The sequence below is a fragment of the Gemmatimonadaceae bacterium genome (assembly GCA_020852815.1).
In the GTDB taxonomy this organism is placed as follows: Bacteria; Gemmatimonadota; Gemmatimonadetes; order Gemmatimonadales; family Gemmatimonadaceae; genus SCN-70-22.
This window is the reverse complement of sequence record JADZAN010000002.1, coordinates 173014-230684: the sequence shown is the minus strand read 5'-3', so window position 1 is coordinate 230684 and position 57671 is coordinate 173014. Positions and strand designations below refer to the sequence as shown.

Annotated in this window: 54 protein-coding genes (2 of these 54 only partly in view); 32 read left to right on the top strand and 22 right to left on the bottom strand. The window is 69.5% G+C overall.

The genetic code is table 11. From position 1 onward, the window contains the following. The 3 genes from IT359_02055 to IT359_02045 all read right to left on the bottom strand — a co-directional run. A protein-coding gene (locus IT359_02055) for a hypothetical protein (GenBank protein MCC6927750.1) crosses the window boundary here: on the bottom strand, positions 1-1116 show its beginning. 2511 nt of this gene lie to the left of the window's left edge; the window shows 1116 of its 3627 coding nt (coding positions 1-1116); its start codon is at positions 1114-1116; its stop codon lies off the left edge, out of view. Further along, positions 1113-1997, bottom strand: coding sequence for an ABC transporter ATP-binding protein (locus IT359_02050; protein MCC6927749.1), 885 nt, complete (start codon positions 1995-1997; stop codon positions 1113-1115). The genes IT359_02055 and IT359_02050 overlap by 4 nt, the downstream gene beginning before the upstream one ends. A gap of 92 nt (positions 1998-2089) precedes the next feature. Beyond that, the gene (locus IT359_02045) at positions 2090-3394 is read right to left on the bottom strand and encodes an aspartate aminotransferase family protein (GenBank protein MCC6927748.1); all 1305 of its coding nucleotides are present in this window, start codon (positions 3392-3394) and stop codon (positions 2090-2092) included. Positions 3395-3494: 100 nt separating this feature from the next. Here IT359_02045 and IT359_02040 point away from each other — a divergent pair, with 100 nt between their 5' ends. Continuing rightward, on the top strand, positions 3495-4352 hold the full coding sequence (locus tag IT359_02040) for a LysR family transcriptional regulator (GenBank protein MCC6927747.1): 858 nt from the start codon (positions 3495-3497) through the stop codon (positions 4350-4352). A 7-nt stretch (positions 4353-4359) separates the two neighbouring features. Here the strand turns inward: IT359_02040 and IT359_02035 are convergent, their stop codons facing one another. The 8 genes from IT359_02035 to IT359_02000 form a co-directional block, all read right to left on the bottom strand. Next, complete coding sequence (locus IT359_02035; protein ID MCC6927746.1) at positions 4360-5430, bottom strand: beta-lactamase family protein; 1071 nt, start codon at positions 5428-5430, stop codon at positions 4360-4362. 156 nt (positions 5431-5586) lie between these two features. Continuing rightward, positions 5587-5937: a DUF2200 domain-containing protein gene (locus IT359_02030; GenBank protein MCC6927745.1), complete on the bottom strand. Its 351-nt coding sequence runs from the start codon at positions 5935-5937 to the stop codon at positions 5587-5589. Between the two features lie 12 nt (positions 5938-5949). Continuing rightward, the gene (locus IT359_02025; GenBank protein ID MCC6927744.1) at positions 5950-6111 is read right to left on the bottom strand and encodes a hypothetical protein; all 162 of its coding nucleotides are present in this window, start codon (positions 6109-6111) and stop codon (positions 5950-5952) included. 63 nt (positions 6112-6174) lie between these two features. Beyond that, positions 6175-6612: a hypothetical protein gene (locus IT359_02020; GenBank protein ID MCC6927743.1), complete on the bottom strand. Its 438-nt coding sequence runs from the start codon at positions 6610-6612 to the stop codon at positions 6175-6177. 65 nt (positions 6613-6677) lie between these two features. Continuing rightward, on the bottom strand, positions 6678-7922 hold the full coding sequence (locus tag IT359_02015; GenBank protein MCC6927742.1) for an FAD-dependent oxidoreductase: 1245 nt from the start codon (positions 7920-7922) through the stop codon (positions 6678-6680). 114 nt (positions 7923-8036) lie between these two features. Beyond that, entirely contained in the window at positions 8037-8612 is a 576-nt protein-coding gene (locus tag IT359_02010; GenBank protein ID MCC6927741.1) for a hypothetical protein, read from the bottom strand. Between the two features lie 25 nt (positions 8613-8637). Next, complete coding sequence (locus IT359_02005; protein ID MCC6927740.1) at positions 8638-9222, bottom strand: dihydrofolate reductase family protein; 585 nt, start codon at positions 9220-9222, stop codon at positions 8638-8640. 334 nt (positions 9223-9556) lie between these two features. After that, positions 9557-11014, bottom strand: a complete 1458-nt coding sequence (locus tag IT359_02000; protein ID MCC6927739.1) for a chloride channel protein — start codon at positions 11012-11014, stop codon at positions 9557-9559. 233 nt (positions 11015-11247) lie between these two features. On the opposite strand from IT359_02000, the gene IT359_01995 reads away from it, so the two are divergent. Beyond that, on the top strand, positions 11248-12171 hold the full coding sequence (locus tag IT359_01995; protein ID MCC6927738.1) for a hypothetical protein: 924 nt from the start codon (positions 11248-11250) through the stop codon (positions 12169-12171). An 18-nt stretch (positions 12172-12189) separates the two neighbouring features. Here the strand turns inward: IT359_01995 and IT359_01990 are convergent, their stop codons facing one another. Genes IT359_01990 through IT359_01980 form a run of 3 tightly spaced genes read right to left on the bottom strand, consistent with a single transcriptional unit; the run spans position 12190 to position 15409 of the window. Then, the gene (locus tag IT359_01990; GenBank protein MCC6927737.1) at positions 12190-13212 is read right to left on the bottom strand and encodes a hypothetical protein; all 1023 of its coding nucleotides are present in this window, start codon (positions 13210-13212) and stop codon (positions 12190-12192) included. Continuing rightward, positions 13209-14087 (bottom strand): TetR/AcrR family transcriptional regulator, encoded by an 879-nt coding sequence (locus IT359_01985; GenBank protein MCC6927736.1) that lies wholly within the window; start codon positions 14085-14087, stop codon positions 13209-13211. The genes IT359_01990 and IT359_01985 overlap by 4 nt, the downstream gene beginning before the upstream one ends. Next, positions 14087-15409: an MFS transporter gene (locus IT359_01980; GenBank protein ID MCC6927735.1), complete on the bottom strand. Its 1323-nt coding sequence runs from the start codon at positions 15407-15409 to the stop codon at positions 14087-14089. Before IT359_01980 ends, IT359_01985 begins: the two co-directional genes overlap by 1 nt. 131 nt (positions 15410-15540) lie before the next feature. Between IT359_01980 and IT359_01975 the strand changes: the two genes are divergently transcribed. Continuing rightward, entirely contained in the window at positions 15541-17889 is a 2349-nt protein-coding gene (locus IT359_01975; protein MCC6927734.1) for a penicillin acylase family protein, read from the top strand. Positions 17890-17972: 83 nt separating this feature from the next. On the opposite strand, the gene IT359_01970 is transcribed toward IT359_01975, so the two are convergent. From IT359_01970 to IT359_01945, 6 genes are all read right to left on the bottom strand, one after another. Then, a complete protein-coding gene (locus IT359_01970; GenBank protein ID MCC6927733.1) occupies positions 17973-18719 on the bottom strand; it encodes a response regulator transcription factor in 747 nt (248 codons plus the stop codon). Beyond that, complete coding sequence (locus tag IT359_01965; GenBank protein MCC6927732.1) at positions 18716-20500, bottom strand: sensor histidine kinase; 1785 nt, start codon at positions 20498-20500, stop codon at positions 18716-18718. The genes IT359_01970 and IT359_01965 overlap by 4 nt, the downstream gene beginning before the upstream one ends. Before the next feature lie 135 nt (positions 20501-20635). After that, positions 20636-21061 (bottom strand): hypothetical protein, encoded by a 426-nt coding sequence (locus IT359_01960; GenBank protein ID MCC6927731.1) that lies wholly within the window; start codon positions 21059-21061, stop codon positions 20636-20638. Continuing rightward, entirely contained in the window at positions 21061-21702 is a 642-nt protein-coding gene (locus IT359_01955; protein ID MCC6927730.1) for an RNA polymerase sigma factor, read from the bottom strand. The genes IT359_01960 and IT359_01955 overlap by 1 nt, the downstream gene beginning before the upstream one ends. Before the next feature lie 141 nt (positions 21703-21843). Beyond that, a complete protein-coding gene (locus IT359_01950; protein ID MCC6927729.1) occupies positions 21844-22920 on the bottom strand; it encodes a hypothetical protein in 1077 nt (358 codons plus the stop codon). Positions 22921-23017: 97 nt separating this feature from the next. Beyond that, positions 23018-24139: a CoA transferase gene (locus IT359_01945; protein MCC6927728.1), complete on the bottom strand. Its 1122-nt coding sequence runs from the start codon at positions 24137-24139 to the stop codon at positions 23018-23020. 270 nt (positions 24140-24409) lie between these two features. On the opposite strand from IT359_01945, the gene IT359_01940 reads away from it, so the two are divergent. The 20 genes from IT359_01940 (at position 24410) to IT359_01845 (ending at position 45654) form a co-directional block, all read left to right on the top strand. Then, positions 24410-25273 (top strand): hypothetical protein, encoded by an 864-nt coding sequence (locus IT359_01940; GenBank protein MCC6927727.1) that lies wholly within the window; start codon positions 24410-24412, stop codon positions 25271-25273. Between the two features lie 90 nt (positions 25274-25363). Next, positions 25364-26428, top strand: a complete 1065-nt coding sequence (locus IT359_01935; GenBank protein MCC6927726.1) for a hypothetical protein — start codon at positions 25364-25366, stop codon at positions 26426-26428. Continuing rightward, positions 26425-27585: an ArgE/DapE family deacylase gene (locus IT359_01930; GenBank protein MCC6927725.1), complete on the top strand. Its 1161-nt coding sequence runs from the start codon at positions 26425-26427 to the stop codon at positions 27583-27585. The genes IT359_01935 and IT359_01930 overlap by 4 nt, the downstream gene beginning before the upstream one ends. Before the next feature lie 10 nt (positions 27586-27595). Beyond that, a complete protein-coding gene (locus tag IT359_01925) occupies positions 27596-27814 on the top strand; it encodes a hypothetical protein (protein MCC6927724.1) in 219 nt (72 codons plus the stop codon). After that, positions 27811-28509: a ribonuclease HI gene (locus IT359_01920; protein MCC6927723.1), complete on the top strand. Its 699-nt coding sequence runs from the start codon at positions 27811-27813 to the stop codon at positions 28507-28509. The genes IT359_01925 and IT359_01920 overlap by 4 nt, the downstream gene beginning before the upstream one ends. A 183-nt stretch (positions 28510-28692) precedes the next feature. Beyond that, a complete protein-coding gene (locus IT359_01915) occupies positions 28693-28872 on the top strand; it encodes a hypothetical protein (protein MCC6927722.1) in 180 nt (59 codons plus the stop codon). Positions 28873-28875: 3 nt separating this feature from the next. Further along, positions 28876-29766, top strand: coding sequence for a zinc ribbon domain-containing protein (locus IT359_01910; GenBank protein ID MCC6927721.1), 891 nt, complete (start codon positions 28876-28878; stop codon positions 29764-29766). Between the two features lie 118 nt (positions 29767-29884). Then, a complete protein-coding gene (locus tag IT359_01905; GenBank protein ID MCC6927720.1) occupies positions 29885-31042 on the top strand; it encodes a hypothetical protein in 1158 nt (385 codons plus the stop codon). 45 nt (positions 31043-31087) lie between these two features. Further along, positions 31088-31993: a hypothetical protein gene (locus IT359_01900; protein MCC6927719.1), complete on the top strand. Its 906-nt coding sequence runs from the start codon at positions 31088-31090 to the stop codon at positions 31991-31993. A 27-nt stretch (positions 31994-32020) separates the two neighbouring features. After that, the gene (locus IT359_01895) at positions 32021-32908 is read left to right on the top strand and encodes a 3-hydroxybutyryl-CoA dehydrogenase (GenBank protein ID MCC6927718.1); all 888 of its coding nucleotides are present in this window, start codon (positions 32021-32023) and stop codon (positions 32906-32908) included. 1 nt (position 32909) lies between these two features. Further along, on the top strand, positions 32910-34388 hold the full coding sequence (locus IT359_01890; protein MCC6927717.1) for a carboxypeptidase regulatory-like domain-containing protein: 1479 nt from the start codon (positions 32910-32912) through the stop codon (positions 34386-34388). 93 nt (positions 34389-34481) lie between these two features. Continuing rightward, positions 34482-36008 (top strand): carboxypeptidase regulatory-like domain-containing protein, encoded by a 1527-nt coding sequence (locus IT359_01885; protein MCC6927716.1) that lies wholly within the window; start codon positions 34482-34484, stop codon positions 36006-36008. A 39-nt stretch (positions 36009-36047) separates the two neighbouring features. Next, positions 36048-37925 (top strand): M61 family metallopeptidase, encoded by a 1878-nt coding sequence (locus IT359_01880; GenBank protein ID MCC6927715.1) that lies wholly within the window; start codon positions 36048-36050, stop codon positions 37923-37925. A gap of 7 nt (positions 37926-37932) precedes the next feature. Beyond that, a complete protein-coding gene (locus IT359_01875; GenBank protein MCC6927714.1) occupies positions 37933-38463 on the top strand; it encodes a hypothetical protein in 531 nt (176 codons plus the stop codon). 105 nt (positions 38464-38568) lie between these two features. Next, positions 38569-39003, top strand: coding sequence for a hypothetical protein (locus IT359_01870; protein ID MCC6927713.1), 435 nt, complete (start codon positions 38569-38571; stop codon positions 39001-39003). Further along, the gene (locus IT359_01865) at positions 39003-41402 is read left to right on the top strand and encodes a bifunctional salicylyl-CoA 5-hydroxylase/oxidoreductase (GenBank protein ID MCC6927712.1); all 2400 of its coding nucleotides are present in this window, start codon (positions 39003-39005) and stop codon (positions 41400-41402) included. Before IT359_01870 ends, IT359_01865 begins: the two co-directional genes overlap by 1 nt. Before the next feature lie 35 nt (positions 41403-41437). After that, complete coding sequence (locus IT359_01860; protein MCC6927711.1) at positions 41438-42277, top strand: enoyl-CoA hydratase family protein; 840 nt, start codon at positions 41438-41440, stop codon at positions 42275-42277. An 11-nt stretch (positions 42278-42288) separates the two neighbouring features. Continuing rightward, positions 42289-43497 carry an acyl-CoA dehydrogenase family protein gene (locus tag IT359_01855; GenBank protein MCC6927710.1) on the top strand — a complete coding sequence of 403 codons (1209 nt, stop codon included), beginning with the start codon at positions 42289-42291 and terminating at the stop codon, positions 43495-43497. A gap of 16 nt (positions 43498-43513) precedes the next feature. Then, the gene (locus IT359_01850) at positions 43514-45241 is read left to right on the top strand and encodes an AMP-binding protein (protein MCC6927709.1); all 1728 of its coding nucleotides are present in this window, start codon (positions 43514-43516) and stop codon (positions 45239-45241) included. Then, positions 45238-45654, top strand: a complete 417-nt coding sequence (locus tag IT359_01845; GenBank protein MCC6927708.1) for a RidA family protein — start codon at positions 45238-45240, stop codon at positions 45652-45654. The genes IT359_01850 and IT359_01845 overlap by 4 nt, the downstream gene beginning before the upstream one ends. Positions 45655-45699: 45 nt before the next feature. On the opposite strand, the gene IT359_01840 is transcribed toward IT359_01845, so the two are convergent. Further along, positions 45700-46929: an ArgE/DapE family deacylase gene (locus tag IT359_01840; GenBank protein ID MCC6927707.1), complete on the bottom strand. Its 1230-nt coding sequence runs from the start codon at positions 46927-46929 to the stop codon at positions 45700-45702. Between the two features lie 7 nt (positions 46930-46936). Continuing rightward, positions 46937-47881: a hypothetical protein gene (locus IT359_01835; GenBank protein MCC6927706.1), complete on the bottom strand. Its 945-nt coding sequence runs from the start codon at positions 47879-47881 to the stop codon at positions 46937-46939. 472 nt (positions 47882-48353) lie between these two features. Here IT359_01835 and IT359_01830 point away from each other — a divergent pair, with 472 nt between their 5' ends. The 9 genes from IT359_01830 to thyX all read left to right on the top strand — a co-directional run. After that, positions 48354-49814: an MATE family efflux transporter gene (locus IT359_01830; GenBank protein ID MCC6927705.1), complete on the top strand. Its 1461-nt coding sequence runs from the start codon at positions 48354-48356 to the stop codon at positions 49812-49814. Between the two features lie 79 nt (positions 49815-49893). Continuing rightward, positions 49894-51078 (top strand): patatin-like phospholipase family protein, encoded by a 1185-nt coding sequence (locus IT359_01825; GenBank protein ID MCC6927704.1) that lies wholly within the window; start codon positions 49894-49896, stop codon positions 51076-51078. A gap of 192 nt (positions 51079-51270) precedes the next feature. Beyond that, positions 51271-51567 (top strand): hypothetical protein, encoded by a 297-nt coding sequence (locus tag IT359_01820; protein MCC6927703.1) that lies wholly within the window; start codon positions 51271-51273, stop codon positions 51565-51567. Positions 51568-52103: 536 nt separating this feature from the next. Then, positions 52104-52838 carry a hypothetical protein gene (locus tag IT359_01815; protein ID MCC6927702.1) on the top strand — a complete coding sequence of 245 codons (735 nt, stop codon included), beginning with the start codon at positions 52104-52106 and terminating at the stop codon, positions 52836-52838. A 256-nt stretch (positions 52839-53094) separates the two neighbouring features. After that, positions 53095-53595: a hypothetical protein gene (locus IT359_01810; protein MCC6927701.1), complete on the top strand. Its 501-nt coding sequence runs from the start codon at positions 53095-53097 to the stop codon at positions 53593-53595. Between the two features lie 55 nt (positions 53596-53650). Beyond that, complete coding sequence (locus IT359_01805) at positions 53651-54391, top strand: enoyl-CoA hydratase/isomerase family protein (protein MCC6927700.1); 741 nt, start codon at positions 53651-53653, stop codon at positions 54389-54391. Between the two features lie 135 nt (positions 54392-54526). Then, a complete protein-coding gene (locus IT359_01800; protein MCC6927699.1) occupies positions 54527-55258 on the top strand; it encodes a TonB family protein in 732 nt (243 codons plus the stop codon). Positions 55259-55375: 117 nt separating this feature from the next. Continuing rightward, on the top strand, positions 55376-57253 hold the full coding sequence (locus IT359_01795) for an FAD-binding oxidoreductase (protein MCC6927698.1): 1878 nt from the start codon (positions 55376-55378) through the stop codon (positions 57251-57253). 94 nt (positions 57254-57347) lie between these two features. Further along, on the top strand, positions 57348-57671 hold the start of the coding sequence (gene thyX, locus IT359_01790) for an FAD-dependent thymidylate synthase (protein MCC6927697.1). 426 nt of this gene lie beyond the right edge of the window; 324 of the gene's 750 nt are visible here — the first part of the coding sequence; it begins with the start codon at positions 57348-57350; its stop codon lies off the right edge, out of view.

The following is a 57671-nucleotide window of genomic DNA, read 5'->3' as shown; positions in this document are numbered from 1 at the left end:
GAAGAGGGCGAACTGCGCGTTGATCACCTCGACGACCGTGTACGTGACCGGCCACGCCGCCTGCCCGAACACCACTTCCGCGTACGTGGCGGCAATCCCGAGGTTGATCAGCCCTACCGCGACGATCACGGCGAACGGGAGCTGCCTGACGATGCTGCGAAACGACATCTGCGTGGTCGACACGAACTGCACCCACCACGGGCGCCAGCCCACGGTCTGCGTATCGACAGCGATCGACGGCGTCAGCGACGACACCTCCACGCTCGGCGCCCCCTCCTCCACCGCGCGCCGCTTGCGCGCCAGCGAGGGAGGGGCGCTCCGGAAGCGGAAGAGCGACACCGTGAGAGCGGCCAGGGCGAGCGCCGCCACCGTCCACAGCAGCCGGTTGGCCAGCAGGACGCCGCCCAATGTCACCGCCTGCGTGTTCCGCTCGGCCACCGACCAGTAGCGCGTCGCCAGTTCGAACGCCGTCAGCCCCACGGGATCGAGCAGCGCCGCAATCGTCTTGTTGTCGAGTTTCCCGATCAGCGACTGGGCGATGCTCCACACGATGAGCAGGACGATCCCCTGCGTATGAATGGCGAACGCGCTGCGCGTGGCCGCCCCCACCGCCAGGAAGATCGCCGAGATCACGAGGATCGCCGGGACGATCAGCGTGAAGAAGGGGACGATGTAGCTGGCGAGGTCGAGCGGGAGGAGGCGCGCCTTGTCGAGCCACGGCATCGCGTTCCCCGCCACCATCCCGATGACCATCCCGGCGTGCACAATGACCATCACGGTGAACGCGCCAAGGAAGCGCCCGCCGAGGTAGGCAAATCGGGTGATGGGCGTCGTGAAGACCAACTCGTGCGTGCGGAACTGATAGTCGCGCAGCACCGAGCTCCCCACCAGGCCGGACACGACGATCTGTCCAAGCACCACGATGAGGAGCATCGATCGCACGATTACCGACGGCGCATTGCGCATCACCATGCCGGAGCCGCCGGCAATGCCGATCGTGTCGGTCGACACGAAGGCGAACGACCCGGCCATGAACAGCACGAAGTACAGCCAGGTGATGGGGCGCGTGAGGTGATAGCGCAGCTCGAAGCGATAGACGGCGCCAAACATCGTCATGCCGCCGCGAGCGCCTCGCCATGGGCGAGGTGATAGAAGTAGACGTCCTCGAGGTCTGGCTCCAGCGGATCGAATCCCGCCGGCGCCGAGTCGGCGTAGACATGCACCACCGGGACGCCCGCGAGAAGCTGCGTGGAGATCACGCGATGCGTGGCCCGCAGCGCCGGGAGTTCACGCTTGTCCACCTGCCGGCGCCAGACCTTGCCGCGCAGGGTGTCGACGATGTGGCGCGGGTCGCCGGAGAGTACGACACGCCCCTTGTCGACGATGGCGATGGCCTGGCACAGCTCGCGCACGTCCTCCACGATGTGCGTCGACAGCAGCACCACGACCTCCTGCCCGATCTCGGCCAGGAGATTCAGGAAGCGATGCCGCTCCGTGGGATCGAGCCCGGCGGTGGGTTCGTCGACTATCAGCAGTTTGGGCGAGCCGGCCAGGGCGATCGCGATGCCCAGTCGCTGCTTCATCCCGCCGGAGAGCGAGCCCACCGACTTCCGGCGCGCGTCGTGGAGGTTGGTCTGCTGCAGGAGCTCGGCGACGAGCGCCTTGCGCTGACGTCCGTCGAGCACCCCCTTGAGCGCCGCGAAGTGATCGAGCGTGACCTCGACGGAGAGCGAGGGATAGAGCCCGAACTCCTGCGGCAGGTACCCCAGCACGCGCCGCAGCTCGTCCGGCTGCTTGAGCACGTCGATGCCGCCAAAGCGGATCGATCCGCTGTCGGGGAGCTGGAGCGTGGCAAGCGTGCGCATCAGCGTCGACTTGCCAGCGCCGTTAGGCCCCAGCAACCCGAACATCCCGGCGCCGACTGTCAGCGATATCCCCTCGAGGGCGCGCACGCCATTGGGATACGTCTTGCGAAGGTTCTCGACGATGAGTTGCACGGTGACCTTGTCGCGAAAAGTGTGAAGAGCGTGCCGTTTGACCGTAGAGAACACGGGGTTTCACGGACGAAGGCCAGGGGTTGGACCTTCGATCAGCGGGTGACTGAAGCAATGGCCTTGCCGAGGAGCTCCACGCCGAGGTCGATCTCCTCCTCGCGAACGGTGAGGGGCGGCGCGATGCGGAAGACGCCGCCCATCCCCGGCAGTTGCACGATGTTCATGCTGAGCCCCAGCGACATGCAGGCGCGCGTGATGGCGGCCCCCAGTTCGGAGGCAGGGGCCTTGGTCACGCGATCGGCGACGATCTCCACGCCGCGCAGCAGCCCGCGACCGCGTACATCGCCGATGCACTCGTGGCGCTGCTGCAGCGCGCGCAACCCGCGCTCGAGCCGTTCGCCCATCGCGCGCGCCCTCTCCGTGAGGGCGTCGCGCTGCACGACCTCCAGCACCTTGAGCCCTACCGCCGCCGGCAACGGATCGGAGACGTGCGTCGTGTAGAAGAGGAAGCCGCGCTCGTGGCAGCGCTCCTCCACATCGGCGGAGCACATCACCGCCGAGAGCGGGAGTCCCGCGCCTAACGTCTTGGAGAGGGTGAGGATGTCCGGCGTGACACCGTCGCGCTCGAAGGCAAACAGGTGGCCGGTGCGCCCCATTCCGGTCTGCGCCTCGTCGAGGATCAACAGCATCCCGCGCTCCTCGCACTTCTGCTTGAGCGCCGCGAGGTAGCCCACTGGGAGTTCGAGCAGCCCGCCGGAACTCAGGATCGGCTCGGCAATGAAGGCGGCGAGGTTCCCGCTCGACTGGCGATCGATGAGGTCGAAGCCATAGTCGAGCTCCCCGCGCCAGTCGGCGACGCCACCGCGCTCGAAGGCCGGGCGATAGGCGTTAGGCGCGGGGATCGCCAGCGACCCGACCGCCGCCGGCCCGTAACCCTTGCGCCCGGCGGAGTAGGTCGCCGCCGAGGCGCCCCCTGTCATCCCGTGCCACGACTGGGCGAAGCCGACGATCTCGTGCCCCCCCGTGTAAAGCTTGGCCAGCTTGATCGCCGCCTCGTTCGACTCCCCACCTGTACTGAGCAGGAGGACGCGATCAAGCCCCTCCGGCGTCACCTCGGCCAGGCCGCGCGCCAGGTCGACGACGGAGCGCGAGAGCATCCCGCTGAAGAGATGGTCGAGGCGATGCGCGTAGTCGGCGACGACAGCCGCGACCTCCGGATGCCCATGTCCGAGGAGTGAACTCATCTGCCCCGACGTGAAGTCGAGGATCGCGCGCCCGTCGGCGTCGTAGACGAAGCTCCCCTCCGCCCGCTCGATGATGAGCGGCTCGAAGCGTCCGCCGTAGCGGATCAGGTGCGCGCGGACATCGCGCCAGAATACGGGATCGGCGTTTCGCGACACGGCGGCCTCCGGGGAATCGTGCGCACCACACTAGCGCGGGGGTGGCGATTCTCAAGCAGGGCTAATAGTTCTTATCGGAGCTATAAGCGAGCGCTATGTCATGAGCGACACCCTCGACATCGACCTCCTGCGCACCTTCGTCGTCATCGCCGAGATGGGGGCGCTGAGCCGCGCCGCCACGCGCATCGGACGCACGCAGGCGGCCATCAGCCTGCAGGTGCAACGGCTGGAGCGCATCGTCGACCACCCGCTGCTCGAGCGGACGGGGCGCGGCGTGCACCTCACTGCGCAGGGCACCCGGCTCCTCGCCCATGCGCATCGCATCCTCCAGTACCACGACGAGGCGCTCGCCGAGCTGTCGGGGCGCGGACTCTCCGGCACCATACGGTTTGGCTGTCCCGACGACTACGCCGTGCGCTTTCTCCCCCACCTGCTGCGGGGCTTTGCCCGCCTCCATCCCAAGGTGCACGTCGAGGTGCACTGCGCCCACACGCCTCGGCTGCTGGAGCAGCTGGATCGTCACGCCCTCGATCTCGCGCTCACGTCGTTCGCCGAAAGCGAGAATGGGCGCACCATCATCCGGCGCGAGCCGCTGGTATGGGTCGGCGCCGACGGCTCCAACGCGGCGCATCGCAAGCCGCTCCGCCTGGCCCTCACCGATCCCGACACGCTTGACCATCGCGCGGCGCGCCGCAGCCTCGACGCCGCAGGACGTGCCTATCGAGTGGCCTACGCGAGCGCGTCGCTCGCCGGCCTCACCGCCGTCGTCCGCTCCGGCCAGGCAATCGCCGTCCTCACGCGAACCGCGGTCCCCGACGACCTGCGCGTCCTCTCCGACGAGAGCGGACTCCCCCCGCTGCCGAGCGTTGGGATCGGCGTGATGGTCGACAGCAAGCAACCGTCGGCCGTGGTCAGTACCTTTGCGCAGCACATCCGGCAGGTGCTGCCGGCGATTTGAGTCACCTTCAGCGATGGCGCGCCGGGAACGCCGCGAGAAAGGCCGTCGCGAACGGCGACCGCTCGATCGCCGCCTCGTCGAGGCGCGTCTCCCACTGCAGCCCATCGCTGTTGGCGAGGAGAATCAGCGTCAGCCGCTGTGCGGGCGTCTCTCCCAGCACCTTCAGGTACAGCGCCGAATAGCGCCCCTCCCAGAGCCCCGTGTGCCAGGCGAGCGACCGCCCGTCGCGTGTGGCGAGGAACCATCCCAGGCCGTAGGGGAGCGGCGCGCCAGCGGGGGTTCGCGTCGGAGTCCACAGCAGCGCGCGCAACGCCGGCGCGATGAGACGATCGGTCGCGAGGGCAACATCGAATCGCGCCAGGTCCATCGCGCTCGCGATCACGCCGCCAGCTGCACCGTCGCCCTGGCCCGGCGGTGGGTCCGACCGCACCCGACGCCCGGTGGAGTCGTCGTGATACGGCATGGCCAGCGCCGCCTCGATGGCAGGGGGAAGCGCAAGACGCCGATGCCGGCGTGCCGCGTTGCGCATCCCCGCCGGGCGCAACACGAGCGAATCGACGAGCGTGGAGAACGCATACCCCGACACCTCGGCCATGGGCCGTGAGGCCCACGAATACGAGGGCGGGTTGTACCAGAAGCGAGTTCCCGGCTCGCCGTTGGCCGTCATCGACAGTACGTGACGCAAGGTGAGGCGATCGCCCTCGCAGGCGTAGTCGCTGAAGAAGATTCCCCCACCACCACGCGCCGCCGTGCAGAACTCGGGAAAGTCGCGGTATCGCCGCATCGGGCGATCGAGGTCGAGCACGCCGTCCTGCACCAGGCGGAGTGCCACGACTGCCGATATCGGCTTGGTGACCGACGCAATGTCGAACGGCGTCTCCGGCGTCACCGCCAAGCGCCGCTCCACATCGGCGAAGCCGAAACCGCGCGCCATGATGACCGTCGTGTCACGAAGGACGACCGCCGCCAGTCCCGGGATGCGTTGCGCCTGTCGCAGCGAGTCGAAGCGCGCGAACAGCGCTCGCGCCGCGAGCGCGTCATCGGCGCGTACGGCAGGTGTGGATGTCGCGGGGTGCACGCGTGTACACGACACGCCAGCGGCAAGCGTCAGCGACGCAGCCAGGATACGAGAATGAGGGGCCATGCATCTTCGTACGGTCCGCACCTTCCGCGAGTTACAAGGCAGGGTGCGACGCTCCCTCTACCGCACGACGGCCGGCGCCAGCGCCCTTCCCTACGTGCGCAGGATCTTCTCCATCGGCCGCCCCTTGGCCAGTTCGTCCACCAGCTTGTCGAGATAGCGCACCTTCTTCATCAGCGGATCCTCGATCTCCTCGATGCGCACGCCGCAGATGACGCCGGTGATCTTGCTGGCGTTGGGGTGCAGCGCCGGCGCCTGGTCGAAGAATTCCTCGAAGTTCGTCCGCTGCTCGATCTGCTTCGCCAGCGCCTTGGGCGTGTAGCCGGTGAGCCAGCAGATCACGGCGTCGACCTCCTCCTTGGTGCGCCCCTTCTTCTCGGCTTTCTGGATGTAGTGCGGATAGACGCCCGCGACCGACATCGTGTAGATCCGGTGCTTCTCCATGGTGTGATGCCTTCAGACAGTGAGGGTCCAGAACGGTCCAGTGAGCCCGTGCGCGGCGAACATCGCCTGCGCCGCCGCCGCGCTCGCCGGCTCGTAGTCCACATCGAGCCGCGTCGCATACCACTCCCGCCCAAGATCGTACAGCGCCTGCGGCGCCACCACCGCCCCTCGCACGTAGCCGCGCGCGGTGAGCCATTCATCGAGCTCGCCTTCCGACCGGAAGGCCGCGATGTTCGCTCACGTGAAGCCTATGTCGTCCCAGAAATGCCGCGCCGGCACAAGAAAGTGCACGATGGCGTCGCCCAGCACGCGACCGCGCTCAACCGTTAGGCGGATCCCCGCGCCGCTTCGGGGCGAGTGCGTGTCGAGCGTCCCGTCCCCCACCATCCCCAGAATCGCGAAGCCGTCCCAGACACAGTTGGCCCACCACGATCGCCCACCTGACGCGACGACGAAATCTGACGGGAGCGCGGCGAACGGGTGCGCCATCCAGATCTCGTCGGTCCCCGGGCGCAGCGCCAGGCGATGCTGTGCCTCGAGCGAATGGAGCGCCGCGCGGATATCAATCGTGGAGCTGCCATTCGCCGACGCGAGGTCGTCCAGCGTGGGTGGCAAGCCGGTATCGCGCAGCGTGCGAATGACGAGTGCACGGACGTTGCGTTCAAGCGCGTTCACTGAGATTCCTCATGGAGATGTGGTCGCCCAGCGTTCGCGACGAGCGGCAATCTCGCACATGTTGGTCAGGTGTAATGCCGGAAGCGCCCCGGATCGAACGCCCGGAGCGACACCGGCGGCACCTCGCCTGCAATGAGCGCCGCCATCGCCTCGCCGGTCACTGGCGCCAGCGTGATGCCGAGCATCGCATGCCCGGTCGCCACCCACACATTCCCGAATCCCGGCACCAGCCCCATCATCGGGAGCCCGTCCGGCGTGAGCGGGCGCATCCCGACCCACTCCGTACCGCCCGCAGGCAGCGGCTCGCGCAGGTAGCGCGCGATCCCCTTTCGGATCGCGGTCATTCGTCGCGCGTCGAATCGCTCGTTGACGCCCGAGAGTTCCATCGTCCCGGCGAAGCGCACGGCGCCGTCGAACGGCGTGGCGGCGATCTTCGTCTCGCCAAGGTAGACGGGGCGTTGCAGCTGTGGGTGCGGGGTGTCGATCGTCAGGCTGTATCCCTTCCCCGCCTGCACCGGCAGCCGCACGCCGAATCGTTGGAGCACCTCCCCGCTCCACGCGCCCGCGGCCACGAGGACGCCCTCTCCCTCGATCGCCCCGACGTCGGTCTCGAGCACGACCGCGTGCGCACCGGCGCGAGCGCCGAGGACGGTCACGCCCGTGCGAAGCTCGACCCCCATGTGCGTCAGCCGCGCCGCATATCCAGCGGCGAGCGACTCCGGGCGCACGTGATACTCCTCGGACGTGAGGAAACCAGTCGTCACGTTGCTGGACAGCGCCGGCTCCAGCTCGCGCAGCGCATCGCCGCTTAGCGGAGTCGGTACGCGGTAGCCGTAGTCGCGGAGCTGCTCGAACTCGGCGCGCACCCGTTCCATGTCGCGCACCTGTCCAAATACGCATAGCAGCCCCTGGCGATGCAGCTCCACCTCGATTCCCTCACGGGCGAGGGCATCGAACGCCGCCAGCGTCCCCCGATTGAGCGCGGCAACCGCGTGCAGCCCCGCGCTCCAGTCGCGCGCGTTGCAGTGACGCCAGAAGTGCCACAGCCAGCGCGCCAGCCGCGGCACGGCGGTCGGGGCGACATGGAGCGGGCTGTCGCTCGACAGCATCCACGCGAGCGAGCGCCACGTCATTCCCGGCGCGGGAATCGGCGCCGAGAGCGAGGGGACGATCCATCCGGCGTTTCCCTTCGTACAGGCATCTCCGGGTGCGCCCTTGTCGACCACGACCACCTGCAACCCGCGCTTGGCCAACGCATGCGCGCACGCCAGCCCGATGGCCCCCGCGCCGACGACGACGATGCGCTTCATGAGACGAGCATACGAATCATGCGGATGCGTAGCGCCATCGGGACTGGCTCGCGGGGGGTCGTGCGTCCGAAGATAGCCCGCGAATCGGCGCGCACACCGGCGGGCGATGAGGGATCAGCGCCGGTTACGGGCCCACAGCGCGACGCGCACCCGCACCGATTGCGTCGGAGACATGTCCGCACTCGACGCCACGTCCGACACGTGCAGGTGGTACTCGAGTCCACACCGGAGCGGCACACCGCGAGCGCGCGCAAACGCGCCCACCCCCGCGAGAAACGTCGGGGCTGTTCTCGTCAGGTTGACCGAGGTGAGGGTGAGCCGGGTAATCCCGAGGCCACCCTCCGCGTACATCCCGCGCGTGGCGTGCGGCGATTCGACGTGGAGCGCGCCCGCGAGCGTGAGCGTGTGGAGCGGACTTCGCGCACCCGTGCCGCAGGTGACGCACGTCGTCGTCTGGTCGGCCGGCATGTGCGACAGGTCGAGCAGGAGGCCGAACGTCGTGGAACGCTCGGACGGCGCTCCCCGGATCGACACGTAGCCGCTGGCGCCTATCCCTCGCCCCTGCCCCGCGCTTCCCACGGGCGTCGCGATGCCGACACCCCCTTCCACGACGAGGAGGTGCTGGGCGTGGACCGTTACGGGGAGGGAGAGCGAGAAGGCGAGGAATGCGGTGGAGGCAAGGAGGCGCATGGTAGTTCACGGAATCATCGCCAGCTCAACGTCGTACGCGATACCGGATGTGCGTGGCGTCCGGTGTGTCGATCACCCGAACGATCTCCAGTTCGATTCGTATCGGCAATACGTCGAAGAGGCGACGGCCGCTCCCGAACAGCACCGGGATCTGGTGAATCTGCAACTCGTCCAGCACGCCCGCCTCGAGCGCGCGTTGCGCCGTATAGGCGCCGTGGACCATCACGTTCCGCCCCTTGGCCGCGGCCTTCGCTTGTGCCATCGCGCTCGCGATGCCATCGGTCACGTACGTCACCAACGGGAACCTGGCGACCGACGGATCGGGGGCACGATGACTGGGCACGAAGATCGGGACACCGTGGTGGTTTCCTCCCCAGTGATCCACCTGTTCCACCGTGCGCCGGCCCGCCAGCACGGCGCCAGTCGCCCTCCCCTCCTCCAGGAAATGCGCACCCCAGCCGGTTCCGGTCGTGTTCGGCGGATCGTCGACGAACCCGTACCAATCGTGCAAGCGCATGAAGCCGTCGCCGCCGGGATTGCCCGGTCCATCGTTAGGCCCGGCGATGTATCCGTCCACCGACATGGACATGTAGAGGACTGATACTGACATGGGATTCTCCTCAGCGTTGGCTCGCGTGAACGCCTTCATGTCGAGCAACGCTGCAGCGCTCGCCCAGCGTTCCACGCGAAGTGCGGCAAGGAAGGAATCGCCGACAGCCCGCGGCAACATGGCGGACGTCCCTGTGCAGTTGAGCTCGCGGTCACCACGAGGATGGCGAGCGCCCGTCGCATCATGGTAGCTCCGCGGTCAGCAGGCATCGGTACGCCACGTTCGGGAGCAAACGTCTATCGAACGGAAAACCTTTTGCAAGGAAACCCCTGATGATGGTCCGGACAAGGATCGGGGCACGACACTGACCACTCGCTCCAGCTGCCACCTGCCCCTACTCGCCGCCTGCATCTCCGTCCGCACGATCGCCGCCCGACCTACCCAGCCGGTGCAGCCGCTCGGTGAAGGTCCCCTTTCGGATGCGCATCGACCCGCGCTCCAACTCGCCGATCGTCCCCCCCAACGCGACGTCGAGCCCGGCGGACTTCGAGAAGCCGAGCTTCTGGCTCGCGTACACGCTGCGATGCCCCACCATCAGGAAGGCGGTCACCGCCGCGAGGGCCGCGTATACCCCCTCGTGCGCGGGGAGGACCTCGATGGCCATCACGGCGGCGGCAATCGGCGTGTTGGCCGCCGCGGCCAGGACGGCAACGAAACCGAAGGCCGCCAGGAGACTCGACGGGACTCCGAAGAGCGGCGCGAGCGCCGCGCCACTGGCGGCACCGATGAAGAAGACCGGCGTCAAGATCCCGCCGCTCCCGCCGGTCTCCAGCGTGAGCGCCGTGGCGACGATCTTGACGAGAAAGGCGGTGGCGGTCACGCGCAGCGTCCCCTGCAAGAGGCCATCGATCGTCTCGGTGCCGAGCCCCGCGTAGGCCGTCCCCACGACGGCATAGAGGGCGACGAGCGCGCACCCTCCGAGGGCGGCGATCACGAGGCGATTCAGGTGCAGCCGCTCGACGATGCGTTCCGCCAGGCGCAACACCTCGATCAACAACAGCGCGACGAGCCCGAATGCGGCACCGGAAGCGATGGAGGTCAGGATGAGGCGCAGCTGCCCCACGTCGCCGAACGCATCGGTGAGTGTGGGGAACGGCGACGCGACGCCGCATGCCAGGTGGGCGACGATTCCCGCCACCATGGCCGGGAAGATGACGCTATAGTCGAGCTGCCCGAGGTACAGTACCTCGATGCCGAAGAGCGCCCCCGAGACCGGAGTACCGAAGACCGCGGCGAAGCCGGCGCTGATCCCGCAAATCACCAGGCGGCGGCGGTCCTCGTCGCGCAGGCGCAGGAGGTCGGCGAACATGCTGGTAATCGACGCACCAATCTGCGCGGCCGGCCCTTCCTTCCCCACGGAACCGCCGAAGGCGAGGGTGACGACGGTCGCCGCGAGCTTCACGGGAGCGATGGTCCAGTCAATGCGCCCGGAACGCTGGTGCACCGCGGCGATGACGGCCTCGGTCCCGTGCCCGCGCGCCTCGGGCGCGAAGGTACGGATGAGCCACACGCAGAGCGGAAGGGCGACGGGAAGGAGCCAGTACGCCGGGATGGCGCCGCGCGTGATGGCCTGGACGACGTGCGGGGCGCTGCCTAACGCCCAGAGAAATGCCCGCGTCCCCAACCCCACGCAGAGCCCGCCGCCGGCGCCGAGGAGTGCCCACTTGAGCGTGCTGACGAGGAGGGCCGTGTGCTCGGTATACCACTGCGCCTCGTCGGCGAGCCGTGGAACCGGGCTCTCCAGCAGCTCGGCGCGCCATCGGGCGACTCGTTCCCGGAACGCTGAGGTCATGCGTCGTGGCCCTCCGTCGTGTCGTCAGGCGCCCGGGCGCGGTGCCGCGCGCTTGATGCAGTCTAATCGCGGGGCGCGGTGAAGGGCGGGGCGCACCCGCAGGCGCGAAGGAGTGAAGAGAACTCCGGCGGGGCAGCTTGGCGCGCGGCTGCTCGGGTGTCGACGGGCTCGCGGCGCGGCGGATTGCGGCGCAAGTTCGAGGATACCTCGTTCACGACCGACTTCGACATTCGATGCCGATGGTTTCCCGTCTCGCTCGCCGCGTCTTCCTCGCCCGCGCGCTCCCCGCGCTGGCGCTCCTGCTCGCCGGCGTCACCGCAACGCCCCACTCGCTCGGCGCCCAGGCACCAGGCAGCGCCTTTCCTGCCGGCAAGAGCGTGATCGAGGCCGACATCAACGGCACGCCATTGCAGCTGTTCGCGTACAAACCCGACAGCTACAACGGCGAGGGGTTCATCCTCCTCCTGCACGGTGCGTCGCGCGCGGCGGAGTCGTATCGCGACAACGCGGTCGGGATGGCGGAGAAACACCAGCGACTCGTCGTCGTTCCGCTGTTCGACCTCAAGCGATTCCCCGAATGGCGCTACCAGTTCGGCGGCGTCTATCGCGCCGACTCGTCGTTCGCCGCGCCTGACGAGCGCACCTATGCGTTCATCCCCGCACTCGCCCGCTACATCCGGCAGCGCGAGGGGAACGCGTCGCTCCCCTGGATCCTCGCAGGCTTCTCGGCGGGCGGGCAGTTTGTCTCGCGCATGGCGGCGTTCATCGACCTCGACGCCGAGCGGTTGGTGGCCATGGCGTCGGGCTCGACGATGTTCCCCACGCGGGCCATGGACTTCGGGCTCGGCTTCGGGAAGCTCCCTGATGACCTGGGCAACGACGACCGCATTCGCCGCTACCTCGCACTCCCCATGACGGTCTACATCGGGACAGGCGACGTGGAGATGGCGCAGCTTCCGCAGGGAGACGCCTACGCACAAGGCGTGCACCGCTACTCGCGCAACATCCGCTGGTTCAACGAGGCGATGGATCTGGCGCACAAGCGGCAGTGGCCGTTCAACTGGCGCCTCGTCATTGCCGACGGGCCGGGGCACTCGCCCAAGGACATGTTCGAGCACCCGCAGGTGACCAACGCGCTGTTCGGGCACCGCAAGTAGCGCGGCGCCTTGGCGCGCTCACCCGATCGCGAGCAGCCGCGCCGGCGTTTCCACGAGGATGCGCCTCACGTCGCCATCGGTGAAGCCTCGCCGGAGCAGGAGCGGGACGACGTTGCGGAAAACGTGGCCGTATCCATGCCCGCCACAGGCCACCAGGCGCGAGCGATAACAGATGTCCTGGCTGATGGCGAGCTGGTCGAGGTGTCCGCGCTGCTTGAGGCGGCCCAGCGTCGCCACACGCACGCCGTCGTTTGGCATGTCGATGTCCGACAGCTTGTAGAACGTCGTCTCCATCCCGAACAGGTCGAACTCGAGCACCACTCCGCTGTCGGCCAGCCGGAAGAGGCGCTCGTCGTCGAAGATGGTGCGGTCGATGTGGCTCATGACCACGCGCGACATATCCACGCCGCGCAGGCGCAGGAAGTCGACAACCTGCTGCGGCTGGTCGGGGTGGCGCCCGGGATGCACGCTCAACGCGGCCCCGGTCGCCTGCATGGCGATCACGGCCCCCTCCATCACGCGCTGCTCCAGTGCCGTCCAGGGGTGCTGGCATCCGATCTCGCCAATGATCCCGGCGCGCACCTCGGTCCCCCATGTCCCGTGTTGCAGCTGACTGACCATCTCCGCGGCAAAGCTGTCGACGCTGCGCTGCGCGTTCCCCGCGGCCTGGTAGTCGTCCACGTACCAGCCGCATCCCATCACGATGTGCACGTCGGCGCGGCGCGCCACCTCCGCCAGCCCACGCGGATCGGGATGAAGCCCTCCGCACGAGAGATCGACCACGCTGCGCCCGCCATCGGCGCGCATGCGCGCCAGCTCGGCAACCGCCAGCTCCACCTCGTCGAGCACGAGGTTGCCCGGCGCGTGTACCTCGCCATAGTCGATGGCGAAGCGCTCGGCGATCGGGATGTCGTAGCCGTACATCCCGTCGGCGCGCCAGAGCGGCGGGCGGATGTCGCACAGCAGGTGTTCGTGCAGGAGCGTCATCCCCAGCTCGGCGGGGTCGAGCGGACCGAGCACCGTTTGCACGTGACGGGTCATCGCTGCTTCCCCGTTCGGCGAGCCGGCTCGCGTGCCGGCTGGCGTGCCGGCTGGCGTGCCGGCTGGCGTGCCGGCTTGCGAGTCGCGCCGCGCCCCTTTGCGCGTGCGGGGGAGGTCGCGCCTTCGGGATGCTGCGCCAGTCCCGCCAGCGGCAACGTCACGTCATCCGGATCGGTCGCGTAGAGCGCCCGGTACCAGAGCACCGAGACAAAGCGCGCCAGGGCCTCGTCGCTCGGCGCCACGTCGTCCAGCAGGGCGGCGAGGTGCGGGTCGCGCGCGGTGAAGCGCTTGCGCACCAGTTCGTCGATCATCCCGCCCAGCGCATACGCCGCCAGCCGCACCTCCTCTTCGCGGACGCGCGCCGTCGGAAAGCGGTGCAGCACGGCCGCCGAGATGCGACGGTACCAGGCGTCGTTGGCGTCGGCGAAGATGCGGGCAAAGGCCGGTTCGTCATCGGCCAGTTGCAACAGGCAGCGCACCAGCCCCGCATTCTGCCGCGCCATGGTGATCCACTCGCGGTTGGCCGCGTGGATCGCCTCGTACGCCGTGCGATGCGCGGCACGCTCCGCCTCCGCCGGGCCGGCGCGGAAGCTGTCGAGGAAGGCGTGCAGGACTTCGGTGGTGAGCGCGAGCTTGTTCTCGAAGTAGAGATAGACCACCGGCGGCGTCACCTGCGCCCGCTCGCACACGTCCGAGACCTTCATGTCGCGATAGCCGATCTCGTTGAGCAGCTCGATCGCGGCGAGGAAGACGCGCTGCCGCGTGCGCTCTCCCTTGGTAGGTGCGGCGCTGCGTTGCTGCCGCTCGGCGACCAGCGCCCGAAAGGCGGGTGGCGAGGGCCGTCGTGCGGCGCTTCGCCCGCGCGTCGCGGGCATCAGCGGTCGGAGGCGCGCCAGGCGCGGGCATAGGACACCCGCGATGCGAGCAGGGACGCGAACGCGATGGGCATGGTGAGGATGGGGAGGAGGGCGAGCGAACGACCCACGGCGAGATCGTCACCGAAAACTTGCTGCGTCCCCAGCGCCACGAGGAGGGGGCCGAGGGTGAGTCCCAGCAGGTTGGAGATGAGGAGATAGAGCGCCACCACCTGCCCACGCATGGCCGGCGGCGTGACCATGGCCAGCGATGTGCTGGCAATGCCATACGGATACGACTGCGCGAGCGAGAGCGCCACCGCCGCGATGGTCGCCATCGTGAGCGACGAGGCCAGCGCGAAGGCGGGGACCACGAGCGCGAAGACAATCACGCCAGCGAGCGCGCCGATGATCGGCGCGTCGGCACGCCCGCGTGCGACGAGCCTGTCGACCAGCCACCCACCCGTGACAACTCCGAACGGGCCGGCGATGAGAGTAATGATCCCGAGCCGGATCCCGGCGCTTGCCGACGTGAGCGCGTGCAGCCGGACGAGAACCGTGGGGGCCCACGCCATCGATCCATAGGCAAGGATGGTGATGGCGGTGAAGGCGGTAATCACGCCCCCGTAGACGGTGCGTCGCGCCCAGACCCACCCCACCACCCTACCGACCGAAAGCTGGGAGGCGCCAGCGGCGATGGCCCCCGTACGAGGTTCGTGCACCAGGAGGAGGAGCGGCGCGATGATCCACCCGGGGAGCCCCACCACGAGGAAGACCGCGCGCCAGGGGGTGGTGATGCCGAGCGACTGCAGCCACGGCATCCCGCCGGCGTCGACGGCGGCGAGGAGCCACCCGCCGGCGAGGAGGGCGAGCGCCGAGCCGGTGAAGATCCCCGCCTGGAAGACCGCGATCGCGCGTCCCGTGCGCGCGCGCGCAAAGCGGTCGGACAAAAGCGAGACAGCAGCGGGGGCGAGTGCCGCCTCTCCCACGGCGACCCCCATGCGGGCGAGGAAGAGCTGCGGGTAGGAGGGCGCCACCGCCGAGGCGATGGTCATCGTGCTCCACAGCGCGACGCCGGCGGCCATGAGGCGCGCTCGGTGCACGCGATCGGCCAGGCGTCCCAGCGGGAGCCCCAGCACCGCGTAGAGCGAGGCGAAGGCCAGCCCCTGCAAAAGCGACACCTGCACGTCGGAAATCCCCAGTTCCGCGCGCAACGGCTTTACCAGCAGCGTGAGCACCTGCCGGTCGACGAACGACAGCGTGTTGGCGAGGAAGAGGAGGAGCGCGAGCCCCCACGCGTCGCCGCGGCGATCGGATGTCGGAGTGGGGGTCGTGGTTGACACGCACGGAAAGGTGTGGGCAGATTGCCCGAGAAGCTAGTCACGACTAACAAATCGAACGCCACACGGACCTCGCGCAAACGTCTCGCGAGGTCTGCGCCAACCGCGCACCAACCTCGCACGACTCGCTCCCGATGAACGCGCGCTCCCGCCCCATGACCGTGCTCCGCTCGGGTGCACTTGCCCTCTCGCTGCTCGCTACCGCGCGCCCCGCCCACGGGCAGGGCGGCGCGCAGTCGGTCGAGGTTCGCTACACCGCCTTTGGCATGCCGCACGTGCGCGCGACCACCCTCGCCGGGGCGGGCGAGGGGTACGGCTGGGCCTTCGCGCGCGAGAACCTCTGCCTGACGACGGAGAAGCTCATCACGCTGGCCGGCGAGCGCAGTCGGCACCTGGGGGCCGACAGCGATTATGTCGACGACTTCGTGGGCGTGCGCCTCACGAACCTCCAGAGCGACGCCGTCTATCGCTACCTGCTCGACTCCGGGAGCGTGGCCGCCGTGCGCCGCGCCGCATCGCGCGACGTGCGGGCGTTGCTCGCCGGCTACGTGACGGGGTTCAACCGTCATCTGCGTGGCACGCCGCAGCCGGGGGAGACGTGCCGCGACGCGCCGTGGTTCCGCGCCATCACCGAGGACGACATCTGGCGCCGGCTCGCGCATGTCCCGCTCATCATGACGTCGGCGCTGTTGCTGCGGGAGATCGCCACCGCCGCGCCGCCAGCTGCACAAGCGCCGGGCGATGCGGCACCGCCCTTCGCCCTCTCCCGGCTGCACGCACTGAGCGGTGGCTCCAACGCGCTGGCCGTCGGCCGCGACGTCCTCGGCGCCCAGGGCGGCGGCTTCACCTTCGCCAACCCGCACTTTCCGTGGCGCGGCAGCGAGCGGCTCTACGCCATGCACCTGACGGTCCCCGGTCGCCTCGACCTGTTCGGCTCCACCCTGTACGGCGTTCCCGTCCCGATGATCGGCTTCTCCCCCTACATCGGGTGGTCGGACACGCACACCACCGACCAGCGCAGCACCCTGTACCGCCTCACGCTCGACGCGAGCGACCCGACGCGCTACCGCGTGGGGGACTCGACGGTCGCCATGCGGCGCATCGAGCTGCGCATCCCCGCCATCGGTGGCGAGCGGACGCACGTGATCTGGGAGTCGCGCTACGGCCCGCTCGTCGTCGCCCCTGGGCTGGGATGGACGCGCGAACACGCCTACGCCTTTGCCGACCCCGAACGCGGCAACGTGCGCACCGCCGACACCTTCCTCGCCATTGCCAGCGCGCGCAGCGTGCACGACATCCGGCGCGCCCTCGTCACGCATCAGGGGTCGCCGTGGTCCAACATCACGGCGGCCGACCGGAACGGTGAGGTCCTCTTTGCCAACATCTCCGTTGCCGGCCACGTGACCGACGCACAGCTGACACGCTGCGCCGTGCCTAACGCCCCACCGCTGGGCGACATCGCTGTCCTCGACGGCGCCAATCCGCGGTGCGCCTGGACCCGCGACGCGCGCGCGCCGCAGCCGGGCATCATCCCGGCCCAACTGCGCCCCTGGACCATCCGGCGCGACGTCACGCTCAACTCCAACGACAGCCACTGGTATCCCACCACTGCACCGAACGGCTTGCTCGAGGGCTTCCCGCAGGTCATTGGCCCGGAGCGCACGACGCGCGGCGAGCGGACGCGCGTGGCCGCCCTCTATATGCAGGAGTTCATGAAGGGCGGAACGGCGTCGCTCACCCCCGCCACCTGGGAAGCGCGCTTCTTCTCGTCGCGCAACCTGCTCGCCGAGTTGGTGCTGGACGACCTGCTCGCCGACTGCCGCGCCACACCGCGGGTGCGCCTGGCCGACGGCCGCGAGCAAGACCTGACGCCGGCGTGCACCGCGCTCGCCGCGTGGGACCGCACCGACCGCCTAACGTCTCGCGGCTCGGCACTCTTCGCCGAGTTTGTCCGCTCGCTCGAACGCATCCCGATGACGGGCTTCGCGCTCGCCGCTCGCTACTGGCGCGTCCCGTTCGACCCGGCCGACCCGGTGGGGACGCCGCGGGGCTTCGTGGCCTCAGACGAGACGCGACTGGCGCTGGCGCGCACCGCGATGCGCCTGGCCGGGGCGGGGATCGCCCTCGACGCCGCGTTAGGCGATGTGCAGGGCACCACCCGCGGTGGTAGGCGCCTCCCGCTCTCCGGGGCCTCCTACACGTACCACATGGTGTCGCCGGGGGCGTTCGAGCCAGGCAAGGGGATCACCGACATCCGCACCGGCGACAGCTACATCCACGCCGTCACGTTAGGCCCGCGCCCCCCGCACGGACGCTTCATCGTGACCTACTCGCAGTCGACCAACCCCGCGTCGCCGCACTTCGCCGACATGACCGCGGTCTACTCCCGGCAGTCGTGGATCGACGTGGCCTTCACCGCCGCCGAGATCGGCGCGGCGCAGGTAGGTGAAACCGTGCGGTGGCGCACGAGCACGCGCCGGTAAGACGCGCTTCCGGAGCGCGCCGATGCGGCGCTCGCGTGCGGCGCGCGGGGCGCTCACGTGAGGCGCGTTCGTGCGCGCCCCGCCTACTCCTCCAGCAGCCCCTGCTCCAACGCGAAGCGCGTGAGCCCCGCCGCGCTGCGGATCCCCAGCTTGCGCACCATGGAGTCGCGATGCGCCTCTACGGTGCGTGTGCTGATCCCGAGTTGCGCCCCGATCTCCTTGTTGAGCAGCCCCCGGGCCACCAGGGCGAGGACCTCGCGCTCGCGGTTGGTGAGGACGTCGAGCGAGGCGGCGACGACGGCCGGCGCGGGTGCGGCTGGCGGAGCCGTCGCCTCGCTACGCAGCACCTCCGTCAGCCGCTTGGCAACGGCCGGCGAGAACCAGGCGTCGCCGCCATGCACGGCGCGCACCGCGGCGCGCAGGTCGCCGGGCGTGGTGTCCTTGCGCAGGTAGCCATGCGCGCCGGCGCGCACGCTCTGCATCACGTACTCGGCGTCGTCATGCACGCTGAGCATCAGGACGCGCGCCGCCGGGACCTGAGAGCGCAGCTTCTGGGCCACCACGAGCCCGGAGTCGCCGGGCATGGTGATATCGAGGAGGATGACGTCGGGTTGCACCTGCTGGGCGACCGCCAGCGCCTGCTCGCCGTTGCTGGCCTCCCCCACCACGTCGAAGTCACCGTCGGTGGCGAGCACCTGGCGCAACCCTTCGCGCACGATCCCGTGGTCGTCGACCAGGACGACGCGAATGACGCCACCGCGAGCTGCAACCGGCGGCACCGCCGGAGCCGCGGGGAGCACCCCCTCGTCCGGTCCGTTGGGCGTCGTCATGCGGCCCCGATGGCGCGCAGCGGGACGCAGATGGTGACCCTCACCCCGCCTTCGGCGGCGTGGGCGAGTGTCACGGTCCCTCCTAACGATCCGATGCGCTCGCGCATCCCGGCGAGTCCCATGTGTCCCTCGCGCTCCAGGCGTTCCAGTCGTTCCCGGTCGAGCGGTGCGTCGCTCCCCAGGCCATCGTCGCGCACGTCGAGCACCAGCGCCCCCGACTCCTCGCGCAGCGACGCCCACACGTGCTGGGCGCGCGGGGCGTGGCGCGCCACGTTCGACAGCGCCTCCTGCATGGCCCGAAAGAGCGCCAGTTCGGCGTCCTCGCTCAAGTGGGGGGCGGGCTCCGGCGCATCGAGCGTGACCTCGATCCCGCACTGCCCCTCGAAGCCCACGGCGAGCGAGCGCATGGCGGGGACCAGACCCAGGTCGTCGAGGACGGTGGGGCGCAGCGTCTCGGTCACGTTCCGGATGGAGCGCATCCCCTCGTCCACGAGCGCGAGGGCCCGCTCGACGCCGAGTGCCTCGTTGCCGCTCGTGCGCTCGCGCAGCAACCCCAGCTGCAACTTGACGGCGCTGAACACCTGCGCCGTCTCGTCGTGCAGCTCGAGCGAGATGCGGCGCCGCTCCTCCTCATGCTGCTCGATCATGCGCGCGGAGAGGCGGGTCAGGTCGGCGGTACGCGCGCGCAACCGTCGCGTGAGTTCGGCGGCGTCGAGGGCGGCGCCGAGCTGCTGGCCGAGGGCGATGAGGAAGGCGTCGTCGAGCGCGGTGAACGGGTTGCGGACGTCACCGACGAGGACGAGCGCCGCCGTCCCCGCGGTGGCGCGCGGGATGGGGAGGGCGGCGCCGTAGGCGAAGCCTAACGAGGCTCGCGCCGCCCCGTGCGTCCACGCGCCGGTCACGCGCGGGGCGCCGGTGGCGATGGCGGTATCGGCCAATTCGATCGCCGTGGGCGGGAGTGCGTTGGACGCCCACGGCGCGCACTCCCCCACCCCGCGCACGAGCGTGGTCTCGCGGCCGGCGCGCGCGAGGAGCGCGGCGCCGCGCGTGGCCGGGAGCGAAAGGGCCTGCCCCAGCAGCACCTCGAGGTCGTCGCGCTCGGCCACCGTGCTGGTCGTCGCGGCGAGCGAAGTGAGTGCGGTGAAGCCCTGCTTGAGCTCATCGAGAACCAAGTAGGTGAGCCCGACGCCGGTGCAGAGGAGGAAGATGATGTCGAGGTAGTATCCCCACGGGTTCCACGCCCCGCGCGCCCGCAGGAAAGGATAGTCGAGATGGTGCAGCGCCCAGAGGAAGAGCGCCACGGCGAGGAAGCGCGCCCCGCGCACGCGCGTCCGCTCCCAGTGCCGGTAGAAGACCGCCGCGGTCCAGAAGGTGACAAACGAAAGGAAGACGACCGCGGGGAGCGCCGCCCAGAAGAAATCGCGCATCACGAAGATGGCGATCACCGACCACCCCAGCGGGAAGAGGAGGGCGGCGAGATAGGCCGGCTTGAATTGCAGCTGTCGAGAAAAGACGAGCGCCGACCAGAGCAGCGCCAGCGCCGTCCATCCCGTCACCACCTGGTGCCAGTAGAGCCACCCGCTCTGCTGCGTGATGAGGAAGGCCATGATGCAGAGCAACCGCAGCAGGTACAGCGCCCAGGCACTGGCGAACCAGGCAAAGTGCGGCTTGCGGTAGCGCCGGTAGAGCGAACCGGCGTATGCGGTGAGCCCAGCCGCGACGGCCACCTGGAGGATGGCCGCATCCAGTTCGACGCTGGCGGCGGTGAGGGGGAGCTGCATACCTCAATCTAGAAGACGAGAGGACGGGAAGACGAGAAGACGAGGGAGGGAAAGGCGAAGGGCGCGGGGACTCATCGCGAGTCCCAGCGCCCCAGGGTCGTACCTCGTCTTCTCGTCTTCTCGTCTTCTCGTCTTCTAGCGAAGCAAAGCCTGCGCCGCGATGAGTCCCAGCGTAAAGAGTGCAGCCGCGGCGGCCAAAGCCACCATGGGATTGACCCTGACGTCCTTCCGATACCATGGCACCACCTGCTGCTGCGGGATGGCCAGCGGCGGGAGGGAGGCCATGATCTTGGCCGGGAGGTGCGCGGGGGTCATCATGCGACGACGGGCGTCCGTCTCCTCGCCAAGGCGGCGCCAGAACTCCACGGAGCGCGCGGCATCGCCACGCAGTCCGGTCGGCTCCGGAAGCTCGCCATCGAGCCAGCGGTTGACCACGTCGGGTGTTGCGACCGGGGCGAGGGGGACTTCACGCTCGCCACGGATGCTCCCCATCTCATCGCTGGGGCGCAGGGGGCGTTCACGCTCGGCACGGCCGTCGCGCTCGTTATGTCTGTCGAGCATTAGGCGTATTTCTCCTCCAAGAGAGCCTGGAGCGCTTCACGTGCGCGATGGACGCGCATCTTCAGAGCCCCGACCGTAGTACCCAATAGATCCGCCATCTCTTCGTACGACCGACCTTCGACGTGCTTCATGATGAACGCCTCGCGAAGCGACACTGGCAGTTGCAGCAGCGCGTCGTCGAGATCGTTGCGAAGCTCCGTACGGTCCAGTTCCTCCTCAGGCGTCGCGTACGAGGTCGGCTGATCGTCTTCCTCGTAGCTCAGGTGGGTCCGCCGAATGTTCTTCAGCCAGTCCTTGCACCCGTTGGCGACGATGCGAAACACCCAGGCGTCAAACCGCCCCCGCACTTCGGCGAGGTGGTGGTACGCCTTGATGAACGACATCTGGAGGATGTCTTCCGCAACGTCCGGACTTCCCGTCATGCCCAGGGCATGCCGGTAGAGCGGGTCACTGTAACGCTGGATCAGGACACCAAAGGCGTTGCGGTCGCCCGCAAGGACCTTGGTGATGATCTCCTGGTCGGCCTCGAGCTGGTCTATGGGAGAGGCAGGTGCCGTCGTTTTCACGGCCCCAGCATAACCGCTTTTTGCGGCTCTCGATAGTCCCGCCGAGGGTGCGAAGGGATGCGCGAGTGCAGTCACGTCAGGTAGACGACGCAGTTGAATCCCCGTAACACGACAACACTCACGAAACCGCTTCCGGGGCCGATACTGAACGGATCGGGGACGAAAACCTTGGCCGGCACGCCGCGGCACCGGAGCCGCCACGCCCGCGAGTCGCGCTCAGCGATGCCCCGACGTCACGATCGCCGTTGTCGGCTGCGACACCCGGGAAGCGGCTTGCCCCGCGTAGGCCAGGGCGGCAGCAAGCGTCTCATCGTCGCCCAGCACCACCGCCGCGTCGCTGAACGGAACGGCCACGTCGGGGGCAATTCCCTTCCACTCGATCGGTTGGCGCTGCGCGGTGTACTCGATCCAGCGCGAGACGGAGAAGCCGTATCCAGCGCGCACGGGAAAGACCGCCGGGTTCCCCGAACCGCCACCGGTGGTGTCGCCCACCAGCGTCACGTTAGGCAGCGCCTGCATCGCCGATGTGAACCCCTCGGTGGACGAGAAGGCCCCACGCCCCACAAGGAGAATGACGGGACGCGTGAACTGCCAGCTCCCCCGCGGCACCACGCTACGCGGCGTCATTGGCGTGAAGGCGCCATGCTGCGCACCGTTGCGGTACTGGTAGTAGCCGCCAACGCGCGACGTCGAGGTGAAGCGCCCCGCCACCTGGTAAGCGAAGGCATCGTTGCCGCCGCCGTTCATCCGCACGTCGATCACCAGCGCCGGCGCCTGACGATAGCGCTCCAGCACGCGATCGAAGGTGGCCACGTCGAACTGCCCGTTGCCGAACGTGGTGATGGCGACGTACGCCACCGCCCCGTAGTCGACGTGATACAGCGCCGCCGACTCGGTGGTGAAGCCGTCGAGTTGCGCCTGGCGCGCGCGCATCGCGGTCGACCAGTTCTCCCGGTACGCCGGCCGGAAGGTGGCCACGTACTTCCCGTCGGGCTGGATGACCCAGACGTGGACATCCCTGAGCGTGGCCAGCGCCTCCTTCACCACCTCCATGAAGGTCGCGACGTCGGTCGCTCGCTCGGCGCGGGGACGGTACTGCGCTCTCACCCCCCGCCAATCGATCCCCTTGTAGTCGAAGTACGAGTACTCGCGGTCGGCGGTGTTCCACATCCGGTCGAACGAGGTGCCGAACGACTCGCTGGTGGGGGCCGACGCGTCGTCGCCGCACGCCGCAGCGGCGAGCGAGAGCGTCACGGCGCCCAGCAGCGAACGGAAATGGGAAAGCGTCGGCACGCGGCGGCTTACCCCGCCGCGGGGCAAACGTTCGGCGACGAGCCCGGCAGCTGACGGCGCTCGCGCCCGCGCTCCGGCGTTCGCGCCCGCCCTGGCGTTACCCGTGGCGCCGGCGAGCGACGCGGGCAAACGCCTCCCAGCCGTGCTCGCGGATGAGCGCGCCGTCCTCGTCGAGCGTGGGAGGGTCGAGGCGCACGCTTCCCGGCACCGAGGGCTCGACGCCCGTGCGCGCCGACGCACTCACTGCGCCCAGCGCCTCGGTCACCCCCTTCACCACACCGCAGGGAACCCCAGCGGCGTCCAATTGGGCGATCCAGTCGGCGGCGGCGCGCTGCGCCAGCCGCTCGGAGATGGCGGCGACCACACGCTCGCGATGAGCCAGCCGGCCGGTGTTGGTGGCGAGCGCCGGGTCCGTCGCCAGCGCATCGAGTCCGAGGGCGCGGCAGCAGCCCCCCCACTGCCCGTCGTTCCCCACGGCGATGACGAGGTAGCGATCGGCGGCGCGAAAGAGCTGGTACGGGACGAGGTTGGCGTGCCCGTTTCCCCAGCGTCGCGCCTCCTTTCCCCCGACCAGGACGTTCTGCGCGACGTTGACCAGGGCAGCGGTCGCCGTGTGCAGGAGCGAGGTGAACAACCATCGCTCGGCGATGGGGATGGGTGAGGTTGCGCGTTCGCGCGCGACCAGGGCGCCGAGAATGGCGATCGTGGTGTCCTTGCCGGCGAGGACGTCGGCGAGGGCGATCCCCGACTTGGCGGGTTGGCCGTCGATGGGACCGGTGATCGACATCCACCCCGACTCGGCCTGGACGACGAAGTCGTAGCCGGGGCGGTCGGAGTGGGGACCGAAGCCGGTGACGGTGCACCAGATGAGGCGCTGGTGCTGGCTCAGGAAGCGCGCCGGATCGAACCCTTTCCGTTCGAGGGTGCCGCGCTTGTAGTTGTCGAGGACGACGTCGGCGCCGGCGATTAGTCGTTCGAGGATGGCGCGATCGGCGGGGGCGTCGAGGTCGAGCGCAACGCCGAGCTTGTTGCGATTGATGGCGAGGTAGTAGGCGGCCTCGCCGCGCTCGTCGAAAGGGGGGCCCCAGGCGCGGGTTTCGTCGCCGATACCGGGGCGTTCGACCTTGAGGACGTCGGCGCCGAGATCGCCCAACGTCATGGAGGCGAGTGGCGCGGCGAGGACGCGACTCAGGTCGAGTATTCGGATTCCCTGTAGCATTGCAAGCGGTGTGCTGTCGCGTTGATGACGTTCCTAGAATTGGACTGCAGCGGAAGAAAGCGGCATTTCCGTACTTCGAGATGGCATCACCGCGACTTGCGTAGGCCCCGAAAAATCATATACTTACCGCCGCCTTGCCCCCACCAGAATGGCCCGCGATTCAGGTGCCGACACTGGTGCGCGGGCCGAGCGGGGCCCTCCGGGTGCCCCGACCACGTCGCGACCATCTTCGCGACCTGTTGCCGGAGCATACGTTTGATGTCGGAGAATATGGCGTCCATTGACGAAATGCCGGAGGGGGAGGAGAGCGCCCCCCCGACGCCGACGCCCCCAAAGCGTGGTCCGGGGCATCGCGGGCAGGACGTGCGCGACACCATGGCCGAAATGGCAGCCAAGGCGCACGAGATCTCGCTGGAAGCGGGGAGCCGGATGGCCGGGACGATGCGCGAGGTGGTAGGGGCGGCGGCCGGTCTCACCCCGTTCGCGATAGAGAGCGCCCGCGACCTGGTGCAGTACATGGTGCGGCGCGGGCAGATGTCGCAGGACGAGGCCGACAAGCTGATGCGCGACGTCGAGGCGGCGCACGCGTCGTCCCCGAAGGTACCGAAGCCCGAGCCGGCCAAGGTCGAGGCGCCCAAGAAGGTCGCGCCAGCGGTCTCGGCGGCCCCCGTCGTGTCGCTGGAGCCGCCGGTGGTCCCGCGGCCGCCCAAGTCCGTGACGCCCGACTCCAAGCCGGTCGTCAAGCCGGCCCCCGCACCGATACCCGCGCCCGCGCCGGTCGTTGTGGCACCTCCTGCCCCGGCCGCCGAGTCCAAGGCGACCAAGGTGGCGAAAGAAACAGCGAAGGACTCGGCGAAGGCGGCCGCGCCCAAGGACTCGCACAAGGACCCATTGAAGGACACAGCCAAGGCATCTCCCAAGGCGCCGGCGAAGGAAGCGGCAAAGGACGCGTCGAAGGAAGCAGCGAAGCCCGCTGCCAAGGCTGCACCGAAGGCTCCCGCCAAGGAATCGCCAAAGCCGGTGGCCAAGGAAGCTCCCAAGGTTGCGGCAAAGACCGCGACCAAGCCGGCGGCCAAGGAAGCGCCCAAGCCTGCCGCGAAGACTCCCGCAAAGCCGCAACCGAAGAAGAGGTAGCAGCGGCACGGCGATTCCGATCGCCTGGCCTGACACAGCAGCCACAGGGGCGACGTCGCGAGACGTCGCCCCTTGTGCTTGTTTTGGGGCATGCCTGCACTCGTCGCTCGCGCGCCCACGCGCCTCGACTTCGGCGGAGGGTGGACCGATGTCCCTCCCTATCCGACCGAGGAAGGGGGATACACCTGCAACCTGGCCAATACGCGCTATGCCACGGTGCGGCTGGCGCCCGGCGGCGACGGTGCAGCTGACGACGACATGCGGGAGCGCGCCCTGGCCAACGCGGCGCTGCGCATCGCCGGGCTCCCGGGCGTGGAGGCGCGCGTCACGAACGACTTCCCGTTAGGCGCGGGACTGGGCGGCTCGTCGGCGGCCGGCGTGGCAATGATGGGGGCCATCGAGGGGTGGCGCGCCGTGGCCGATGCCATGGGAGTCCCGCCGCAGGCACTTCCCGCCGGCGCCATCACCGCGCACTACCGCCGCCTGCGCGACCGCGTCCCCGCCAGCCGCACGGCGCTGGCCGAGGCCTCGCGCCGCGTGGAAGTCGACGAGCTGCACATCGCGGGGGGGCGACAGGATCACTACGCCGCGGCGTACGGCGGAGCGCTGGCGCTGGAGTTCGGCGAGGCGACTGTGGTCCACCAGCTCGCCCTCACGCACCACTTCATCCGCGAACTGGAGCATCGCTGCCTCGTAGTGTACACCGGGCAGTCGCGCATCTCGGGGGACACGATCACCGCCGTGATGGACGCCTATCGTGCGCGCGAGGGGCGGGTGCTGCGCGCGCTGCGCGGGATGAAGCGCCTGGCCGTGTCGATGGCCGACGCGATCGTGGCCGAGGAGGTGGACGGGCTGGGGGTGCTGGTGCGCGAGCACTGGGAGCACCAGCGCACGTTGCACCCGGCAATCACGACGCCGCTCATCGATCGTGTTCTCGACGTGGCGATGCGCGCGGGTGCCATCGGCGGCAAGGCGTTAGGCGCTTCGGGCGGGGGGTGCGTGCTCCTCGTCTGCGCACACGGGCTGGAGGAGCCGGTGCGCCGCGCCGTGGAAGTTCTCGCGACCCCCGTCCCGTTCTCGGTCGACACGCAGGGCTTTGCGTGGTGGCCGGAGGGCGACGGCATTCCCCCGGACCCTGCGGCCCTCCCCACATGACCGACATCCCGCCTGGCGACGCGATCGCACTCCTGCGGCGCCTCGTTTCCGTCGACTCCCGCAATCCTTCGCTTGTCCCCGGTGCACCTGGCGAGGGGGCGGTGGCGGAGGCGCTGGCGCAGGTGCTGCGCGCCTGGGGCTTTCGCACCGAGCTGATGGAGGTGGCGAGCGGGCGCCCCAACGTGGTGGCACGCATCGGAAAGCCGGGAGGGCGCACGCTCCTCTTCAACGGCCACCTGGACGTGGTGGGGGTCGACGGAATGCTGCACGCCCCGTTTAGTGCCGAAGAGCGGGACGGGCGGATCTACGGGCGCGGGAGCTGCGACATGAAGGGCGGGGTGGCGGCAATGTGTGCCGCGGCGGCGCGCGCCGCGGCGGCAGGGCTCGACGGTGAGGTCATCGTGAGCGCGGTGGTGGACGAGGAGTACGAATCGCTGGGGACGCGGGGGCTGGTGGCGTCGGGCCTGCGCGCCGATGCAGCGATCGTCACCGAGCCCACTCGGCTGGCCGTGAACCCGGCGCACCGCGGCTTTGTCTGGGTAGAACTGGACTTTCGCGGGCGCGCGGCGCACGGATCGCGCTACGACCTGGGGGTGGACGCCATTCGTCACGCCGGGCTCCTGATTGCCGCGCTGGACACGCTGCAGCGCGACGTGCTGACCCATCGCACGCACCCGTTGCTGGGGCACGCATCGTTGCACCTGTCGACCATCGAGGGCGGCTCCGGGTGGTCGACCTACCCCGACCGCTGCACGCTGCGCATCGAGCGGCGCACCCTGCCCGGCGAGACGACGCAGGAGGTGCTGCAGGAGGTCGCGGCGGCCTGCGAGCGCGTGGCGGCGATCGACGACGCGCTCGACGTGGAGCTGCGCCACATCCTGACGCAGGGGCCGAGCGACGTGGCGGGAGACGCGACCATCGTGCAGGCGCTGGAGCGCGCGATGCGCGCCGAGGGCGAGACGATCCTGCACGAGGGGATGAGCGCCTGGACCGACGCCGCCCTCCTCAACGACGCGGGGATCCCTGCCATCTGCTACGGTCCCGGTGATATCATCCTCGCCCACGCCGACGAGGAGTGGATCCCGCTGGACGAGGTGGAGCGCTCGACGCGCGTCCTCACGCGGCTGGCGCGCGAGTGGATGCAATCCGCCGTTTGACGCGAGGCACATGGCACGCTTCACCACCCGACAATACGACGAACTGGAAGGCGCCATCACCGCGGGGAAGCGCCTGTCGGTGTACCGGCGCGGCACCGAGTACGTCGTGATTCCCCAGCGCCTCTTCCTCAAGGGGGGCAAGGAGGCGATCGAGGCCGTGCACCCCACCACGGGCGACCGGATCGTCCTCGTCCTCGACGACATCGACTCGTTCGAGGTGGTGCGTTGAGCAGTGCCGCCGAGCGTGGCGCCGCCAGCAGTGGCGCCGCCAGCGATGACGCGCGGCGCGCCGACAACGGCGTGGGCAACCTCCCGCTGGTGGCGATGTACGCCGACGAATCGTGCCTGGGGAACGGGCGTGAAGGGGAGAACCCCGGCGGGGCCGGCGTCCTGGTGGAGTACCAGAAAGCGGACGGCGAGATCGTGCGGCGCGACGTCTGGATCTCCGAACCGGCCACCACGAACAACCGAATGGCGCTGCGTTCGGTTATCGAGGGCTTTCGCGCGATCGCGCACAAGGGCGGGCGCTTCCGCGTGGTCTTCACCACCGACTCGCGCTACATCGTGGACGGGATGACGCAGTGGGTGCACGACTGGGCGCGCCGCGGGTGGAAGCGAAAGAGCGGCCCCATCGAGAACCTGGAGCTGTGGCAGCAGGCGGTGTGGGCGGTGAACGGTCACGCCGTGGAATGGCGCTGGGTGCGCGGACACAACGGACACGCGCAAAACGAGTACGCGAACCACCTGGCCATCGCCGCCGCCGGGGAGCAAACGAGGTCGGAGGGGCTGGTCGAGTCCGGGTACGCGGCGTGGGCGTCGAAGGTGAGCGCGGTACAGAGCCGGATGAGACTCGAGCCGTTCCCGGATGCGGCGAAGTTCCGGGCGGCGGCCCGACTTCCGTATGAGCGGACGGGGCAAAGCTAGCCCCAGCGAAGGCTGGGGGGGGACGGGAGTGCGGCGCCGCGGGAGGGGCGCCGCGGGGGGCGCCAGGGGAGATGAGTGACCCTCGTCCCTGGGGAGGTGCAGACCCTGGTGAGTGACCCTCGTCCTCGGGGGGGCGTCCTTGTCCAAGCACTATCTCGCCCACCGGCCGGGAGGCCCATCCCAATGGTCAAGATCCTCGTGATCCTTCTCATCGGCTTCGCCGCCGGCTATTCGTTCGGCTGGAAGGACGCACAACTCCACGCCGAGGACGTCGTGACGCGTACTATCGAGCGGGTGGGGGGCTCGAACCGCGGGAAGTACAACACGAACGTCGACGCGACGATGGAACGTCTGGAGCGCTAACGCATGGACGAGCTCGACCGCCTGTACCGCCGGTTGGTGCAGAACATCCGCGCCGGTTTTCCCGAGTTGCTCACCCGAGGGTTCGAGGTCTCGCAACTCTACCAGCAGATCATCCCGTACCGCACCAACCGCCGCGAACTCGGCTTCGACTCGAACGAGGAGTACGAACTGGCGGTGATGCAGTTGCTGGCGGGGCTGCGCGGCTACCTGAGCGGTGACGCCGAGCTGCAGAAGGCGATGCGGACCGAGCTGGCGTCGCCGGTGCCCGAGCTGACGGCGTTCCGCGTCTTCGCGACGTCGACCGTCTCGCTGGCACCGGAGGCGCTCAAGGCGCTGGAGAAGCGCCTGGCGGGGGGGAGCGAGATTCGATCGCCCGCGTCGTCGCTGTCGCCAACGGAGCAGGCCGCCCTTGCCGGCCGCGCGACCGAGTCGGTGGAGGTGACGGGGGAAGCCCCGTCGGTGACGCGCAGCTCGACGCCGTCGCGTCCATTCCTGGCGACGTCGGCGAGGACGCCAGTCTCGCAGCCGGCCTCACCGCCCGCCTCGCCGGCCGCCTCACCGCCCAACTCAGCGCTGAGCCCCGCGCCAATCGCGCCACTTCCGCCGCGAGCGACCCCACGAATCACGCCGCGAATCACACCGCGAAGCACCCCACTCACCTCTCCGCTCGCCGCCCAGTCCGACGCCGCCATGGCTTCCCCTCGCTCGACCCCCATCACCGTGAGCGCCGGCGACAGCTGCCGCTATTGCAGCGGCACCCTCCCCGAGGGGCGGAAGCTGACCTTCTGCCCCAACTGCGGCCACAACCTCACGGTGCAGCACTGCCCGGCGTGCAGTACGGAGCTGGAGGTGGGGTGGAAGTTCTGCATCACGTGCGGGAGGGGAGTGGCGTAGGGGCGGACGGGGGACGGGGGACGGGGGACGGGAGTGGGCGAACGCGGGCGTTCGCCCAGGGGTAGCAGTGTCTTGATCTGACACAATCCAGCGCCCCCGTCCCGTAGTGAATCTCGCCATGGCCCAATTCCCCGTCCTGCTCCTCGTCGTGCTCGCCCTGGCGGGGTGTGCGTCGTCGCAGACGGTGACGGTCAAGGCGACGCCGGCGCCGGCGGATAGCGTGGGGGCGACGACGACCACTTCTGGAGGGGTGGTGACAACCGGGGCGAGCACGCCGGTCTCTCGGCCGACGAGCGGGGGGTGGCAGCTCGATACGCGCGAGCATGTCGACCTCTGGCTGCACGGCTTCGCGATGCTGCAGGACGACCAGTCGCTGGTGCCGTATTTCCGGCTCGGGTATCCGGCGTCGATTGCAGGGGTTCGCCCGGCGGGAGGCGTCTTCGACCAGAATCGCGCCGCGCTCCAGGCACGGTTCGCGACCAACGCCAACCTCACCTCGGCGCAGTTCCTCGCCCTCTACTTTGCGTCGTGGGACGACCTGCGGCGTGGCGTCGATCGCTTCCTGCGCGACGAGGGAGACGTGCGCCTGGCGCGGTCGCAGGAGGAGCTGCGGATGTATGCGACGATTCGCACCTACTTCCCCACGGCGTCGGATCGCGACTGGTTGCAGCTGTTCGTGCGCGCGCTGGACGACGAGCGATCGCGCTTCTATCGCGCCTTCTGGCAGCAGGAGCAATCGCGGCGCTCGTCGATGCGCGGGTCGATCGACGTGCTGTGGGCGGGGACGTATCGCAGCGCCTTCCAGCGCTTCATCCGCAACGCGATGCAGCGCGAGGGGCGCGTCCTCCTGTCGCTTCCGCTTGGCGGTGAGGGGCGCACGCTGTCGGTAGGGGGGAGCGACAACTTCATGTCGGTCACCTTTCCCACCGGTGGCGAGGACCCCAGGGACGCGCTGTACGTGATTGCCCACGAGGCGGTGGGGACGACAGCGACCGCGGCGGTGCGCGACAACTCGTCACCGACGGACGAACGCAACGGCGACGTGGCCAGGTGGAGCGCGCTGGCGGCGGTGCGTGGCGGGGCAATGCTGCTGCAGCGCGTGGCGCCTGAACTGGTCGCGGGCTACCAGCGATATTACCTGCGCGTCGCCCGCGCCAGTGCATCGGCGCTGGCCGCCGCCGATCCATTGACCGCGTTCAACACCACCTTTCCCCTGCCGGCGAACATCGTGACGGCGCTCGATCGCCAGATCGACATCGTGCTGGGCGGGATCTGACGTGTTGCGCCACCCCACGCCCGTCGCCAACTCCCATTTCGAATCATGACCGACGCGCGCACTCCCAACGCTCCCGACTCCGGCAGTCCTGCCTCCCAGCTGCAACGCACGGCGGCTGGCAAGGAGGTGGCGCCCCAACTCGATCGTGCCGCACTCGAGCGCGTGCTGGCGCGCGCGGCGGAGCTGCAAGCCGGACAGTCGGAGCCTGCCGAGCAGATGAGCGAGGCGCAGCTGATCGAGGTGGGGAAGGAAGTGGGGATCAGCGCCGAGCACGTGCGGCTGGCGCTGGCGGAGGAGCGGACGCGCGTGGCGGTCCCCGAGGCCACCGGGGTGGTCGGCGGCTTGTTCGGCGCCGAGGTGGTCACGGCGTCGCGCGTGGTGAATGGGCAGGCAACCGACCTCTTGGGGCGCATCGACGACTGGATGCAGCGCGAGGAGTCGCTGCGGCCCATGCGACGGTTCAACGATCGCCTGACGTGGGAGGCTCGGCGCGACCTGGTGGGGCAACTGGCGCAGGGATTCAACCTGGCGGGGCGCGCATATTCACTCACCTCGTCCAACGAGGTGGGAGCGACCGTGGTGCAGGTGGATCCGCAGCGCTGCATGGTGCGGCTCGACGCGTCGTTCAGCGAGTCGCGGCGCAACTACGTGATTGGCGGTTCGATCGCGGCGGGAGGTGGGGTGCTCGGGTTGGGCGGGGTGATGGCGGTGGCGTCGATGATGCCCGAGGGGTCGCTCCTGTTCGGCGCGCTGCTGGGGTTGGTCCCGGCGCTTGGGGGCGGGGCGATTTCGTACGCAGTGGCGGCGACGCATCGCAAGAAGGTGGAGCGGGCGCAACTGGCGCTGGAGCAGGTGCTCGACCGGCTGGAACGCGGCGAGATCCGGCGTCCGGTCAATCCGCTGTCGAGCTTCCTGGACGTGGTGTCGCGCGCCGCGGAGGGGATTCGCTAGCGGCGCGGTGAGGGCCCATTATTGGGCATGCGAACACACGGAACGGTCGGCGTCGTCGGGGGCGGGCTGATGGGTGCGGGGATCGCGCAGGTTGCCGCGCAGGCGGGGCTCGTGACGATCCTGCGCGAACTCGACGACTCGTTATGCACGCGGGCCCGCCTGGGCATCGAGCGATCGCTCACCAAGGCGGTCGAGAAGGGGAAGCTCCCCCCCGACGCCCTGGCGAGCACGATGGCCAGGTTGTCGTTCACGACGGAGCTTGGCGCGCTCGCCGAGTGCGACATCGTGATCGAGGCGGTGGTGGAGGAGCTGGAGGCAAAGCGCCGGCTGTGGAGCGCGCTGGATGCAATCGTGGCGCCGCGGGCGATCTTCGCGTCCAACACGTCGTCGCTGTCGATCGTGGAGCAGGCAACCGTGACGCAGCGCGGCGACCGGTTTGTGGGATTGCACTTCTTCAACCCCGTCCCGGCCATGCGACTGGTGGAGGTCGTGCGCACGGTGACGACGAGCGACGACACGATGCGCAGCGCGTACGAGTTCGTGCGTTCGATCGGGAAGGAGCCTATCGCGGCGAAGGACACGCCCGGCTTTGTGGTGAACCTGCTGCTGGTCCCCTACATGCTGGATGCCGTGCGGGCGCTGGAGCGCGGCGTGGCGAGCGTGGCGGACATCGACGTCGGGATGCAGCTGGGGGCCGCGCACCCGATGGGGCCGCTGGCGCTGTGCGACTTTGTGGGACTGGACACGCTGCACCGCGTGGCGGGAATCATGTACGACGCGTATCGCGAGACGCGCTACGCCCCTCCCCCGCTGCTCACGCGCCTGGTGGCCGCGGGGATGCTGGGCAAGAAGAGCGGGCGAGGATTCTACACCCATGGTGGCGAGGCACCGGTCCCGAACGACTTCGCCGGGTGACATGACGATGTGGCGCGCGGCGCGTGCGATCGTGCAGGCGGGGGCGTGCGCCATGTTGCTCCTGACGATTGGCGCGGTGCGCGCGCGCGCGTCGCACACCGGGGCGGGGCGCGCCGCGCCGACGCTGGACGCGCAGCGCATACCGGCGGCGCGGGTGGTGGGGATCGTGTACGACTCCATCTCGCATGCGACCTTGAGCGGTGCGGTGGTGCAGCTGGTCTCGCAGCGCGGGACGTTGCGGCTGACGGCGACGACCGACTCCACGGGGCGCTACGCCTTTGCCGCCGTCGAGCGGGGCACGTTCCTGCTCGGCTTCTACCACGCCAAGCTCGATTCGCTCGGGGTGGAGGCGCCGACGTCGACGATCGACGTGCGCGACGACGAGGTCCTGGCAATCGACCTGGCGGTCCCCGCCGTCGCGACGGTGCTGCGGCGCGCGTGCGGGTCGGGGGCCATGCGCGATTCGTCGGGGGCGGTGATGGGATACGTGCGCAGCGCCGCGACGACGGGTCCGGTGGAAGGGGCATCGGTGCGGGGACGCTGGAGCGAGATCGTGATCGGGAAGCGCGGCGCCGAGGTGAAAGTGCGCGAGGTGAAGGCGCGTTCGGCCGACGACGGGTGGTTCACGCTGTGCGAGGTCCCCGCCGGGGGGCTGGTGCTGGTGAATGCCGCGGCGGGGCGCGACTCGGGGGCGACGCTCGAGGTGAGCGTCCCCAACGACGGATTGCTGGTGCGTGACCTGCTGGTGCGCGACGTGGAGGTCTCGCCGCACGCTGGGGGCGCCGTGTCGAGCACGGTGCGCGGGACGGTGCGCACGCCGTACGGCGAGCCGCTGGCGGGGGCTCGCGTGCGGCTGTACGGGGAAACGCGGGAGGTGCGCAGCAATGCGCGCGGGGAGTTCACCCTGGCCGGTGTCCCGGCAGGGACGCGCATGCTGGAGCTGCGGGCGCTGGGCTACGCACCTCGGCGCGAGCTGGTGGACCTGGTGGCGCAGCAGGAGGTGGTGGTGGACCTTCCGCTGGAGGAGTTCCCGACGACGATCGACACGATTCGCGTGTACGGCGCGCGCCCCGCGCTGGGCGACGTGATGGCGGGGTTCGTGCGGCGGCGCGCGCTGTCGCAGGGTGTCTTTCTCGACCCCGAGGGGTTGGAGCGCCGGCAACCGCTGGCGTTCAGCGACCTGTTGCGCGGGATTGCGGGAGTGGATGTGGTGACGACGGACGGTGTGCGGGCGGTGAAGATGCGCGGCTCGGACGGGGAGGCGCGCTGCGAGCCCGAGCTGGTGGTGGACGGCTTGCGGCTGCCGAGGTACGAGAGTGACATCGACCACCTGATTCCGGTGAGCATCGTTCGGGCGCTGGAGGTGTATCCGAGGCGGATCCAGGCGCCGGTGGAGTTCCAGGCACCGGACTGCGGGTCGATCGTGGTCTGGACGGGGGCGCGGGGGTGGTTGGGGAAGCGGGGGGCGGTTCGGCGTTAGGCGAATCTGGGGGAAGTTCCTTCACGGCGGAGCACGCGGAGTTGCGGCACATGACAAACTCGACGATGCGTCTCTACGAGGCGAGGTGATGGCATGAGCAGGATGGCGTGGCGACGGGGACGAGTCCTGGTGGGGGCGCTGGCCAGCGTGCTGCTGCCGGCACTGGCGCGCGCGCAGGGCGACTCGTCGGTGGTGCGCTCGCGGATCTCGGGGGTGGTCTTCGACTCGCTGTCGTCGCGGCCGCTGGCGGGCGCGATCGTGCAGCTGGTGACCGCGACGGCGTCGCGGCAGGCGCGGTCGACGGAGTCGGCGGCGAGTGGGGCCTTTGTCTTCGACTCGGTGGAGGCGGGGACGTACCTGCTCGGGTTCTATCATCCGCTGCTGGACTCGTTAGGGGTGCAGGCGCCGCTGTCGCGCGTGGACGTGCGGGAGCGCGGCGACCTGCGCGCGCCGCTGGCGGTGCCGTCGGCGCCGACGCTCCGTCAGGTCTTCTGCGGCGCGCGCGCGGTGGTGGACTCCGTGGGGCTCTACCTGGGCACGGTGCGCGGGGCCGACAACGGCTTCGTGCGCACGGCGGCCACGGTGCGGGTGCAGTGGTCGGAGATCACGATCGGCGCGGGCGGGATCCAGCGGTCGGTGCAATCGGTGGAGCGCGAGCCGAACGACCAGGGGGTGGCGGCGGTGTGCGGGCTCCCGGTGGGAGCAATGGTGATGGTGCTGGCGGCAAGCGGGGCGGATTCGTCCGGCTTCGCCGAGTTGGAGGTCCCGGCCACGGGGCTCGTGCGGCGCGACCTGCTCGTGGGCGCCTCGCGCGCGGTCGCCGTGCGCGACTCCTCGACCGACTCGACGTCGGGGACGACGCTGGCCGAGACGGTGATGGTGCGGCGGGGCGACGCGACGCTGCGCGGCACGGTGCGCAAGCCCGATGGCACGCCGCTGGAAGGGGCGCGCCTCGCCTTCTGGGGGGCGGGGCTCGACGCGACGACCAACTCGACGGGGTCCTTCCGCCTGGAACAGCTCCCGGCCGGGACGTACACGGTCGAGGCGCGCGCGTTAGGCTTTCTCCCGCAACGCCGGGCAATCGACGTCTCCGAGCGCAACGAAACGGTGGCCGACTTCCGGCTTGAATCGTTCGGGACCTACCTCGATACGGTGCGTGTCACGGCGCAGAGTGTCTGGAAGTCGCGCGAGATGCGCGAGTTCGACGAGCGTCGCAAGCGCGGCTTCGGCACCTTCTTCGACGAGGAGGCGATCGCGAGGCGCAACCCGATCTACGTCGGCGACCTGCTGCAGATGACGCCGGGAGTGCGGGTCCTGCCGAGCGGCGGCTTCGGGCACGTGATCCTGATGCGCGGGATGGGCTTCCAGGCCTACTGCAAGCCCTCGATCTGGGTGGACGGCATGCGCGTGATGAACATCGACGGGGACATCGACTCGTTCGTCAACGTGCAGGACATCCGGGCCATGGAGGTGTACCCGCGCGGCGGGAGCGTGCCGGTGCAGTTCCAGACGCTCGAGGGGTGCGGGTCGCTGGTGATCTGGACGGGGGGACGCAGGGCGCAGTTCGATCCCAGGCAGGTGAAGGCGGCGAAACGCACCAAGTCGCGTCCAGAGCGGTAGATTCTCCCGTTCGCCGCTCACCATCTCGTGCCCTGCCTCATGCGCCACGTCCCGCTCGCGCGCGCCGCTGTCCTTGCCGTCGCCGCCCCGCTACTCATCGCCGCCCCTGTTTCGCAGGCGCAGCGCGCGCCTAACGCCAAGGCCGCAGCGGTGGAATACTCCATCGCCTTTCCCAACGCCGCGCATCACGAAGGGGAGGTGTCGGTGACGTGGCGCAACGTCCCGCCCGGGGCGCTGCAAGTGCGCATGAGCCGCTCGTCGCCCGGACGCTATGCGCTGCACGAGTTCGCGAAGAACGTCTACAACTTCAAGGCGGTGGACTCGAAGGGGCGCGCACTCTCCATCACGCGCCCCAACCCGCACCAGTGGGACGTGCGCGGGCACGACGGAACGGTGCAGGTGACGTACACGCTCTTTGGAGATCGCGCCGACGGGACGTACGCAGGGATCGACCGGAGCATGGCGCACCTCAACATCCCGGCAACGTTCGCCTGGGCGCGAGGAATGGAAACGCGCCCGGTGCGCGTGACGTTCCGTCGCCCGGATTCTTCATGGACGGTGGCGACGCAGCTCTTTCCCACCAGCGACTCGTCGACCTTCACCGCGCCACACCTCCAGTACTTCATGGACTCGCCGACCCACCTGGGGGCGCAGGCGTGGTACGCGTGGGACGCGGCGGCGAACGGGAAGACGTACACGATGCGGATCGCCCTTCACCATCTCGGCACGTCGGCCGAGGGCGATGCGTACTTCAAGGCCACGAAAGCGATCGTCGAGCAGGCCGCGCAGGTGTTCGGCACGCTCCCCGACTTCGATGGCGGGAGCTACACCTTCCTGGCGACCTACCTGCCCTGGGCCTCGGGCGACGGGATGGAACACCGCAACTCGACCTCGCTCACGAGCAGCGGCGCGCTGGCCACGTCGATGGACGGCCTCCTGGGGACGGTGTCGCACGAGTTCTTCCACGCCTGGAACGTGGAGCGCATTCGCCCAAGGACGCTGGAGCCGTTCTCGTACGAGGAGGCCAACATGTCGGGGGAGTTGTGGCTGGCGGAGGGGTTCACCAGCTACTACGGCCCGCTCATCGTGCGCCGCGCGGGATTGCAGGACGACGCCGAGTTCGCGCAGGACATGGCGGGCGCGGTCAACCTCGTGCTCAACGCCCCCGGACGCCGCTTCTTCTCGGCCGTCGAAATGAGCCAGCAGGCGCCGTTCACCGACGCCGCCGTCTCGATCGACCCGCAGAACAAGGGGAACACCTTCATCTCGTACTACCCCTTCGGACAAGCGATCGCGCTGGCGCTTGACCTCACGCTGCGCGAACGTGGCAAGACGCTCGACGACTTCATGCGCGAGATGTGGAAGACGCACGGCGTGCAGCAACGGAACGCTGCACCGGTCAAGCCGTACACGGTGGCCGACGCGCGCGCCGCGCTGGCGCGCGTGTCGGGCGACGCGGCGTTCGCGCGCGACTTCTTCGCGCGCTACATCGAGGGACGCGAGGCCGCGCCCTACGCCGAGCTGTTACGCCGGGGAGGCTTCGTGGTGCGCAAGGCGCGCAGTGGTGCCGCGTGGGCCGGCGATGTCGCGCTCCGATACGAGGGGGGCAAGGCGGTGGTCACCGCGCCAACGCCCATTGGCTCCCCGCTGTACGCGGTGGGCATCGATCGCAACGATCGCATCGTCTCCATCGACGGGCGCCCGATGTCGGGGAGCGCCGAATTCAGCGCCGCGCTCTCGGCGCACAAGCCGGGCGACGTCGTGCCGATCAGCTTCGAGTCGCGCGGGACGACGATCGATGCGATGCTTACTCTTGGCGAGAGCCCGCGCATCGAGATCGTGACGTTCGAGGCGGCGGGAGAACCGGTGACCGACGCGGTGCGCGCCTTCCGCGCGGCCTGGTTAGGCGCGAAGTGAGCGAGGCATGACTCGGCTCGTGCGCCGGTTCTCGACGTGGGTGTGGTTGGCGATCGTTGTCGCCTGCGGCGGTGCTCCCGCGCCCGCGGTGCGCGACGTTGCTGGTGCTGACGACGACTCGCTGGCGGCGAAGGCGGTCGCGGCCAACGCGCGCGAGCAGCAGGCGCGGCCGGCCAACGCGCGCGAAGCGCCAGCGCGGGCGAAAGCGCGCGCCGAGCCGTCGCAAGGCTTTGGCGCCGATGTCGGCTTCCGCTCGAGGCAGCGGCTGGATGAGCACTTCGAGAAGCATGGCGCGGAGTTCGGGGCGATCGGCAAGGGGGAATACCTCCGCCAGGCGCAAGCGCTGCGCGACGCGCCGGTGGGGGGCGACATCCTCGAGCTCCGGCGTGGCGACGGGACGGTGTCGCGCTTCGACAAGTCGGCGGGGAGCTTTGTCGCCTTCGACGACGACGGGACGATTCGGACCTTCTTCAAGCCCAACGACGGCGAGCGCTACTTCCGGCGCCAGGCGCGGCGACGCCCGGGGGGCGACAAGTGATAGCGGAACCGGTAGCCGCGCCGTTGCGGGCGCAGTGCGCCGGCGCCGCGGCCACCGGTTCCGAAGCCACTCTAGTGCGCGGCAGCATCATCCATCGAGAGACCCATGAGCGAATTTGACGTGGTGCGTCGGTTGCTGATCGAGCGCGGCTGTCCCGACGACGTGGTGGAAGGCGGGCTGGCCGGCCTCGCCAGCAAGTGGGACGCGATCGTGCGCAGCGTCGAGGAAGGGTACCCCTTCGGGTTCGACGACTACCTGAACGACATGGACCTGCGCGACACGCTCTTTGCCGCGCTGGCCGTCGCCATGCCTGACGAGCGCGAGCAGGTCGAGGGGCGCGTGGAGGCGCTCGATGCCCGGATGCGCGCCGTGACGCTCCCCTGCCCTTGCCTGTGGGGCGAGGAGGTCGAGGAGGATGACGGACTGGACCCGGGGCGCGAGTGGTGGTACTTCGTCCGTCCGGCGAAGCCAAACGACGAGCTGGCGGGCGAACTCGCCGCGTGGGGATTCATGGACGACAATCCGCATCCGGACTTCTGATGAACGTCACCGTCCTGGGAGGGGGGCCCGCTGGGCTCTACTACGCCCTCCTGCACAAGAAGGAGCGCTCGCAGGATCACGTCACCCTGTACGAACGCAACGCGCCGGACGACACATTCGGGTGGGGGGTCGTCTTCTCCGACCAGACGCTGGAGAACTTTCGCCAGGCGGACGAGGAGACGTACGTCGCCATCACCGACCACTTCGCGCACTGGGACGACATCGACATCCATGTGCGCGGTCGGACGATCACCTCCGGCGGGCATGGCTTCAGCGGGATCGCGCGCAAGGCGCTCCTCCAGATCCTGCAACGACGCGCCGAGTCGTTAGGCGTGACGCTGCACTACCGCACGGAGCTTCCGGATGTCGCCGCGGTGCAGGCCAAGGGGGGCGACCTCATTGTCGCCGCCGACGGCGTCAACTCGATGGTGCGCCGGACCTACGCCCGTGAGTTCGGCGTGGCTACCGACGCGCGCACCAACCGCTACATCTGGCTGGGGACGTCCAGGCTCTTCGACGCCTTCACCTTCATCATCCTCGAGACGCCCACTGGCGTGTACCAGGTGCACGCCTATCGCTTCGACACGCAACGCTCCACGTTCATCGTCGAGTGCGACGAGGCCTCGTGGTACGCCGCGGGCTTCGACCAAATGAACGCCGCCGAGACGATCGCGCGCTGCGAGGAGATGTTCGCGAAGTGGCTGGGCGGGCATCGCCTGGAGTACAACGCAACGCCCCATCGCGTGCGCGAGCCGTGGGGGGCGTTCCATCGCATCACCTGCGAGCGCTGGCGCTTTGGCAACATCGCCCTCGTGGGCGATGCCGCGCACACGGCGCACTTCTCGATCGGGAGTGGGACCAAGCTGGCGATGGAGGATGCGATCGCCCTGGCGCGCGAGGTCACCGCGGTCCCCGACCAGCACTCGGCGCGCGGCGGCGCGCTCACGCCGGAGATGGACCAGGCGATCGATCGCTACCAGGCGCAACGCATCACCGAGGCGCTCCGCATCCAGAACGCGGCGCGCAACTCGATGGAATGGTTCGAGCACGTGAAGCGCTACGTCTCGCTGGAGCCGGAGCAGTTCGCCTACTCGCTCCTCACGCGCTCGCAGCGCGTGAGCCACGAGAACCTGCGGCTGCGCGACGCGGCGTACCTGGATGGAGTGGAGCGCTGGTTCGCCTCGGGCGCCGAGCGTGAGGCGCAGGCTTGCGCGGCGCCCGCGGCGACGGGCGCAGGCGCAGGCGCAACGGGCGCAGGTGCAACGGGCACCGCCGCGCGTCCCACACCCCCGCTCTTCACCCCGCTCCGGCTGCGCGGGATGACGGTGGAGAACCGCATCGTCGTCTCGCCGATGGACATGTACTGCGCCACCGACGGGACGCCGAACGACTTCCACCTCGTGCACTATGGGGCGCGGGCCATGGGGGGGGCCGGGCTGGTGATGACGGAGATGACGTGTGTCTCCCCCGAGGGGCGCATCACGCTCGGCTGCACCGGGATGTACCATGAGGGGCACGCGACGGCGTGGCAGCGGGTGACCAACTACGTGCACCAGTGGTCGCGGGCGAAGATCGCGTTGCAGCTGGGACACTCCGGGCGCAAGGGAGCCACGGCGCTGGGATTGGAGGGGGGCGACACGCCGCTCGATGCCAGGGAGGCCTGGGAGGTCATCGCGCCGTCGGCGATCCCCTATCGCCCCACGATGCAGGTGCCGCGCGCCATGTCGCGCGCCGACATGGACCAGGTCGTGCACGACTTCACGCGCGCCGTGCGCCTCGCCATCGAGGCGGACTTCGACATGCTCGAGCTGCACTGCGCGCACGGCTACCTGCTGTCGTCGTTCCTCTCGCCGCTGGCCAACCGGCGCACCGACGCGTACGGCGGCGCGGTGGAGAACCGCGTGCGCTTCCCGGTCGAGGTCTTTCGCGCCGTCCGCGAGGTGTGGCCGCAGGATCGACCCATCTCGGTCCGCATCTCGGCGACGGACTGGGTCGAGGGCGGAGTGACTGGGGAGGAGTCGGTGTCGATCGCGCGCGCGTTCCTCGATGCGGGGGCCGACATCATCCACGTGTCGACGGGGCAGGTGCATCCGGAACAGAAGCCGGTGTACGGACGCATGTGGCAGACGCCGTTCAGCGACCGCATACGCAACGAGCTGGGGGCGAGGACGATTGCGGTAGGGAACATCACCGAAGCGGACCAGGTGAACTCGATCATCGCTGCGGGACGCGCCGACTTGTGCGCGCTGGGGCGTCCGCACCTGTCCGACCCGCACTGGACGCTGCGCGCGGCGGCCTCGTTAGGCCACGTGGCGCAGCACTGGCCGCCCATGTACCGCGTCGGGAAGTCGCAGTTGGAGCGCCAGCTGGGGGCGCTGGACGCCCGGGCGCCGCGGTGACAGCTTCACCCGACGCAACGCCGAGCGCGACCGACATGACCACCTCGCCCCGCCTCACCCTTGCCGGCTACGCCCCTGCCCACTTCCGGTGGTCGGTGGAGGACGGCGTGGGGACCATCACGCTCGACCGCCCCGAGCGGAAGAACCCGCTCACCTTCGAGTCGTACGCCGAGCTGACGTCGCTCTTCCGGTCGCTCGTCCACGCGGGCGACGTGCAGGTGGTGGTCGTCACGGGCGCCGGCGAGAACTTCTGCTCCGGCGGCGACGTGCACGAGATCATTGGCCCGCTGGTGGAGGCGAAGAACGGCGCCCGCACGGCCGACCTCCTGGCGTTCACGCGCATGACGGGGGGGCTGGTGGCCGCGATGCGCGCCTGCCCGCAGCCGATCGTTGCGGCGGTGGATGGCGTCTGCGCCGGTGCGGGGGCGATCATGGCGATGGCGAGCGACGTGCGCCTGGCGACGGAGCGCGCGCGCACCGCCTTCCTCTTCGTGCGCGTGGGGCTGAGCGGCGCCGACATGGGGGCGTGCCAGCTGCTGCCGCGCATCGTTGGGCTGGGGCGCGCCGCCGAGCTGCTCTACACGGGGCGCTTCATGAGTGCGGAGGAAGGGGAGCGGTGGGGGTTCTACAACCGCCTCGTGTCGCCGGAATCGTTGCAGCTGGAGGCGCTCGCGCTGGCACGGCTGCTGGCCGACGGCCCCACCTTCGCGCACGGCGTCACCAAGGCGTGCCTGAATGTCGAGGCGACGATGTCGCTGGAGGCGGCGCTGGAGCACGAGGCGCAGGCGCAGGCGGTGTGCATGACGACGAACGACTTCGAGCGCGCGTACCGCGCCTTCATCCGGCGCGCCGCGCCCAAGTTCGAGGGGAACTGAGGCACCACGCGATGGCCGACACGACCTTCCTCGACTGGCCGTTCTTCGACACATCGCATCGCGATTTCGCGCGGTCGCTGCGGCGCTTCGCCGAGTTGGAGGTTGACGCGTGGGAGGAGCTCATCGCGAGCGAGTCGGTGGACGTGGCGTCGATGACGCTGGCACTGCGGTTCGGGCAGGGCGGGTGGCTGCAGCACGTGGTCCCGGCCGCACACGGCGGGGCGCGCGACACGCTCGACGTGCGCACGCTCTGCCTGGCGCGCGAGACGCTGGCCTACCACAACGGGCTGGCCGACTTCGCCTTCGCGATGCAGGGGCTGGGGAGCGGCCCCATCTCGCTCTTCGGGAGCGAGGCGCTCAAGGCGCGGTACCTCCCACGCGTGGCGCGCGGCGAGGCGATTGCCGCCTTCGCCCTCTCCGAGCCTAACGCCGGAAGCGACGTGGTGGCGATGTCGACCACCGCCCGCCGCGAGCACGACGGGTGGTGGCGCCTCGATGGCGAGAAGACCTGGATCTCGAATGGCGGGATCGCCGACTTCTACACGGTCTTCGCGCGGTATCCGGAAGGCGGCGAACGAGCGTTCGCCGCCTTCGTCGTGGATGCCGATACGCCAGGCTTTGCGGTCGCCGAGCGGCTGGACGTGATTGCCCCGCACCCATTGGCGCGCATCACCTTCGATGCCGTGCGCGTCCCCCCCACCGCGCTGATCGGCGAGCCGGGCAAGGGATTGCGCGTGGCGTTGGCGACGCTCGACGTCTTTCGCTCGACGGTCGGCGCGGCCGCACTCGGCATGGCGCGGCGCGCCCTGGACGAGGCCGTCGCCCACACGCGCGCGCGGCGCGCCTTTGGCCAGGCGCTGAGCGATTTCCAGCTCACGCAGGCCAGGCTGGCCGAAATGGCGCTGGCCGTGGATGCCAGCGCGCTCCTCGTCTATCGTGCGGCGTGGGCCAAGGACACGCGCGGCGCGCGCGTCACGCGCGAGGCGGCGATGGCCAAACTACATGCAACCGAGAGCGCGCAGCAGGTGATCGACTCGGCGGTCCAGCTCCTTGGCGGACGCGGGATCCAGGTCGGCAACATCGTCGAATCGCTCTATCGCGAGGTGCGCGCGCTGCGCATCTATGAGGGAACGAGCGAGATCCAGAAGCTGGTGATCGCCGGACAGCTCCTCGAGGCGGCGAAGGCCATGAACGACGGCACGACATCCAGCGCGCACTGAACGCCGGCCCCCACGCATGACGGCAGCGACCTCCCCTCGTCTCCCCGGCGGCGTCCCGACCGCCCACGTCGACACCTTCGCGCGCGATGCCCTGCCGCCACGCGAATCGTGGCCGCGGATGGACTACAGCGGCATTCCGGAGTTGGCCTATCCCGACCGGCTCAACTGCGCCGCCGAGCTGCTCGATGCGGCGGTGGCGCGCGGATGGGGGGATCGCGCCTGCTTCATTGCGCCGGGCATTCGGTGGACGTACGCGGAACTCCTGGCAAAGGCCAACCAGCTCGCCCACGTGCTGGTGGACGACCTGGGGGTGGTGCCCGGGAACCGCGTGATGCTGCGCGGCCCCAACTCGCCAATGCTGGCGGCGCTCTGGTTCGCGGTGTTGAAGGCGGGCGGCATCGTGGTGACTACAGTGCCGCTGAGCCGCGCGCGGGAGCTGGTCTTCATCGCCGACAAGGCGCGTATCGCGTTGGCCATCACCGACGCTCGCCTCACCGCCGACTGCGCCGTGGCCATGGCGCACCACGCCGACGGCCGCGCGCGCGACGGGGCGCGCGTGGTGGAGTACAACGTGCAGCCAGGCGCCGACGCCTCGCAGTCGCTCGAGGCGCGCATGGCGGGGAAGCCGACGACGTTCGCGAACGCCGCCACCGCCGCCGACGACGTGGCGCTCATTGCCTTCACCTCGGGAACGACCGGCGAGGGGAAGGGGACGATGCACTTCCATCGCGACGTGCTGGCAATCTGCGACTGTTTTCCCCGTTATGTCCTCCAGCCGGACATGGACGACGTCTTCATTGGTTCGCCGCCGTTTGCCTTCACCTTCGGGTTGGGTGGGCTGGTGCTCTTCCCCATGCGCTTCGGGGCGAGCAGCGTGCTGCTCGAGCAGGCGACGCCCCCTTTCCTGATCCAGGCCATCCACGACTACAAGGCGACAACGGTCTTCACCGCGCCCACCGCGTATCGCGCCATGCTGGGAGTGCGGAAGGACCAGGATCTCTCCTCGCTCAAGCGGTGTGTCTCGGCTGGTGAGGCGTTGCCGCTGTCGACCTTCAATGCGTGGAAGGAGGCGACCGGGCTCACCATCATCGACGGGATCGGGGCGACGGAGATGCTCCACATCTTCATCTCGGCGTCGGGGGGCGATGTGCGACCGGGGTCGACCGGGCGTGTGGTGCCGGGCTATGAGGCGTGCGTCGTGGACGACGATGTGCGGCCCGTCGCCGACGGCACGATCGGGCGCCTGGCGGTACGCGGTCCCACGGGGTGTCGCTACCTGCTCAACCTCGAGCGGCAGCAGGCGTACGCGCGCAATGGGTGGAACCTCACCGGCGACTCATACATCCGCGACGCCGATGGCTACTTCTGGTACCAGGCGCGCACCGACGACATGATCGTCTCGTCGGGATACAACATCTCCGGCCCCGAGGTGGAGGGGGTGTTGCTGGAGCATCCGGCCGTGCAGGAGTGCGCCGTGATCGGCGTCCCCGACGAGCATCGCGGGCAGCTGGTGAAGGCGTGCATCGTGGTCAAGCCGGGGGTCGCCCGCTCGCCGGAGACGGCTCGACAGCTGCAAGCGTGGGTGAAGGAGCAGCTGGCGCCGTACAAGTATCCGCGCGCCATCGAGTTCGTGGATGCCATGCCGCGCACCGCCACCGGCAAGCTGCAACGTTTCGTATTGCGCGACCGCGAGCACGACCGCCCCACCACCGACGGAAACACCGAGAGGGACGCCGCACGATGAGCGACGAACGCGCACTTCCCACCCCCGTTGCCCCCGACGGCTGGCCGCGACCGTCCGGCTATGCCAACGGGATGACCGGGCGCGGACGCGTCGTGGTCACCGCCGGTCAGGTGGGGTGGGATCCCGTCACGATGCAGTTTCCCAGCGACGACCTCGCGGCGCAGTGCGCGCAGGCGTTTCGCAACGTGGTGGCGGTCCTTGCTGCTGCCGGCGCCGCCCCCGAGCACCTCGTGCGCCTCACGTGGTACATCACCTCGCGCGAGGAGTACAATGCGTCGTTGCGCGACGTCGGACGTCTGTACCGCGAGATCGTTGGGCGCCACTTTCCGGCGATGGCGGTGGTGATCGTCGCCGGACTTGTCGAGCCGCGCGCTAAGGTCGAGATCGAAGCCACGGCGCTGGTTCCAGAATAGCCGCCCGGTTCACGCCAACGGCGCGCCTTGCACGAGCCGTTCGCCCTACGCGAGCAGTCGCGCCGCCGTGAGCGCGTACACCTCGGCGCACTGCACCAGCTTCTCGATCGAGACAAACTCGTGCGGGCCATGTGCGACCGAGAGCAACCCCGGGCCGTAGGCGAAGGCGGGGATGCCGAGCGTGGCGTAGTGCCTCGTCTCGAGCACGCCGGGGCAGATCTCGAAGCGGGCGCGCCCGCTGGTCACGCCGCGAATGCTGGAGGCCAGCGCCCTGCCTAACGTCACCGACGGCTCCGTGGCGGCGGCGACTCCCTCCTGCATCACCTCCACTTCGCAGTCGATGCCGGCGGCGCGCGCGCGTTCGATGACGTCGAAAAGGCGCCCCTTCTCGGTGTCGAAGTCCTCCTCGGGGTTGAATCGCCGGTCGACGGTGAACGACGCGCGGTCGGGGACGACGTTGAAGTTGTCGCCGCCGGACAGTTCCCCCCCCATGAGGAGGATCGAGGCACGCGCCGCGTCGGGGGTGACGTTGAACCGCGTGCGACGCTGCGAAACTTCGCGTTCCAGCGCGCCGAACTCCGACGCGACCGCGAGCATGCGCGTGAACGCGTTCACGCCACGGCAGCTCAACCCCACATGCGCTTCCTTCCCCAGCGCCGTCACACGCACGGTGATGACGCCGCGGCTGGCGTTCCAGATCACGCCGGCCGTCGGTTCCATGGTCAGCATCCCGATGGCGTCGCGCTCGATGAAGCCGGCGCCGGAGAGCGCCACGGTCCCGCGTGGTCCAGAGGTCTCCTCGTCAGGCACCGACACCGATATGAGGCGCCCAGCCGGCGCGAAGCCGGTGGCCATCAGCGCGCGGATGGCGAAGGCCATCGCGGCGATCCCTCCCTTCATGTCGGCGGCGCCGCGCCCATGCAGGTGGCGCTTCTCGATGCGCGGCGTGAACTGCGCGCGCTGCTGCGCCGGGACCACGTCGTAGTGACCGCTGAAGTAGAGCGCCCGACCGCCATCGCCGAACGTCCCGATCACGCACGGTCCTTCGCCCGTGGGATTCTCGGTTCGCACGGCGAGACCGAGCTGGCGCAGTTGTCGGGCGATGAGCTTCGCGCACGCCTCGTACGCCCTCCCCGGCGGGTTCTCGCTGGGGATGGCGATGAGCGTCGAGGCGAAGTCGACCAGGTCGGCGGTGTCGCGCTTGAGCGTGCGCCGGATGGCCGCGGCGAGCTTCGCGTCGCGCTCGGCTTTGCTCCTGACGGTGCCGGCTGGCAACCGCGTGCTAGTCGGCGACGGCCAGCGGGAGCCCGCGACGTTGCACCGGCACGCCTCCGGCCGACAGGCGCAACGCGCGTTGCAGCCACCAGAGGAGGAAGGCGCCGAGGAGGACGCGCAAGCCCAGCACCGCCGCCGGCGTCAGGAGGTGCAACGCCTTGAGGATGACCGGGACGGCATACCAGTAGTAGGTCCCGCCCGCCACCGCCGCGAGGAGCGGCAGGGCGACGGCGGCCGATGCACCGGTCACGAGCACGATCGTCCCGAAGATCAGCGCGCTCTCGAGGGAGTGCTCGAACATGTGGTAGTAGATGGAGCCGGCGGCCGCGGCCTCCGCGTCGTTCACGTTGAAGTAGCCATAGATGAAGCCCGGGAATGCGACCGCGAAGACGCCAAAGGCCGAGAGCAGCCAGGCACGACCGCGGCGGGCGCGCCCCAGCACCTGCGCGAGTGTCTTGTCGCGCGCCAGGTCCAGGCAGCCACGCGGCGTGCACGCGCTGCAGGTGGCGCAGCGCGGATTCTCCAGCGTGAGCACCGGCTGCATGCCGTACAGCTGCTCGACCGGGAGGACGGGGCAGAACGAGTTGCAGAAGCCGGCGCGCGCCTCGTAGCGACGACCGAGAAGGATGGCCGCGGTCGCCGCCCCAACGACGAGCAGCACCAGCGCCTCCCCGCGCACATTGAAGGCGAAGTGGCGCGCCGGAACGAGGACGGCAAGCGCAAGCATCGCCGGGGCGCCGGCCCAGCGCGCCGCATGTGTCGGATGTCGCCGCCCACCCGGCGTGTTGGACATCATGTTGAACGTGGCCAGCGGACAGACGCCGCGCCACAGAAGCGGGCTCACGAAGAACGAGAACGGAAGGAGCGGGACAACGACTCCCCAGAACAACGTGAGCGATGGCTCGGGGCGTAGCCACACCGCCACCAGGAAGCCCACAGTGGCAAGGAGCATGGCCCCTTGAACGAGATGCCAGGGTTGGCTGGGGCGCGGAACATGGGTGCGCTGCATGGGGGCGGAGAATGCGATCCGCGCACGATTCTGTCGAGAGGGGATTCCTTCACACACCGGCACACACCGGCACACGCCGCCGCACACCGGCACACGCCGGCTCACACCGCCGCACACCGCCGCACGCCGGGGCCACCCTCGTTGGGCGCGGCCTGTGACCGCCTGCCGCGAGCGAGGGTCTCGCCTGCAGGAGCGACATCGATGCGGATCACCACGACCACGGGTCACACGACCAACGGGGCAGGCGCCCCCGACACCGTCGGGATCGTCGCCGCCACCTTTGCGGGGCGCAACGTGTAGGACGTGCGCGCGCGGTAACGCCGCGTCACGTCCCCCCACCCCCTGCCCCCCCGCCCCTCCGCCCGATCCGCCCGCGATGCCGCGACGGGCATCGCTACCCTTCGCCACACAACGCATGAAGCACGACACGACTTCCGCCGAGCCGCGCTCGGCGGGCCCCGCCGCGTCGCCACCAGGGAACAACGATCCTCCTCGCAGCACGTGGCAGTTGGTGCGCCAGGCGCTGCGCGGGACGCACATCGACTACACCAAGGGAGCGACCGGGCAGGCCATCCTGCTCCTCGCCATCCCGATGGTGCTGGAGATGGCGATGGAGAGCATCTTCGCCGTCGTCGACGTCTTCTTCGTCTCGCGACTCGGTCCCCAGGCGATCGCAGCAGTGGGACTGACCGAGTCGATGATGACGCTCGTCTACACGATCGCGATGGGACTCGGCATCGGCGTCACGGCGCTGGTGGCGCGCCGCATCGGCGAGCACGACCCGATGGGGGCGTCGCGTGCGGCGATGCAGGCCGTGCTGCTGGGGCTCGTCCTCTCCGTGGCGTTAGGCGTGGGCGGCGCGATCTTCGCACCTCAGCTGCTGGCGGCGATGGGGGCCGAGCCGGACGTCATTGCCTCGGGGAGCGGCTTCACGCGGGTGATGCTGGGCGGGAACGCCAGCGTGCTGATGCTCTTCCTCCTCAACGCGATCTTCCGCGGCGCGGGGGATGCCGTGATCGCCATGCGCACGTTGTGGATCGCGAACGCGATCAACATCGCGCTCGGCCCGTGCCTCATCTTTGGGCTTGGCCCCTTCCCGGAGCTGGGGGTGATGGGGGCTGCGGTGGCCACGACCATCGGGCGCGGGACCGGGGCGCTGCTGGCGTTGTCGCGACTGCTGCGTCCCGGCGCGCGCGTCCACCTCTCGCGCCGCGTGCTGCGCGTGGAGCCGATCCTCATGTGGCGCCTGGTGCGTCTCTCGGCGTCGGGGACGTTCCAGATCTTCATCGGGATGGCAAGCTGGGTGATCCTGATCCGTGTCCTGTCGGGCTTCGGGAGCGAGGCGCTGGCCGGCTACACCATCGCCATGCGCGTCGTGGCGTTCGCCCTCCTCCCCTCGTGGGGGATGAGCAACGCCGCGGCGACGATGGTGGGCCAGGCGTTAGGCGCAGGCAAGCCGGACCGCGCCGAGCGCGCGGTGTGGATGGCCGGGCGGTACAACGTCGTCTTCCTCGGCGTGATCGAGGCGCTCTTCCTCGTCTTTGCCCCGCAAATCGTTGCGCTCTTCACGCACGACGCCGGCGTGGCGCGCTACGCCATCGATGCGTTGCGGCTGGTGGCCGGCGGCTTCGTCTTCTATGCGTACGGGATGGTGCTCACGCAGGCGTTCAATGGAGCCGGGGATACGTGGACGCCCACGCTCATCAACCTCGCCTGCTTCTGGTTCTGGGAGATCCCGCTGGCATGGGTGCTGGCATTGCACCTGAAGCTCGGTCCGCACGGCGTCTTCCTGGCCGTGGCGATCGCCTACGGATCGCTGGCGGTGGTGTCGGCGGTGCTGTTTCGCCGGGGAACCTGGAAGATGAAGCACGTGTGAAGCGTGGAGCTGGCAAACTCGTGCGCGGCGCGCGAAGATCAGCGCAGCCGCGAATCGCGTGACGAACGAGAGAACGACGATGCCCTTCACGACGCGTCCCACCCCCGTGACCGACGATCTCGCCCTCGTGCTGGGCGGGGGCGGTGCGCGCGGGGCCTATCAGGCCGGGCTGCTGCGCGCCATCGCGCGTCGCTATCCCCACCTTCGCATTCCCATCCTCATCGGAGTGTCGGCGGGGGCGGTCAACACGATCCACCTCGCGTCGCATCGCGGCACGTTCGAGGAGTCGACCGACGAACTGGTCCGGCACTGGCTCTCGATGACGCCGGAGCAGGTGTACCGCGTGGATGCGCGCTCGCTGCTCACCGGCGTGATTCGCTCGGGTTACGGGTTGATGTCGGGCGATCCGGGGGAGCGCGAGCGTGTGCGTGGCATGGTGGACACCGCGCCGTTGCGCGCCTTCCTGGAGCGCACGCTGGAGCACGACGAGACGGGGGCGCTCCCGGGAATCCGCTACAACCTGGAGCGGGGGACGCTGCACGCCGCGGCGCTCACCGCCACCAGCTACACGTCGGGGATGTCGGTGACGTGGGTGGAGGGGCGGCGCCCCTTCGAGTGGGAGCGCCCGCAGCGCAAGAGCGTGATGACGAGGCTCAACGTCGACCACGTGATGGCGTCGGCGGCGCTGCCGATCTTCTTCCCCGCCGAGCGCGTGGGGACGGAGTGGTACGGCGACGGTGGGGTGCGGCTCACGGCGCCGCTCTCGCCGGCGTTGCACCTGGGGGCCTCGCGCATCATCACCATCTCCACGCGCTCGCGCCTGCACCGCCCGGCGGCCGTCAACGACCCTAACGAGTACCCGCCGCCGGCGCAGATCCTGGGGACGCTGTACAACGCCGTCTTCCTCGACGTGATCGATCAGGACGTGGTGCGGATGAAGATGATCAACGAGCTGGTGCAGCGCATTCCGGAGGAGAAGCGCTCGGGGATGCGGGTGATCGACATCCTGGTCCTGCGCCCGTCGATCGACCTCGGGCTGCTGGCCCGCGAGTACGAGCCGCGGCTGCCGCGCGTCTTTCGCTTCCTGACCCGAGGGCTCGGGACTCGGCGGTCGGCGAGCCCCGACATCCTGTCGCTGGTGATGTTCCAGGAAGACTACCTGCGACGCGTCATCGCGCTGGGCGAGGAAGACGCGGAGCAGCACGCCGAGCATCTGGGGGAGTTCCTGGCCGCTGTGGGAGGCACGGGCGCGGTCGGTTCCTGAGGCGGGGGGGGCGCCGCGCCCCTCCCCCAACGCCCAATTCCCGGGTTCGCTAAAGTTTCCCGTCCCCCTGCCGACACTCATCCTCAGAAGTGTATCTGCGCCCGTCGACGCCGACGCGCCGGTCCACCGAACTCCCCCAGGTACCCCAGGTCCGGCGACGCCGGGAACGAACCCCGCTTCAGGAGAGCGTGCATGGCAATCAACGCGATATCCAGCAGTCTCACCGCCATCCAGCGACAGCAGACGTCGATGGATCGCGCGGCCGAGAAGGTGGCGCGCTCCACCACGACCAACATCACCGACGCCCCGACCAACCAGCAGGACGCCGAGGCGCTCGCCACGCAGGAAGCGGGTCTCCTCGACGGGACCGTCCAGATGATGGTCTCGAAGCGGATGTTCTCCGCCGCCCTCAAGATGGCCGCCGCGGCCAACGAGGGGATCAGCGAAGCGCTCCGCGTCGGCGGCTACGACAGCGCCCAGGCCGCGTAACCCACCCTCCCTCCCGCGACCGCCGATCCGACATCACACGTCGGATCGGCGGTCTTCGTTTGGTGCCGCTCGCCGATCGCCTCGCCTCCTCGTGCGGCGTTTTGCAACGTCGAGCGTTGGCCACCGCCTGTGCCGAGCCGCCGCGACAGGACGGAATGGTCCGCCGAGCGCGCGGCGGCGAATCGCGCGCTCCCGCCAGCCACAGCGCGCACCGCGCGCGCCGACGGGCGCTCGCAATCCGTTGCGGCTGAACGCCTTGGCGGACTTACGCCCCGCGCGAGCATGAAGGTCGGGGCCTTACATCGCGTACCGTGAACGTCCGGGCACGCCTCCTGCAAATGTGACGTAGCGCACATCGGCGGCCCGCTCTATTGCCGGCTGCAGTCCGCGGCGCTGGACCTCCGCCGATGTGCGCCACCCGATCTGTCCGGCCGCTTCGCGACCGTTTGTCCGACCCGTTCGCACGACCCGTTCGCACGTCAAGCAGTCGCGTTCCCATGGTTTCCCCGTTGTCCCTCCCGCCGTCCCCGACGCCCATGCGCTACTCCCGTTCGCTCTCGACCCTCGCCGCCCTCGCCTCGATCGCGACGTTCGCCGCTCCGGCGCGGGCGCAGGTCTCCGCGCCGCCAACCATCGAGGCGTACCGGATCAAGAAGCTCCAGTTTCAGACGAAGGCCCCGAACCCGGCGGTGACCGCCTACGGCTACTACGTGGGCCCCTTCACCGGGACGGTTCTCTCCGACCCGACGCGCCCGTCGCTCAACCTGTTCTGCGTCGACGTCCTCAACCACATCAACTTCGGCCAGATCTGGACGGGCGTCTTTACCCGCCTGAGCTCGAACAACTACTCGGCCACCCGCCACGGGAACGCCCGGGCCACCGAGTACCAGAAGGCCGCGTACCTGGCCTCGGTCTACCGCGCCCCCGGCATCCAGACGAGCCAGTGGGGGGGGATCCAGACGGCGATCTGGAACCTGCTCAACCCCGGGCTCCCCAACGGCGGGACGAATCCGGCCGTCAATTCGTCCGAGGCGTACTGGCTGAACCAGGCCGACTCGTGGTATAACAATGGGGGCGCGAAATCCTTCGATTTCTCGCGCTGGTCGATCGTGACCGATTCGCGGGCCGCGGGACACATCTCGGGCGTCGGGACGCAGGAGTTCATCACCGACACGGTGGCGACTCCGGAGCCGGAGACGTGGATCCTGTTTGGAACGGGGGCACTCGTGATCCTCGGTATCGCGATCTCCAAGGGCGCCATTCGGCTCTAGGCGTCTCGAGGCGATCGGGACAACGGAGTGAGTTCGGCCGCGCCTCTCCCTCGGGTGCGGCCGGTGGAAAGTGGGCTGGGTCCCGGAACCCAGCCCACTTTTCATTGTGGTCGGTGATGCGTAGAGTGTCGCGACCGCACGATACTTGCGAACGGTGGGCAGTCGCATCGCGCCATTCCGCACGCGCTGTGCGCCCGCTGCGTCACCATGCGTCCCTCGTTTCGCCCGCTGCCGACCACTCGCGACCGACAACCCCGTGAACTCCTCCGAACGCGCCGACGCCCTCATCGTCCCCGCCTACCTGATCGCCTTCCTCCTGGTGGCGACGCCGGCGATGGACTTCGTCACCAGCATCCTCCCGCTGCGCCTGGGTGACATCGAGTGGCGCTTTGCATCGGTAGGGCTGCTGTCGGGCTTCCTGCTCACTCCGCTGCTCGGCGTCCTCCTCGCGATGGGCGTTGCCGCCTACGCGGAGCACGTGCTGCTCCAACGCATCCTGGCGATCGTGAACCTCGTCCTCGGCGCGTGCTTCGCCGTCCTCGTCGCCTTCTTCGTCCTCGACATATTGCAGCTGCGGAGCGTGGTGCAGGCCGAGGCCAAGGCGGCGTTCGAATCGGCGGCGTCGAAGGCGATCGTGAAGCACCTCTCGTTCGTGGTGGCGTCGCTGGTGCTGGGGTGGCGCGGGCTCCGCGCCTCGCGCGAGAACATCATGGCGACGCCGCAACGCCCGCGTGCCTCGGTCGTGATTGGCGAGTGACGCCGTGGACGCCCCGTCGCCGGCACCGTTCGTCCTCGTTGCACGTGACGGTGCCATCGCCACGGTCACCATCAACCGCCCCGACAGGCGCAACGCGCTGAGCGCGGCGGTGCGGCGCGCCTTCCTCGACGCCTTCACCCCGCTCTCGGCCGACCCCGACGTGCGCGCGATCATCGTCACCGGGGCGGGAGACACGGCCTTCGTTGCCGGCGCCGACATCGCGGAGTTTGCCACCCGCACGCCGGTGGACCAGTACCAGGCGATGCGCGCACCGTCTCCCCTCGAGGCCATCGAGCGCTCGCCCAAGCCGGTCATCGCGGCAATCAACGGCTACTGCCTGGGGGGCGGGCTCGAACTGGCCATGGCCTGCGACCTCCGCATTGCCGCCGACAGCGCACGCCTTGGGCAGCCCGAGATCAACCTGGGGATCATCCCCGGCGGCGGCGGGACGCAGCGACTCCCGCGCCTCATTGGCCTGGGAATGGCAATGCAGATGGTGCTCACGGGCGAGCCGATCGACGCCGCGACGGCGCTGCGGGTGGGATTGGTCCAGGAGGTCGTGGCACTCGACCAGTTGATGGTTCGCGCACGCGCGATCGCCGAGGTGATTGCCCGCAAGAGTCCGGTGGCGCTCGCGGCAGCCAAGGAGGCACTGCGCGCGGCGCTGCAGACGCCACTGGCCGAGGGGCTGCGCGTGGAGACCGGGTTGTACCTGCTCGCCTTCGCTAGCGACGACAAGCGCGAGGGGGTCGCCGCCTTCCTCGAGAAGCGCCGACCGCAGTTCACCGGGCGGTAACGTGCGTTGGCGGCGCGCGGAGTTCCGTTCGCCCCATACCGCTTGTCGCCGTTCGACCGCTCGCTAATGTTGAACGGAGCGACGGTACCCTGCCATCGCCCCCCGGCCATCCGCCCTCAGCGGCGGAGGTGACCCATGCTCTTCCGACGCCTGGTCGAAAGCAACGCGCGCGCGACCTTCATCGCGAGCCTCGAGGGGTACGCGGTGAGCGTCGTGGCGCACGCCGCAGTCATCGGGAGCACGGTCTTCGTCACCACGCGCGACGTGAAGCCGTCGGACCTGGCCAACTCGTTCTCGCCGGTCGCCTTCTTCATCCCGAAGGATCGCATCATCGGTTCGCGCCCCCGGCAGGAGCGCATCACGTACATGTCGACCGCGGCGCCCGGCGGCTCGGGGAACGAGGTGCAGGACGAGAAGGCGACCAAGTTCCGGAGCGAGCCCGTTGAACCGGGCCCAGGACTCACCGAACTGGCGAGCAAGGCTTCGGAGGAGCAGCAGACCGCGCCCGAGTCGACGGGCGACAGCGTGATGACGGTGCTGCAGGTCGACTCCGCAGCGGCGCGCTACGACGACAGCGCCGCACCGCCGTATCCGCCCAGGATGCTGGAGAAGCGGATCGAGGGATCGGTGGGAATCCAGTACGTCGTCGACACCACGGGCGCAGCGGATATCGCGAGCATCGTGATTCTCTCGGCCACGCATCCGGATTTTGCGGAGTCGGTGAAGCACACCCTCCCCGAGATGCGCTTTCGCCCCGCGGTGATGAACGGGCGCAAGGTGCGCCAGCTGGTGCAGCAGATGTTCGCGTTCAAGATCGACACGACGATGCTCGCTGCGCAGGCGAAGAAGCAGGACCGGAAGCACTGACCGGCGCGAGCGCGCGGCAGCGGCCGGCGCTGAGCCTCGGGTAAGGCGCGACCCGGGGGCGGCGAGGACAGGGAGCACTGCGGGCACTATCATTGACCGGGTATGTGGTCCCGCTTCGTGAATTCGCCCCCACCGATTCGCGGCCCGTTCCGCACGGACGACGTTGCGCGCGCCGTCTACGCCGAGAGCGCCGGAGTGCTCCAGCTCGTCCCCCGCGCCGTGGCCATCCCGCTCGACGCCGACGACGTGGTCACGCTGCTGCGCTGGGCGGCCGCCGAACGGGTCCCGCTCGTTGCACGTGGCAGCGGGAGCAGCATGGGCGGAGGGGCCGTGGGCGACGGCGTGATCGTCGACTGCTCGCGGCTGCTGGCGCGCCAGCCGGTCGACGTCGTACGCCGCACCGTGTGGGTAGGGAGCGGCGTGTTGCGCCGCGACGTGGAGCACGACGCCAACGGCGCCGCGCTGCGCTTCCCGGTCGATCCATCGAGCGGAACGTTCGCGACGATCGGGGGGATGGCGTCGACGAATGCGGCCGGTCCGCGCACGCTCGCCTTTGGCGCCATGCGGCGCTGGGTGGAGGCGGCGGAGTGCGTCTTTGCCGATGGCAGCCGGGCGACGATCCGGCGTGGTGCCCCGCTCCCGGTTGGCGTGCCGGCACTTGATCGTTGGAGCGCGGCGAAGGACGAGCTGCGTGCGGCGGCCGCCGCGCTCCCCGAGGCGCGGGTGCGCAAGGAGTCGTCGGGATACGGCGTGCGTGACTTCGCCGCCAGCGGCGAATTGCTCGACCTCCTGGTAGGGAGCGAGGGGACGCTTGCCCTCTTCACGGCCCTCGAGTTGCGCCTGACGGCAGTCCCCGCGGCCACCGCCACCGTGCTGGCCGCCTTTCCGTCATTGGAGCAATCGGTCGTTGGGGCGGCGCTCGCGCGCGAGCACGGGGCCACCGCGTGCGAACTCCTCGACCGCACCTTCCTCGACATAGCCCGCAGGGCGCAGGCGCTCCCCGTCCCCGACGACACCGAGGCGGTCCTCCTCATCGAACTGGAGGAAGGAATGGCGCCGGCGCAAAGCCGCGAAAGCACTCGCCCACCGATCCAGCATTCACCCACCTTCCCAGCGAAAGCTGGGACCCATTTGCCGGTGCACCGTGCACCCGCGCCGGCGCAAAGCCGCGAAAGCACTCACCCACCGAGCGAGCATTCGCCCACCGTCCCAGCGAAAGCTGGGACCCATACGTCGGAACACCCCGCTCTTTCGGCGACCTCGGGCGCGAAAAATCGGCGCCACACGCCAGTCGGCCCAGACGCGGATGCTGGCGTCGCCGTCGCCGATCGCGCGCGCTCACTTGCCGCGGCGTGCGAGGCGAATGGCGCCTCCGGCGTGCTGGTGGGGCTGGACGCCGAATCCGAGGAGGCGCTGTGGGCGCTGCGCCATGCGGCGTCGCCGATCCTCTCCCGCCTCGACCCCAACCTCAAGTCGATGCAGGTGGTCGAGGATGGCTGCGTCCCCCCGGAACGACTGGGCGACTACGTGCGCGGCGTGCGGAACGCGCTCGCCGAATCGCGACTGCGCGGCGTGATCTTCGGGCACGCCGGCGATGCGCACGTCCACGTGAACGCGCTCGTCGACGTGCGCGACGACGATTGGCGCGAGCGCATCCGCCTCCTCTTCGACAACGTCGTCGCCCTCACCGCCACGCTGGGCGGGACGATCGCCGGCGAACACGGCGATGGCCGCTGGCGCACGCCGGCACTCGCGCAGCTATGGCCGCCCAGCGCGCTGGCGCTTTTCGAGCGCATCAAGGCGATCTTCGACCCGGCGGGGATCCTCAACCCCGGCGTGAAGGTTCACCCCCTCACGTGCGATCTCTTCGCGCAGATCAAGTACGACCCCACCCTTCCCGCGCTCCCCGAGGCAGCGCGCGCCGTCCTCGAGCGCGTGGAGCGCGAACGCGCCTACGACGCATCTCGTCTGGAGATGCTCACCAGCCCCGAATAGGTTTCCCGCGCGGGCGCGCTCGCGAGCGCGCCACTCACGTCTCCCGCCAGCCTTCGCGGGGGCAAGCTTTCTCCCGACTCCCGTCTCCCGTCCGATGTTCTACTACGAACCGCGTGTCACCGTCCTCGCCCGCCCGTCGTTCACCGACGCGGCGCACCTTCCGGTCGCGTGGCACGGCGAGTCGACGGACGGCGAGCGCCTGGCGGAGTTTGCGGGACGACTCTGCTACATGAGCCAGCGCAACCCGGCCGGACGCTCCACGCGCGAGTACCTGGAGAACATCCTCAAGCAGGGACACGGCAGCGTCCTCGAGCACGCGACGTATTCGTTGCTGCTGGAAGGGATCTCGCGCTCGCTCACGCATGAACTGGTGCGCCATCGCGCCGGCTTCGCGTACTCGCAGCTCTCACAGCGCTAC

Excerpts from the sequence above, each read along its gene's own strand:
- IT359_02040 (MCC6927747.1), top strand. The coding sequence starts at position 3,495 with ATGAGCGACACCCTCGACATCGACCTCCTGCGCACCTTCGTCGTCATC.
- IT359_02030 (MCC6927745.1), bottom strand. The coding sequence starts at position 5,937 with ATGGAGAAGCACCGGATCTACACGATGTCGGTCGCGGGCGTCTATCCG.
- IT359_02015 (MCC6927742.1), bottom strand. The coding sequence starts at position 7,922 with ATGAAGCGCATCGTCGTCGTCGGCGCGGGGGCCATCGGGCTGGCGTGC.
- IT359_02010 (MCC6927741.1), bottom strand. The coding sequence starts at position 8,612 with ATGCGCCTCCTTGCCTCCACCGCATTCCTCGCCTTCTCGCTCTCCCTC.
- IT359_02005 (MCC6927740.1), bottom strand. The coding sequence starts at position 9,222 with ATGTCAGTATCAGTCCTCTACATGTCCATGTCGGTGGACGGATACATC.
- IT359_02000 (MCC6927739.1), bottom strand. The coding sequence starts at position 11,014 with ATGACCTCAGCGTTCCGGGAACGAGTCGCCCGATGGCGCGCCGAGCTG.
- IT359_01995 (MCC6927738.1), top strand. The coding sequence starts at position 11,248 with ATGCCGATGGTTTCCCGTCTCGCTCGCCGCGTCTTCCTCGCCCGCGCG.
- IT359_01990 (MCC6927737.1), bottom strand. The coding sequence starts at position 13,212 with ATGACCCGTCACGTGCAAACGGTGCTCGGTCCGCTCGACCCCGCCGAG.
- IT359_01985 (MCC6927736.1), bottom strand. The coding sequence starts at position 14,087 with ATGCCCGCGACGCGCGGGCGAAGCGCCGCACGACGGCCCTCGCCACCC.
- IT359_01975 (MCC6927734.1), top strand. The coding sequence starts at position 15,541 with ATGAACGCGCGCTCCCGCCCCATGACCGTGCTCCGCTCGGGTGCACTT.
- IT359_01970 (MCC6927733.1), bottom strand. The coding sequence starts at position 18,719 with ATGACGACGCCCAACGGACCGGACGAGGGGGTGCTCCCCGCGGCTCCG.
- IT359_01965 (MCC6927732.1), bottom strand. The coding sequence starts at position 20,500 with ATGCAGCTCCCCCTCACCGCCGCCAGCGTCGAACTGGATGCGGCCATC.
- IT359_01960 (MCC6927731.1), bottom strand. The coding sequence starts at position 21,061 with ATGCTCGACAGACATAACGAGCGCGACGGCCGTGCCGAGCGTGAACGC.
- IT359_01945 (MCC6927728.1), bottom strand. The coding sequence starts at position 24,139 with ATGCTACAGGGAATCCGAATACTCGACCTGAGTCGCGTCCTCGCCGCG.
- IT359_01940 (MCC6927727.1), top strand. The coding sequence starts at position 24,410 with ATGGCGTCCATTGACGAAATGCCGGAGGGGGAGGAGAGCGCCCCCCCG.
- IT359_01935 (MCC6927726.1), top strand. The coding sequence starts at position 25,364 with ATGCCTGCACTCGTCGCTCGCGCGCCCACGCGCCTCGACTTCGGCGGA.
- IT359_01930 (MCC6927725.1), top strand. The coding sequence starts at position 26,425 with ATGACCGACATCCCGCCTGGCGACGCGATCGCACTCCTGCGGCGCCTC.
- IT359_01925 (MCC6927724.1), top strand. The coding sequence starts at position 27,596 with ATGGCACGCTTCACCACCCGACAATACGACGAACTGGAAGGCGCCATC.
- IT359_01915 (MCC6927722.1), top strand. The coding sequence starts at position 28,693 with ATGGTCAAGATCCTCGTGATCCTTCTCATCGGCTTCGCCGCCGGCTAT.
- IT359_01910 (MCC6927721.1), top strand. The coding sequence starts at position 28,876 with ATGGACGAGCTCGACCGCCTGTACCGCCGGTTGGTGCAGAACATCCGC.
- IT359_01905 (MCC6927720.1), top strand. The coding sequence starts at position 29,885 with ATGGCCCAATTCCCCGTCCTGCTCCTCGTCGTGCTCGCCCTGGCGGGG.
- IT359_01900 (MCC6927719.1), top strand. The coding sequence starts at position 31,088 with ATGACCGACGCGCGCACTCCCAACGCTCCCGACTCCGGCAGTCCTGCC.
- IT359_01895 (MCC6927718.1), top strand. The coding sequence starts at position 32,021 with ATGCGAACACACGGAACGGTCGGCGTCGTCGGGGGCGGGCTGATGGGT.
- IT359_01890 (MCC6927717.1), top strand. The coding sequence starts at position 32,910 with ATGACGATGTGGCGCGCGGCGCGTGCGATCGTGCAGGCGGGGGCGTGC.
- IT359_01885 (MCC6927716.1), top strand. The coding sequence starts at position 34,482 with ATGAGCAGGATGGCGTGGCGACGGGGACGAGTCCTGGTGGGGGCGCTG.
- IT359_01880 (MCC6927715.1), top strand. The coding sequence starts at position 36,048 with ATGCGCCACGTCCCGCTCGCGCGCGCCGCTGTCCTTGCCGTCGCCGCC.
- IT359_01875 (MCC6927714.1), top strand. The coding sequence starts at position 37,933 with ATGACTCGGCTCGTGCGCCGGTTCTCGACGTGGGTGTGGTTGGCGATC.
- IT359_01870 (MCC6927713.1), top strand. The coding sequence starts at position 38,569 with ATGAGCGAATTTGACGTGGTGCGTCGGTTGCTGATCGAGCGCGGCTGT.
- IT359_01865 (MCC6927712.1), top strand. The coding sequence starts at position 39,003 with ATGAACGTCACCGTCCTGGGAGGGGGGCCCGCTGGGCTCTACTACGCC.
- IT359_01860 (MCC6927711.1), top strand. The coding sequence starts at position 41,438 with ATGACCACCTCGCCCCGCCTCACCCTTGCCGGCTACGCCCCTGCCCAC.
- IT359_01855 (MCC6927710.1), top strand. The coding sequence starts at position 42,289 with ATGGCCGACACGACCTTCCTCGACTGGCCGTTCTTCGACACATCGCAT.
- IT359_01850 (MCC6927709.1), top strand. The coding sequence starts at position 43,514 with ATGACGGCAGCGACCTCCCCTCGTCTCCCCGGCGGCGTCCCGACCGCC.
- IT359_01845 (MCC6927708.1), top strand. The coding sequence starts at position 45,238 with ATGAGCGACGAACGCGCACTTCCCACCCCCGTTGCCCCCGACGGCTGG.
- IT359_01835 (MCC6927706.1), bottom strand. The coding sequence starts at position 47,881 with ATGCTCCTTGCCACTGTGGGCTTCCTGGTGGCGGTGTGGCTACGCCCC.
- IT359_01830 (MCC6927705.1), top strand. The coding sequence starts at position 48,354 with ATGAAGCACGACACGACTTCCGCCGAGCCGCGCTCGGCGGGCCCCGCC.
- IT359_01825 (MCC6927704.1), top strand. The coding sequence starts at position 49,894 with ATGCCCTTCACGACGCGTCCCACCCCCGTGACCGACGATCTCGCCCTC.
- IT359_01820 (MCC6927703.1), top strand. The coding sequence starts at position 51,271 with ATGGCAATCAACGCGATATCCAGCAGTCTCACCGCCATCCAGCGACAG.
- IT359_01815 (MCC6927702.1), top strand. The coding sequence starts at position 52,104 with ATGCGCTACTCCCGTTCGCTCTCGACCCTCGCCGCCCTCGCCTCGATC.
- IT359_01800 (MCC6927699.1), top strand. The coding sequence starts at position 54,527 with ATGCTCTTCCGACGCCTGGTCGAAAGCAACGCGCGCGCGACCTTCATC.